This window comes from Bacillus sp. NPDC057893, assembly GCF_042796455.1.
Classification (GTDB): Bacteria; Bacillota; Bacilli; order Bacillales; family Bacillaceae_G; genus Bacillus_A.
Window position 1 is genome coordinate 1 of sequence record NZ_JBHVNG010000018.1, and the last position, 48,395, is coordinate 48,395.

Annotated in this window: 50 protein-coding genes, 2 tRNA genes and 1 rRNA gene; 52 read left to right on the forward strand and 1 reads right to left on the reverse strand. The window is 36.2% G+C overall.

The genetic code is table 11. The annotated features are described in order from the left end of the window. The 10 genes from rrf to rsmI all read left to right on the forward strand — a co-directional run. Positions 1–93: ribosomal RNA gene (rrf, locus tag ACFVQC_RS28550) — 5S ribosomal RNA — on the forward strand; the annotation flags it as partial. Between the two features lie 199 nt (positions 94–292). Then, the gene (locus ACFVQC_RS28555) at positions 293–472 is read left to right on the forward strand and encodes a sigma factor G inhibitor Gin (protein WP_002091596.1); all 180 of its coding nucleotides are present in this window, start codon (positions 293–295) and stop codon (positions 470–472) included. Between the two features lie 79 nt (positions 473–551). Next, positions 552–1,973: an aminotransferase class I/II-fold pyridoxal phosphate-dependent enzyme gene (locus tag ACFVQC_RS28560; protein ID WP_377894007.1), complete on the forward strand. Its 1,422-nt coding sequence runs from the start codon at positions 552–554 to the stop codon at positions 1,971–1,973. Position 1,974: 1 nt separating this feature from the next. Next, positions 1,975–2,601: a dTMP kinase gene (gene tmk, locus ACFVQC_RS28565; protein ID WP_002144550.1), complete on the forward strand. Its 627-nt coding sequence runs from the start codon at positions 1,975–1,977 to the stop codon at positions 2,599–2,601. Between the two features lie 35 nt (positions 2,602–2,636). Continuing rightward, entirely contained in the window at positions 2,637–3,620 is a 984-nt protein-coding gene (gene holB, locus ACFVQC_RS28570; RefSeq protein WP_002144548.1) for a DNA polymerase III subunit delta', read from the forward strand. Positions 3,621–3,625: 5 nt separating this feature from the next. Next, positions 3,626–4,453, forward strand: a complete 828-nt coding sequence (locus ACFVQC_RS28575) for a PSP1 domain-containing protein (RefSeq protein ID WP_002144546.1) — start codon at positions 3,626–3,628, stop codon at positions 4,451–4,453. A gap of 14 nt (positions 4,454–4,467) precedes the next feature. Then, on the forward strand, positions 4,468–4,818 hold the full coding sequence (gene yabA / locus ACFVQC_RS28580; RefSeq protein WP_002009639.1) for a DNA replication initiation control protein YabA: 351 nt from the start codon (positions 4,468–4,470) through the stop codon (positions 4,816–4,818). Between the two features lie 120 nt (positions 4,819–4,938). Next, positions 4,939–5,679, forward strand: coding sequence for a tRNA1(Val) (adenine(37)-N6)-methyltransferase (locus tag ACFVQC_RS28585; protein WP_016106811.1), 741 nt, complete (start codon positions 4,939–4,941; stop codon positions 5,677–5,679). Beyond that, entirely contained in the window at positions 5,666–5,956 is a 291-nt protein-coding gene (locus ACFVQC_RS28590; RefSeq protein WP_002144543.1) for a GIY-YIG nuclease family protein, read from the forward strand. The genes ACFVQC_RS28585 and ACFVQC_RS28590 overlap by 14 nt, the downstream gene beginning before the upstream one ends. Next, entirely contained in the window at positions 5,925–6,800 is an 876-nt protein-coding gene (gene rsmI, locus ACFVQC_RS28595; RefSeq protein ID WP_002144542.1) for a 16S rRNA (cytidine(1402)-2'-O)-methyltransferase, read from the forward strand. The genes ACFVQC_RS28590 and rsmI overlap by 32 nt, the downstream gene beginning before the upstream one ends. Positions 6,801–6,820: 20 nt before the next feature. On the opposite strand, the gene ACFVQC_RS28600 is transcribed toward rsmI, so the two are convergent. Further along, positions 6,821–7,105, reverse strand: a complete 285-nt coding sequence (locus ACFVQC_RS28600; protein WP_002063374.1) for a transition state genes transcriptional regulator AbrB — start codon at positions 7,103–7,105, stop codon at positions 6,821–6,823. A gap of 368 nt (positions 7,106–7,473) precedes the next feature. Between ACFVQC_RS28600 and metG the strand changes: the two genes are divergently transcribed. The 42 genes from metG to lysS all read left to right on the forward strand — a co-directional run bounded on the left by metG (position 7,474) and on the right by lysS (position 47,968). Further along, positions 7,474–9,456: a methionine--tRNA ligase gene (gene metG, locus ACFVQC_RS28605; protein ID WP_377894011.1), complete on the forward strand. Its 1,983-nt coding sequence runs from the start codon at positions 7,474–7,476 to the stop codon at positions 9,454–9,456. Positions 9,457–9,621: 165 nt separating this feature from the next. Beyond that, positions 9,622–10,389, forward strand: a complete 768-nt coding sequence (locus ACFVQC_RS28610) for a TatD family hydrolase (protein ID WP_377899950.1) — start codon at positions 9,622–9,624, stop codon at positions 10,387–10,389. Positions 10,390–10,649: 260 nt separating this feature from the next. Beyond that, positions 10,650–11,207 (forward strand): ribonuclease M5, encoded by a 558-nt coding sequence (rnmV, locus tag ACFVQC_RS28615; RefSeq protein ID WP_002107292.1) that lies wholly within the window; start codon positions 10,650–10,652, stop codon positions 11,205–11,207. Next, entirely contained in the window at positions 11,204–12,082 is an 879-nt protein-coding gene (rsmA, locus tag ACFVQC_RS28620) for a 16S rRNA (adenine(1518)-N(6)/adenine(1519)-N(6))-dimethyltransferase RsmA (RefSeq protein ID WP_002091590.1), read from the forward strand. Before rnmV ends, rsmA begins: the two co-directional genes overlap by 4 nt. A gap of 110 nt (positions 12,083–12,192) precedes the next feature. Further along, on the forward strand, positions 12,193–13,056 hold the full coding sequence (gene yabG, locus ACFVQC_RS28625; protein ID WP_377894015.1) for a sporulation peptidase YabG: 864 nt from the start codon (positions 12,193–12,195) through the stop codon (positions 13,054–13,056). 238 nt (positions 13,057–13,294) lie between these two features. Then, the gene (gene veg / locus ACFVQC_RS28630; protein ID WP_002107294.1) at positions 13,295–13,558 is read left to right on the forward strand and encodes a biofilm formation stimulator Veg; all 264 of its coding nucleotides are present in this window, start codon (positions 13,295–13,297) and stop codon (positions 13,556–13,558) included. 91 nt (positions 13,559–13,649) lie between these two features. After that, positions 13,650–13,829, forward strand: a complete 180-nt coding sequence (gene sspF / locus ACFVQC_RS28635) for an acid-soluble spore protein SspF (protein ID WP_002094215.1) — start codon at positions 13,650–13,652, stop codon at positions 13,827–13,829. A gap of 196 nt (positions 13,830–14,025) precedes the next feature. Further along, complete coding sequence (gene ispE, locus ACFVQC_RS28640) at positions 14,026–14,895, forward strand: 4-(cytidine 5'-diphospho)-2-C-methyl-D-erythritol kinase (RefSeq protein ID WP_157383855.1); 870 nt, start codon at positions 14,026–14,028, stop codon at positions 14,893–14,895. 54 nt (positions 14,896–14,949) lie between these two features. Further along, positions 14,950–15,798 (forward strand): pur operon repressor, encoded by an 849-nt coding sequence (purR, locus tag ACFVQC_RS28645; RefSeq protein ID WP_377894018.1) that lies wholly within the window; start codon positions 14,950–14,952, stop codon positions 15,796–15,798. Between the two features lie 123 nt (positions 15,799–15,921). Then, positions 15,922–16,296 carry a RidA family protein gene (locus ACFVQC_RS28650; protein WP_000869819.1) on the forward strand — a complete coding sequence of 125 codons (375 nt, stop codon included), beginning with the start codon at positions 15,922–15,924 and terminating at the stop codon, positions 16,294–16,296. Between the two features lie 152 nt (positions 16,297–16,448). Further along, entirely contained in the window at positions 16,449–16,742 is a 294-nt protein-coding gene (spoVG, locus tag ACFVQC_RS28655) for a septation regulator SpoVG (protein WP_000454042.1), read from the forward strand. A 322-nt stretch (positions 16,743–17,064) separates the two neighbouring features. Continuing rightward, positions 17,065–18,444: a bifunctional UDP-N-acetylglucosamine diphosphorylase/glucosamine-1-phosphate N-acetyltransferase GlmU gene (gene glmU / locus ACFVQC_RS28660; protein WP_002091584.1), complete on the forward strand. Its 1,380-nt coding sequence runs from the start codon at positions 17,065–17,067 to the stop codon at positions 18,442–18,444. An 18-nt stretch (positions 18,445–18,462) separates the two neighbouring features. Beyond that, a complete protein-coding gene (locus tag ACFVQC_RS28665) occupies positions 18,463–19,416 on the forward strand; it encodes a ribose-phosphate diphosphokinase (protein WP_002091580.1) in 954 nt (317 codons plus the stop codon). A gap of 72 nt (positions 19,417–19,488) precedes the next feature. Then, the gene (pth, locus tag ACFVQC_RS28670) at positions 19,489–20,049 is read left to right on the forward strand and encodes an aminoacyl-tRNA hydrolase (protein WP_377894042.1); all 561 of its coding nucleotides are present in this window, start codon (positions 19,489–19,491) and stop codon (positions 20,047–20,049) included. 70 nt (positions 20,050–20,119) lie between these two features. Beyond that, complete coding sequence (locus ACFVQC_RS28675) at positions 20,120–20,344, forward strand: anti-sigma-F factor Fin (protein ID WP_377894021.1); 225 nt, start codon at positions 20,120–20,122, stop codon at positions 20,342–20,344. A 105-nt stretch (positions 20,345–20,449) separates the two neighbouring features. Next, positions 20,450–23,980: a transcription-repair coupling factor gene (gene mfd, locus ACFVQC_RS28680; RefSeq protein WP_215554939.1), complete on the forward strand. Its 3,531-nt coding sequence runs from the start codon at positions 20,450–20,452 to the stop codon at positions 23,978–23,980. Between the two features lie 134 nt (positions 23,981–24,114). Next, on the forward strand, positions 24,115–24,651 hold the full coding sequence (gene spoVT, locus ACFVQC_RS28685) for a stage V sporulation protein T (protein WP_000648312.1): 537 nt from the start codon (positions 24,115–24,117) through the stop codon (positions 24,649–24,651). Between the two features lie 231 nt (positions 24,652–24,882). After that, the gene (locus ACFVQC_RS28690) at positions 24,883–26,484 is read left to right on the forward strand and encodes a putative polysaccharide biosynthesis protein (protein WP_377899952.1); all 1,602 of its coding nucleotides are present in this window, start codon (positions 24,883–24,885) and stop codon (positions 26,482–26,484) included. A 12-nt stretch (positions 26,485–26,496) separates the two neighbouring features. Continuing rightward, entirely contained in the window at positions 26,497–27,957 is a 1,461-nt protein-coding gene (gene yabN, locus ACFVQC_RS28695; RefSeq protein ID WP_377899953.1) for a bifunctional methyltransferase/pyrophosphohydrolase YabN, read from the forward strand. A 14-nt stretch (positions 27,958–27,971) separates the two neighbouring features. Beyond that, positions 27,972–28,247 carry an RNA-binding S4 domain-containing protein gene (locus ACFVQC_RS28700; RefSeq protein WP_002009677.1) on the forward strand — a complete coding sequence of 92 codons (276 nt, stop codon included), beginning with the start codon at positions 27,972–27,974 and terminating at the stop codon, positions 28,245–28,247. 58 nt (positions 28,248–28,305) lie between these two features. Continuing rightward, complete coding sequence (gene yabP / locus ACFVQC_RS28705; RefSeq protein WP_001059101.1) at positions 28,306–28,614, forward strand: sporulation protein YabP; 309 nt, start codon at positions 28,306–28,308, stop codon at positions 28,612–28,614. Continuing rightward, positions 28,611–29,264 (forward strand): spore cortex biosynthesis protein YabQ, encoded by a 654-nt coding sequence (yabQ, locus tag ACFVQC_RS28710; protein WP_002091573.1) that lies wholly within the window; start codon positions 28,611–28,613, stop codon positions 29,262–29,264. Before yabP ends, yabQ begins: the two co-directional genes overlap by 4 nt. Next, a complete protein-coding gene (gene divIC, locus ACFVQC_RS28715; protein ID WP_002124547.1) occupies positions 29,261–29,620 on the forward strand; it encodes a cell division protein DivIC in 360 nt (119 codons plus the stop codon). The genes yabQ and divIC overlap by 4 nt, the downstream gene beginning before the upstream one ends. An 87-nt stretch (positions 29,621–29,707) precedes the next feature. After that, positions 29,708–30,196 carry a S1 domain-containing RNA-binding protein gene (locus ACFVQC_RS28720; protein WP_002063394.1) on the forward strand — a complete coding sequence of 163 codons (489 nt, stop codon included), beginning with the start codon at positions 29,708–29,710 and terminating at the stop codon, positions 30,194–30,196. A 159-nt stretch (positions 30,197–30,355) separates the two neighbouring features. Next, positions 30,356–30,429: transfer RNA gene (locus ACFVQC_RS28725), tRNA-Met, on the forward strand. Positions 30,430–30,442: 13 nt separating this feature from the next. Beyond that, a tRNA-Glu gene (locus ACFVQC_RS28730) sits at positions 30,443–30,514 on the forward strand. Positions 30,515–30,775: 261 nt separating this feature from the next. Further along, on the forward strand, positions 30,776–33,247 hold the full coding sequence (gene spoIIE, locus ACFVQC_RS28735; RefSeq protein ID WP_377899955.1) for a stage II sporulation protein E: 2,472 nt from the start codon (positions 30,776–30,778) through the stop codon (positions 33,245–33,247). Between the two features lie 204 nt (positions 33,248–33,451). Then, complete coding sequence (tilS, locus tag ACFVQC_RS28740) at positions 33,452–34,882, forward strand: tRNA lysidine(34) synthetase TilS (RefSeq protein WP_377899956.1); 1,431 nt, start codon at positions 33,452–33,454, stop codon at positions 34,880–34,882. After that, positions 34,879–35,421, forward strand: a complete 543-nt coding sequence (gene hpt, locus ACFVQC_RS28745) for a hypoxanthine phosphoribosyltransferase (protein ID WP_002124550.1) — start codon at positions 34,879–34,881, stop codon at positions 35,419–35,421. The genes tilS and hpt overlap by 4 nt, the downstream gene beginning before the upstream one ends. Before the next feature lie 85 nt (positions 35,422–35,506). After that, complete coding sequence (gene ftsH / locus ACFVQC_RS28750) at positions 35,507–37,408, forward strand: ATP-dependent zinc metalloprotease FtsH (protein ID WP_002159629.1); 1,902 nt, start codon at positions 35,507–35,509, stop codon at positions 37,406–37,408. A gap of 222 nt (positions 37,409–37,630) precedes the next feature. After that, positions 37,631–38,419, forward strand: a complete 789-nt coding sequence (locus ACFVQC_RS28755) for a type III pantothenate kinase (protein ID WP_002159628.1) — start codon at positions 37,631–37,633, stop codon at positions 38,417–38,419. 6 nt (positions 38,420–38,425) lie between these two features. After that, positions 38,426–39,301 carry a redox-regulated molecular chaperone HslO gene (gene hslO, locus ACFVQC_RS28760; RefSeq protein ID WP_002144520.1) on the forward strand — a complete coding sequence of 292 codons (876 nt, stop codon included), beginning with the start codon at positions 38,426–38,428 and terminating at the stop codon, positions 39,299–39,301. A gap of 117 nt (positions 39,302–39,418) precedes the next feature. After that, positions 39,419–40,342 carry a cysteine synthase A gene (gene cysK / locus ACFVQC_RS28765; RefSeq protein ID WP_002144517.1) on the forward strand — a complete coding sequence of 308 codons (924 nt, stop codon included), beginning with the start codon at positions 39,419–39,421 and terminating at the stop codon, positions 40,340–40,342. 222 nt (positions 40,343–40,564) lie between these two features. Beyond that, complete coding sequence (gene trpE / locus ACFVQC_RS28770; RefSeq protein WP_377894037.1) at positions 40,565–41,962, forward strand: anthranilate synthase component I; 1,398 nt, start codon at positions 40,565–40,567, stop codon at positions 41,960–41,962. Positions 41,963–41,967: 5 nt separating this feature from the next. Next, entirely contained in the window at positions 41,968–42,555 is a 588-nt protein-coding gene (pabA, locus tag ACFVQC_RS28775; RefSeq protein ID WP_002113273.1) for an aminodeoxychorismate/anthranilate synthase component II, read from the forward strand. Then, on the forward strand, positions 42,549–43,421 hold the full coding sequence (gene pabC / locus ACFVQC_RS28780) for an aminodeoxychorismate lyase (RefSeq protein ID WP_377899957.1): 873 nt from the start codon (positions 42,549–42,551) through the stop codon (positions 43,419–43,421). The genes pabA and pabC overlap by 7 nt, the downstream gene beginning before the upstream one ends. After that, entirely contained in the window at positions 43,396–44,256 is an 861-nt protein-coding gene (gene folP, locus ACFVQC_RS28785; RefSeq protein WP_377899958.1) for a dihydropteroate synthase, read from the forward strand. The genes pabC and folP overlap by 26 nt, the downstream gene beginning before the upstream one ends. Then, on the forward strand, positions 44,257–44,619 hold the full coding sequence (gene folB / locus ACFVQC_RS28790) for a dihydroneopterin aldolase (RefSeq protein WP_002113276.1): 363 nt from the start codon (positions 44,257–44,259) through the stop codon (positions 44,617–44,619). It begins immediately after the preceding gene. Continuing rightward, positions 44,616–45,131 (forward strand): 2-amino-4-hydroxy-6-hydroxymethyldihydropteridine diphosphokinase, encoded by a 516-nt coding sequence (gene folK / locus ACFVQC_RS28795; RefSeq protein WP_002144510.1) that lies wholly within the window; start codon positions 44,616–44,618, stop codon positions 45,129–45,131. The genes folB and folK overlap by 4 nt, the downstream gene beginning before the upstream one ends. Beyond that, positions 45,083–45,286, forward strand: coding sequence for a helix-turn-helix domain-containing protein (locus tag ACFVQC_RS28800; RefSeq protein ID WP_002009706.1), 204 nt, complete (start codon positions 45,083–45,085; stop codon positions 45,284–45,286). The genes folK and ACFVQC_RS28800 overlap by 49 nt, the downstream gene beginning before the upstream one ends. 23 nt (positions 45,287–45,309) lie before the next feature. Next, complete coding sequence (gene dusB / locus ACFVQC_RS28805) at positions 45,310–46,308, forward strand: tRNA dihydrouridine synthase DusB (RefSeq protein ID WP_002144509.1); 999 nt, start codon at positions 45,310–45,312, stop codon at positions 46,306–46,308. A 160-nt stretch (positions 46,309–46,468) separates the two neighbouring features. Further along, a complete protein-coding gene (gene lysS / locus ACFVQC_RS28810) occupies positions 46,469–47,968 on the forward strand; it encodes a lysine--tRNA ligase (RefSeq protein WP_002144508.1) in 1,500 nt (499 codons plus the stop codon). Positions 47,969–48,395 lie beyond the last annotated feature (427 nt).

Consider the following 48,395-nt stretch of genomic DNA (forward strand, 5'->3'; position numbering starts at 1 on the left):
CACACCCGTTCCCATACCGAACACGGAAGTTAAGCTCTCTAGCGCCGATGGTAGTTGGGACCTTGTCCCTGTGAGAGTAGGACGTCGCCAAGCAAGATAAAAACACAAGTCTTTTGACTTGTGTTTTTTTGTGTTTAAACAGTACACGAAAGAAGTAAAGGGAATACATAAGTAATACAAACACGTTGCCCAAGGGTAAATCATATTATATAAGAAATTGATGTATATTTTTCTGAAATTTGTTAAGGAATAGAGGTATATAATATGTTTATTTAAAAAGGGAGGAAAGATTATGAAATTACCAAGTGAAATTTGCATCGTTTGTGAGACAAAAAGAGGAGAAGGAATATATGTATATAATAATTTAATATGTTACGAGTGCGAAAGAAATTTGGTTAATACTGAGACAAATGACCCGAAGTATATACATTATTTAAAACAACTGCGAAAATTAGAAGTATCATATTTTTAAATAGGCATTATGCCTATTATTTTTTTTGCCCTAATATCTGTATAATAGATACAGAATGAATAATAAGGAAGAGATGTATATGAATCAAAATCGTATGCCTTTATATGAGGCGTTAATAGAATTTAAAGAAAGGCGACTACTATCTTTTCATGTTCCGGGTCATAAGAATGGTTTAAACTTCCCTCAGAAAGCTTCAGAGGGGTTTAAGGACATATTATCGATTGATGTAACAGAGTTAACAGGATTAGATGATTTACATAGTCCATTTGAATGTATAGATGAAGCACAGCAATTATTAGCTGAAGTATATGGCGTGCACAAAAGTTATTTTTTAATTAATGGTTCAACAGTTGGAAATTTAGCAATGATTTTGTCTTGCTGCGGCGAACATGATATTGTCCTCGTACAAAGAAATTGTCATAAATCAATCATTAATGGTTTGAAATTAGCAGGGGCTAATCCGGTCTTTTTAAACCCATGGATTGATGAAGTACATAACGTACCAGTAGGTGTTCATGATGACATTATTAAGGAGGCAATTACAAAGTATCCAAATGCAAAAGCACTTATTTTAACACATCCTAATTACTATGGTATGGGAATTGATTTAGAGGCAAGTATCGCTTACGCACATGCACATAAAATTCCTGTTCTAGTAGATGAAGCCCATGGGGCACATTTTTGTATAGGGGACCCCTTCCCGAAGTCAGCATTAGTTTATGGTGCGGATATTGTGGTTCATTCCGCACATAAAACATTACCTGCGATGACAATGGGATCTTATTTACATATAAATAGCGGTTTGGTGAGTGAAGAAAAAGTTTCCTCCTATTTAAGTATGCTACAATCTAGTAGCCCATCGTATCCAATTATGGCTTCTCTTGATATAGCACGTTTTGCAATAGCAGTTATAAAGGAAGAGGGTCATGATGAAATCATTGAGTTTTTACGCCGATTTAAAGAAGGATTGCGATCTATCCCACAAATAGCCATCTTGCAATATCCATCGCAAGATGAATTAAAGGTTACGGTGCAAACTCGCTGTCAGTTATCGGGGTATGAATTACAGTCTGTATTTGAAAAGGTCGGTATATATACGGAAATGGCAGATCCATATAACGTCCTATTTATATTACCGTTACAAGTAAATGAGGGTTATATGAAAGCTATAGAGATAATTCGAGTAGCTTTGCAGCAATATAAGGTAAAAGACAAGACAGCATCAATTCGGTATACTTATAAAGGGGAGATTTCCCCTTTACCGTATACGTATAAACAATTAGAGAGATACGAAACGAAGTTAGTATCTCTAGAAGAAGCCGTTGGTATGATAGCAGCAGAAATGGTGATTCCATATCCACCTGGAATTCCATTGATCATGTATGGAGAGAGGATTACTCAAGAACATACAAAGCAAATTACTCATTTAGAGAAAGCAGGGGCTCGTTTCCAAGGCAGTACGAAATATATGAACGTGTATGATATAGAAAGTAGGTTTTAGGATGAAGGGATTATTTGTAACAATTGAAGGGCCAGAAGGATCGGGTAAAACAACATTAATTAAAAGCTTATTACCGTACTTTGAGCAAAAGGAACAAAAGGTAATGGCAACGAGGGAACCAGGTGGTATTGCAATTTCTGAAGATATTAGGACAATTTTACATAAGCAGGAATATACGATGATGGAAGCACGTACAGAGGCTCTTTTATATGCTGCTGCACGTAGACAACATTTAGTGGAGAAAGTTATGCCAGCGCTTGAGGAAAACTATCTTGTACTATGTGATCGTTTTGTTGATAGCTCCTTAGCTTATCAAGGTTATGCAAGAGGATTAGGCGTAGATAAAGTATTCGAAATGAATCGCTTTGCAACTGAAGATTGTATGCCAGGTTTAACTATTTATTTAGATATTAAGCCAGAAGTTGGGTTAGCTCGAATTGCAAAAGATGCAGGCCGCGAGGTGAATCGACTAGATATGGAAGATATCTCTTTCCATAAACTTGTGCGTGAAGGCTATTTACAAGTTGTAGAACGCTTTTCAAATCGCATTGTACTAGTAAATGCTGATCAGCCAATGGAAAAACTTATAGAAGAAGTTGTTCAGATTATAGAAGATAAATTGTTATAATAGAAGGAAAGAATGAAATAAGTGAGGTATGCATTATGATGAAGACGTGGGAGCAGCTTTCTGCTATACAGCCCATTGGTGTCAAAATGTTGATGAATAGCATTGCAAAAGAGCGTATATCCCATGCTTACTTGTTAGAGGGAGGAAAAGGTACTGGGAAGTTCGCAACAGCAATTCAAATGGCAAAAAGTTTTCTCTGTTCACAAAGAAATGGTGTAGAGCCTTGTCATGTATGTACGAATTGTCGCCGAATTGATTCAGGTAACTACCCAAACTTACATATTGTAAAACCAGATGGATTATCTATTAAAAAGCAGCAAATTCATGATTTACAAGAAGAGTTTTCAAAAACAGGATTAGAAGCAAATAAAAAAGTATATATTATTGAGCATGCAGATCGTATGACAGCAAATGCAGCGAATACGCTCTTAAAGTTTTTAGAAGAACCAAGTAGTGATACAACAGCTATTTTACTTACTGAACAAAGTCATCAGATTTTAAATACAATCTTATCTCGTTGTCAAGTTGTTACGTTTAGGCCGTTGCTTACAGAATCTTTAATTAAGAGGTTAGAGGAAGAAGGTATTACAGTTTCTTTATCTACACTTGCTGCGCAGCTTACGAATAGTTTTGAAGAAGCTTTATTAATGTGTAATGATGAATGGTTTGCACAAGCGAGAGCTTTAGTGATAAAATTATGTGAAGCGCTCGAAAAAGATAAGGCCTCTATTTTTTTTGTACAAGAAAAATGGGGAAAGCACTTTGGAGAGAAAGAACAATTACAGCAAGGCTTAGATATGTTACTCCTTATTTATAAGGATTTATTATATGTTCAACTTGGAGAAGAAGATCGTCTTGTTTTTCATGAGCAGAAAGAGATGTTCGAATCCTTTTCTTATGCTCAGAAGCGCATTGTATCAGCTCTCTTTAATATATTAGAGGCAAAAAATAGAATCAACGCTAATGTAAATGCGCAGCTTGTGTTCGAACAGTTAGTGTTGCGGTTGCAGGAGGGATGACCGTTTTGTATGATGTAGTAGGTGTTCGCTTTAAGAAGGCCGGAAAGGTATATTACTTTGATCCAAATCAGTTCGATATCTCAGAAAATGAGTTTGTAATTGTAGAAACGGTAAGAGGTATTGAATATGGAAAAGTAGTTATTACCAAAAAGCAAGTTGATGAAAACGACGTTGTATTACCGCTTAAAAAAGTTATTCGTATTGCAAATGAAAATGATCGTACCATTGTTGAAGAGAATAGACATGCTGCGAAAGAAGCATATCAAGTTTGTCAACAAAAGGTAGGAGAACATAATCTTGATATGAAGCTTGTAGATGTAGAGTATACGTTCGATCGTAATAAGATTATTTTTTACTTTACTGCGGATGGACGGATTGATTTCCGGGAACTAGTGAAAGACTTAGCGGCAATTTTTAGGACAAGAATTGAGCTGAGACAGATTGGCGTTCGTGACGAAGCAAAAATGCTTGGTGGTATTGGTCCATGTGGTCGTATGCTTTGTTGTTCTACTTTTTTAGGAGATTTTGAACCTGTATCCATTAAAATGGCAAAGGATCAAAATTTATCATTAAACCCTGCAAAAATCTCTGGTTTATGTGGTCGCTTAATGTGTTGCTTAAAATATGAGAATGATGAATATGAGGCAGCAAAGGAACAACTTCCTGATTTAGATCAACGTATACAAACACCGCAAGGTACTGGCCGTGTTATCGGATTAAATATTTTAGAAAGATTAATTCAAGTGGAACTAGTAGACAAGGAACGGATAGTAGAATATACGTTAGATGAATTAATTAATAAAGGGGTCGTTTCGAGTCAAACCACAGATTAATGAGGTGGGTGCTTGTGGAGAAAAAGGATATTTTTGCATCGGTTTCTAGTATGGAAGAGCAAATTGGACATTTATACAAACAGTTGGGAGAATTAAAACAACATCTTGCAGAATTATTGGAAGAAAACCAACATATAAAAATGGAAAATGAAAATTTGCGACATCGTTTTGAAGAAGTGCAGAACAAGGAAAAACAAAAAACTCAAAAACGCAAAGAAATGAAGGCGAAGACAGATATTGGTGAAGGCTACGATAACCTAGCGAGACTATATCAAGAAGGTTTTCATATTTGTAATCTACATTATGGAAGTGTACGTAAAGAGGGAGATTGTTTATTCTGTCTGTCATTTTTAAATAAAAAGTGAGATTACCTTTCCAATATAATTGGAAAGGTAATTTTTTATACATGAGAGTAGAATGAAATTTATTTTTACATTAATAGAGGATGAAATAGGGTAGGTTAATTGTAAGAAAGGGAGCAATATATGAATTTATATGAAGATGAGCGTTTAGATTACTTATTAGCGCAAGATATGAAGATTGTACAAAGTCCATCAGTATTTAATTTTTCTTTGGATGCTGTTTTACTTGCAGATTTTGCTTGGGTGCCAATTCAAAAAGGTAATTTACTTGATTTGTGTACAGGTAACGCAGTTATCCCTCTTTTATTAAGTACAAGGACAAAAGGGAAAATTACAGGTGTAGAAATTCAAGAGCGCTTATATGATATGGGAATAAGAAGCGTTCAATATAATAATTTAGAAGAAAGAATTCATTTAATCCATGGAGATTTGAAAGATATGCCGGAGAAACTTGGACGTCATCAATATGATGTTGTAACATGTAATCCTCCTTATTTTCAAACACCACAAACTTCTGAGAAGAATATCAATGAACATTTAGCGATAGCTCGTCATGAAATTATGTGCACATTAGAGGATGTTGTATATGCAAGTAGCCAGTTAGTGAAACAAGGTGGGAAAGTAGCATTTGTACATCGTCCAGGTCGTTTGCTCGACATCGTCACATTAATGCGTAAATACAAAATCGAACCGAAACGTGTGCGATTTGTTTATCCTAAGGCTGGTAAAGAAGCGAATACATTGTTAATTGAAGGAATTAAGGATGGGAATGCAGATTTGAAAATCTTACCACCTCTTTTTGTATATGAAGAAAACAACGAATATACAAAGGAGCTTCGTTCAATTTTATATGGAGAAGAATAATCATTGTTTTTATGTGGTGGAGTGTTCTGATGGAAGTTATTATGCTGGATATACAAATCATATAGAAAAACGGATTCAGACCCATAATAGTGGGAAAGGTGCTAGATATACACGCGCTAGGCTTCCAGTTAGTTTAAAATATGTAGAGGGTCATGAGGATAAACGAACGGCTATGCAAGCTGAATATCACTTTAAACAGTTAACGAGGAAACAAAAAGAAGAATATATGCAAAAAGGAGAACGCTATGTGGCAGCAAAAAAGCTTTCAGCAAAATGAAAAGGGAGTTTTATATTTAGTACCGACTCCAATCGGAAATTTAGAGGATATGACATTTCGTGCAATCCGAATTTTAAAAGAGGCAGATCTTATTGCTGCGGAAGATACAAGGCAAACGAAGAAGCTTTGTAATTATTTTGAAATTGAAACACCAGTTATGAGTTATCATGAGCATAATAAAGGAGTAAGTGGACAGAAAATTTTAGATAAGTTAGAAGAAGGTAAGACTGTAGCCATTGTGAGCGATGCTGGTATGCCATGTATTTCAGATCCTGGTTATGATATCGTTGTAGAGGCTGTAGCAGAACAATATCATGTTATCCCGCTTCCTGGGGCAAATGCAGCTCTTACAGCATTAATTGCATCAGGACTTGAGACAAAACATTTTTATTTCTATGGTTTCCTGCAAAGAAATAAAAAGGGACGTAAGCTTGAATTAGAAAAACTACGCTATATTCCAACTACAATGATGTTTTACGAGGCACCGCATCGTTTAGATGACACTTTAATCTCTATGCAAGAAGTATTAGGAAATAGGGAAATCGTATTATGTCGTGAGCTAACGAAGAAATTTGAAGAGTTTATTCGTGGAACAATTGAAGAAGCGATTGAGTGGACGAAGCAAAATGAAGTTCGTGGTGAGTTTTGTATTTTAGTAGCGGGTTCAACAGAAGAACCTACTCAAGAAGAACAATGGTGGGAAGCCATTTCAGTATATAATCATATTGAACATTATATAAATGAAAAAGGTATGAATTCAAAAGAAGCGATAAAAACAGTCGCTAAAGACCGAGATTTGTCGAAACGAGACGTATATCAAATCTATCATGTTGATAAAAAATAAGCTTCTCATAATTGAGAAGCTTATTTTGCTGTTTCGATATAATCTTGAAGTTCGTTTAAGACCTGTTCAGCGCCTTCTTTGCTTAAGATAATTTTACCTTCAGCTAAAGATAGGTTACCATCAGATACTTCACCAGTTACTTGGCAAGTCATGTTTGGTTTATATTTTTTTAAGATGATTTTTTCTTCATCAACGTAGATTTCAAGAGCATCCTTTTCTGCAATACCTAAAGTACGGCGTAATTCGATTGGGATTACTACACGACCTAATTCATCAACTTTACGAACGATACCAGTAGATTTCATAATTATTTTCCTCCTAAATAAATAGTTTATAAGTTTCGAGTCTATTTTTTGATTCGTCATTTTTCGACAAAATACCCTATGGACATATGATACCAATCATTTACATTTCCGTCAATTCTTAAATTCTATATTTTAAAAAAAGATTTATAGATTTTTATACTTCTTATATATAATAGAATGTAAGTCATTTCTACAATTGTTTCGTATTATTTTTTTATAATGTTTATACTTTTCGGAAAAAATATTGTATATTTTTTTGAATATGAGTAATAGATGATAAAGATATCGAGCATTAACTCGTTTTTATATGTGAGTTTTTGATATACTGTTTATAAATACATATGAGGTTATTCGGGAGGTCCAAAACGATGAAAGAGGAAAATAAGTCCTTTTATATTACTACCCCAATTTATTATCCAAGTGGAAAGTTACACATTGGACATGCTTATACGACAGTAGCAGGAGATGCGATGGCACGATATAAGCGTATGCAAGGATATAATGTTCATTATTTAACAGGAACTGATGAGCATGGACAGAAGATCCAAAAGAAAGCAGAAGAACTAAATGTTACACCACAAGCATATGTGGATAACATTGTATCAGGGATTAAAGAACTTTGGGAGAAGATGGATATCTCTTATGATGATTTTATTCGTACAACTGAAGATCGTCATAAAGATGTTGTTGAGAAAATCTTCAAGCAGCTAGTAGATCAAGGCGATATTTATCTTGATGAATATGAAGGTTGGTATTCTGTACAAGATGAAACATTCTATACAGCGCATCAATTAATAGATCCAATTATGGAAGGTGACAAAGTAGTTGGTGGAAAAAGCCCAGATAGTGGTCATGCTGTAGAACTTGTTCGCGAAGAATCTTATTTCTTTAGAATGGGTAAATATGTAGACCGACTATTAAAGTTCTATGAAGATAACCCTCATTTCATTCAGCCGGAGTCCCGTAAAAATGAAATGATTAATAACTTCATTAAACCAGGATTAGAAGATTTAGCTGTTTCTCGTACTTCATTTGACTGGGGAGTTCGTGTTCCAGGTAACCCAAAACACGTTGTTTACGTATGGGTAGATGCGTTGTCTAATTACATTACTGCATTAGGATATGGAACAGAAAATGAAGAGAAGTATAAAAAATTCTGGCCAGCAGATGTCCATTTAGTTGGGAAAGAAATCGTTCGTTTCCATACAATTTATTGGCCAATTATTTTAATGGCTTTAGATTTACCACTTCCGAAGAAAGTCTTTGCTCATGGCTGGATTTTAATGAAGGATGGAAAAATGAGTAAGTCAAAAGGAAACGTAGTAGATCCAGTTACACTAATCGATCGTTACGGATTGGATGCATTGCGTTACTACTTACTTCGCGAAGTTCCATTTGGATCTGATGGAGTATTCACACCAGAAGGATTTGTTGAACGAATCAACTTTGATTTAGCGAATGATTTAGGGAACTTATTAAATCGTACAGTAGCTATGATTGATAAATACTTTAACGGGGAAATCCCTGCATTTAAAGCAAATGTAACTGAGTTCGATGAAACGCTAGTGACATTTGCCAAAGATACATTGAAAAAAGTAGAAGAGGCAATGGAGAATATGGAATTCTCTGTAGCGCTAAGTTCCATTTGGCAATTAGTTAGCCGTACGAACAAATATATTGATGAAACGCAGCCATGGGTATTAGCGAAGGATGAGAATGATCGTGAAAAACTTGCGTCTGTAATGGCCCACTTAGCTGAGGTACTTCGTCAAACGGGTATTATGCTTATGCCATTCCTAACAGTAGCACCAAGTAAGATGTTTGCTCAACTTGGACTTACTGAAGAGGCGCATAAATCTTGGGAAAGCCTATCTACAATTGGATGTATTCCAGCTGGAACAAAAGTAGAAAAAGGAAACCCTATTTTCCCTCGTTTGGAAATGGAAGTAGAAGTGGGGTATATTAAAGAACAAATGCAAGGTTCTGCTCCTAAAGTAGAAGAGAAAAAAGCAGAAGAACCAAAGGTAGAAGAAATTACAATTGATGATTTCTTTAAAGTAGAATTACGAGTAGCTGAAGTAATATCCGCTGAACCTGTGAAAAAAGCAGATAAGTTGTTAAAAATTCAGCTTGATTTAGGTACAGAGAAGCGTCAAGTGGTTTCTGGGATTGCTAAATTCTATTCCCCAGAAGAACTAAAAGGTCAAAAGGTTATTTGTGTAACGAATTTAAAACCTGTAAAATTACGTGGTGAATTATCACAAGGTATGATTTTAGCAGGTGAAGAGAATGGCGTATTGTCATTAGCATCAATTGATCAGAATTTACCAAATGGTACAAAAATCAAGTAATTGAGACAAGAAAAGGATGTTTCACGTGTAACATTGGTGAAGCATCTTTTTTCTTTTTACATCCCCTTTTTTTGCATTAAAATTGTAGTATTGTTATCGTTAAGTTAGAAAGAGTGTAGTTTTTCTATGAGAGAATTGATTTCAATATAAAAGGAGTTATTTATTATGTTGTTTGATACACATTCACATTTAAATGCAGAGCAATTTGAAGAAGATTTACAAGAAGTTATCGCGAGAATGAAAGAAGCGGGAGTTACATATACAGTTGTTGTTGGATTTGATGAAGTAACGATAAAGAAAGCAATTGAATTAGCAGAGGCTTATGATTTTATTTACGCTGCAGTTGGATGGCATCCCGTTGATGCAATCGACATGAATGAAGAACATTTAGCTTGGTTAGAAGAATTAGCTGCTCACCCTAAAGTAGTTGCAATTGGAGAAATGGGATTAGATTATCACTGGGATAAGTCTCCAAAAGAAATACAGAAGGAAGTATTCCGTAAACAAATTGCATTAGCAAAAAAGGTGAAATTACCGATTATTATACATAACCGTGATGCAACTCAAGATATTGTTGATATCCTAGAGGAAGAGAATGCAGCTGAAGTAGGAGGCATTATGCATTGCTTTAGCGGTAGTGTAGAAGTAGCGCAGCGATGTGTCGATATGAACTTTTTAATTTCATTAGGTGGGCCAGTAACATTTAAAAATGCCAAGAAACCGAAAGAAGTTGCTATGGAGATTCCGTTAGAAAAATTATTGTTAGAGACAGATTGTCCATATTTAACACCACATCCATTTCGAGGGAAACGAAATGAACCGAGTTATGTAAAACTGGTAGCAGAAGAAATTGCGAATTTAAAAGGAATTTCTTATGACGAAGTAGCACAAATAACAACAAAGAATGCCAAGGCCTTATTTGGTGTTGAATAAAAAAGAATGGGGAGTCCCATTCTTTTTTTGTTTTTTGAGAAGAGAGACAATAGAAATGATAAGAACCCACTATTTACTCATAACATAAGTGTAGAAATATTGCGGATAAATTAAGATAGAGATAGAAGTGTTACAATAAGGGGAGTGAACAAAGATTTTTCTCTTCTACTTTTTAAAATGTAAGATTAGGAAAATAATAATGGAAAAGTCGTCATTTTTTTGTTTTACTAAGTAGAGATGAAACGAGTGTGGAGGCAAGCATGAAAATTAAAGAGATTATCGTTGTAGAAGGTAAAGATGATACAGTTGCGATTAAACGTGCTGTTGATGGAGATACAATCGAAACGAACGGTTCAGCAATCGGTGATCATGTTATTGAGCAAGTTAAATTAGCGCAGCAAAAACGAGGCGTTATTATTTTCACAGATCCGGATTATCCTGGAGAGCGTATTCGAAAGATTATTTCTGACAAAGTTCCTGGATGTAAGCATGCTTTTTTACCGAAGGAAGAAGCACTTGCGAAAAGGAAGAAAGGCGTTGGAATCGAACATGCTTCTAATGAGTCGATTCGCCGTGCTTTAGAGAATATACATGAAGAAATGGAAGCTTACACAAGTGAAATTAGTTGGAGTGATCTAGTCGATGCGGGCTTAGTGGGCGGAGAAATGGCAAAGAGTCGCAGAGAAAGAGTGGGTAAGCTATTAAAGATTGGTTATACAAACGCAAAACAGTTACATAAACGTTTACAAATGTTTCAAGTTTCAAAGGAATCATTTGCAGAAGCTTATAAGCAAGTAATACAGGAGGAAAAAAAATGAAGGATATCGCAACACCAAATCGTACGAAAGACATTGTTGAAAAGTATGGATTTTCATTCAAAAAAAGTTTAGGACAAAATTTTTTAATTGATACAAATGTATTAAATCGTATCGTTGATCACGCAGAAATCGGTTCAGAAAGTGGCGCAATTGAAATTGGACCAGGTATCGGTGCGTTAACAGAGCAATTGGCGAAGCGTGCTAAAAAAGTAGTGGCTTTTGAAATTGATCAGAGATTATTACCAATTTTAGACGAGACGTTAGCTCCATATAGCAACGTTACAGTTATAAATAAAGATGTACTAAAAGCAGATGTACATGAAGTGTTTAGTGAGCAATTTGAAGAAGGGCAAGATGTAATGGTAGTAGCTAACTTACCATACTATATTACAACGCCAATCTTATTTAAATTGCTTGAAGAAAAATTACCGGTTCGTGGATTTGTTGTTATGATGCAAAAAGAAGTTGGGGATCGTTTAGCTGCTAAACCAGGAACGAAAGAGTATGGTTCTTTATCAATTGCCATTCAGTATTATACAGAGGTAGAAACAGTTATGACTGTACCGCGTACAGTGTTTGTGCCACAACCAAATGTTGATTCTGCGATTATCCGTCTTCTAAAGCGTCCTAAACCAGTTGTAGAAGTGACAGATGAAACTTTCTTCTTTGAAGTAGTACGAGCAAGTTTCGCACAGCGTCGTAAAACTTTAATGAATAATTTATCAAATAATTTAAATGGTTTCCCGAAAGATAAAGAGCTGTTGGATCGAATTTTAACAGAAGTAGGAATTGATCCGAAGCGAAGAGGCGAAACGCTATCTATCGAAGAGTTTGCAACATTAAGTAATGCATTAATTCTTCATAAATTGTCATAAGAATATGAAAGGGACAGTTCAACTTGAACTGTCCCTTTTGTCACCTTTCCTTTCCTAAATTCATACTTTAAAAACAGGTAAGATGGCCTAACGAGTTTGGAGGTAGGAGAATGGCTTTACATGTTGGAGAATTAGTTGAACGATATTCTTATAATAGGGATATTCTTTTTCGTATTATAGAAATAAAAGGCGAGATAGCAATATTATTTGGAGAGGAAATTAGACTTGTGGCGGATGCACCACTTGCAGATTTAGTTAGTATAGATCAACGAGAACATAAAAATAGAGTGAAGCGTGCAAAAGAAACGATGGAGCGTACTTACCGGTTGTTTCAGCAAGATTACGTGTTGATGAAACAAAGACATGAACATAATTCAACTGGTGGATATACAAGTGAAGTGAATTATTTTCAAATGCCAGGGCGTGTATTGCATATAGATGGAGATCCTTTATATTTGCGCAAGTGCTTAGATTTATATAATAAAATAGGCGTTCCTGTTCAAGGTATTCATTGTAAGGAAACGGAGATGCATGAAAAGGTAGTAGACTTAATAGATCATTTTCGCCCAGACATTTTAGTTATTACAGGACATGATGCATATACAAAGTCAAAAGGGGTTATGGGAGATTTAGCAGCATATAGGCATTCTAGACATTTTGTACAGGCTGTTCGAGAAGTACGGAAAAAGTATCCATCATTAGATCAACTCGTTATTTTTGCTGGGGCTTGTCAATCACACTTTGAGGCGTTGATTCGAGCAGGTGCTAATTTTGCTAGTTCACCGTCTAGAATTAATATTCATGCTCTAGATCCGGTATATGTAGTTGGCAAAGTTAGTTTCACCTCATTTATGGAAAGAGTCAATGTATGGGACGTTGTGCGTAATACAATTACTGGTGAAAAGGGACTAGGCGGAATTGAAACAAGAGGGATTTTACGAACGGGATTACCCTTTCAACATTATGATGAATGAGCAAGGTACATACGTATCTTGCTTTTTTATGTGGAAATGATTTAAATGAATCTGGATAAAAAGCGACAAGAATGTGCAGACTATACAATGATACTTGTACAATATAGCATTTCTTCTATCTATTCGAACGCATGATGCTTTTATAATGATATTGTCTGTAAATTGCGGTTAATAATTGGGAGAGATATATCGTGTTTTAAGTGTTCAATCTAAATTACAGCGAGGTGTAGCAAGGTATATGTCAAAACGTTTAGATGAAATTAAAAGCGAATTAGATCACCATCTTGGACAACGACTTGTGTTAAAGGCGAATAGCGGAAGAAGAAAAACTGTGGAGCAATCGGGTGTACTTGCAGAAACGTATCGTTCTGTGTTTGTTGTCCAGTTAGATCAGCAAGAAGATGCATTGCAACGTGTATCTTATAGTTATGCAGATGTTTTAACAGAGACAGTAGAGTTAACATTTTACGATGAACCTCATAATGAAGCATTTTATAATTAATGTGTTACTTGTTACATATATTCCCACAAATGAAAAGCTATATTATTTTGCATACTAATTATACCGTAGCAAAATAAGGAGGGACTCTGCATTGAGTAGACGAAGAGGAGTCATGTCAAATCAATTTAAAGAAGAGCTTGCAAAAGAGCTTGGCTTTTATGATGTTGTTCAGAAAGAAGGATGGGGCGGAATTCGTGCGAAAGATGCTGGTAATATGGTAAAACGTGCTATAGAAATTGCAGAACAGCAATTAATGAAACGAAACCAGTAGTTGTAAGATACTTTCTATGCTACGGTAGCCGAGGAGAGATTCCTCGGCTTTTTGCACGCTAAAAGGTGCCATCATTTGACATAAGTAGTTTCATTCTGAATGCTTTTCGTTATAATTAGGGAAGTTTCATCGTCTTACTATAAATTTATGGTAAAATAAACGATAAAAGATTGAGTACATAGAGTGGGTGAATAGATTGAAGCTACTAGTGAAAGCACCAGCAAAGATTAATCTGTCGTTAGATGTACTGGGAAAAAGACAAGATGGATATCATGAAGTGAAAATGATTATGACAACAATCGACTTAGCAGATCGTTTAGAGCTAATGGAATTAGCAGAAGACCGTATTGAAATTTTGTCCCATAATCGGTATGTCCCAGACGACCAACGCAATTTAGCTTATCAAGCAGCAAAATTATTAAAAGAGAAGTTTAATGTAAAAAAAGGTGTATCTATTACTATTGAAAAAACGATTCCAGTAGCCGCTGGATTAGCAGGTGGAAGTAGTGATGCAGCAGCGACATTACGTGGCCTTAATAAGTTATGGAATTTAGGGCTGACAATTGAGGAATTAGCAGAGCTTGGCGCAGAAATTGGGTCAGATGTATCTTTCTGTGTATATGGCGGAACTGCAGTTGCCACTGGAAGAGGAGAAAAAATTGAACATATAAAAACTCCACCTTCTTGTTGGGTTATTTTAGCAAAGCCTCATATTGGTGTATCTACTGCTGACGTATACGGAAATTTAAAATTAAATCGTGTTACACATCCAAATGTAGATAAAATGGTTGAAGTCATTAATGACGGGGACTATAAAGGAATTTGTGATACTGTTGGTAACGTTTTAGAAGATGTGACGTTTGTGATGCATCCTGAGGTTGCACGTATTAAAGCACAGATGAAACGCTTCGGTGCAGATGCCGTATTAATGAGTGGAAGTGGTCCAACTGTATTTGGTCTTGTACACCATGATTCGCGAATGCATCGTATATATAACGGATTAAAGGGATTTTGCGAACAAGTATATGCAGTTCGTTTATTAGGAGAGCGAGAAACACTTGAATAAAGACGTATAATACGGTATGATTTGTTTAGAATATTCGTGATTTGAGGTGAGAGTGTGAAAATTAGACGAAGTACAAGATTGGTTGATCTGACTTATTACTTGTTACAAAATCCTCGTCAGCTAGTTTCTCTCACTTTTTTTGCTGAAAGGTATCAATCGGCTAAATCTTCCATTAGTGAAGATTTAGTTATTATTAAGCAAACGTTTGAACAACAAGGAGTCGGCACATTGCAAACGGTACCAGGAGCAGCAGGAGGAGTGAAATATATTCCATATATAAGTGAAGAGGAGGCAAATCTGATTATTAATGAGCTTTGTAGCTTATTTGAAAATCCGGATCGTATTTTGCCAGGTGGTTATTTATATATGACGGATCTTTTAAGTAATCCTCGTCAAATTAATGGCGCGGGTCGTTTGTTCGCTTCGGTTTTTGCTAGGCAATCAATTGACGCAGTTATGACGGTAGCGACAAAAGGAATTCCACTTGCTTATGCAGTGGCGAACTACTTAGATGTACCGGTAGTAATTGCGAGAAAAGATAATAAGGTAACAGAAGGACCCACTGTTAGTATTAACTATGTATCAGGTTCCTCTAAGCGAATCCAAACGATGACTTTAGCAAAGCGTAGCCTTCCAGAAGGATCCAATGTTTTAATTATTGATGACTTTATGAAAGCTGGCGGAACCATTCAAGGCATGATGAGCATGCTAGAAGAGTTTAAAGCTAATGTTGTTGGAATTGGCGTATTAGTAGAGTCTACGGATATTGAAGAAAGACTTATTAATAACTTTGTATCATTAATTCGTCTGTCAGAAGTTGATGTGAAAGAAAAAGCGATTCAAGTGGAAAAGGGAAATTATTCACTTGCACCATTTGATAAAGGGCTTGTAGAGGCTGAGTAAAAAGGTAAAGCAGATAGCTTTACCTTTTTTTATTCCTATTTATAAATTACAAAATAGATGGACAAACTGCCTTTGGTACACTATTTTTAAAGAGTAAAAATAAATAATAAAAGGGTGAAAAGTATGAAAGTTGTTCAAACAAGCAAAGCACCACAGGCAATCGGACCATATTCACAAGGGATTATTGTAAATAATATGTTCTATAGTTCAGGACAAATTCCGTTAACGGCAAGTGGAGAACTTGTAACAGGAGATGTAACAGTACAAACAGAGCAAGTATTTGAAAATTTACAAGCGGTATTAGCAGAAGCAGGTGCTTCATTTGATACAGTGGTAAAAACAACAGTATTCTTAAAGGATATGGATGATTTTAATGCTGTTAATGAAGTATACGGTTCTTATTTCTCTACTCATAAACCAGCGCGTTCTTGTGTACAAGTAGCAAAATTACCGAAAGATGTTTCTGTTGAAATCGAAGTAATTGCCCTAGTTAAGTAACTCTTTGTAAGCGATAACCTCTACTAATCCTTATATTCAACTTTTTTAAAAATTTTTATCTTAAAAATTTTTAAAAAATTAAAGGGAAAATAGAAAATTTGTGGAATTTATACAAATATATCGCTTATTTAGAAAAGGGTGGTGAACACAAGATGGAAGTGACTGACGTAAGATTACGCCGCGTAAACACAGAAGGCCGCATGAGAGCAATTGCCTCTATTACTCTAGACCATGAATTTGTTGTTCATGATATTCGTGTAATTGATGGTAATAATGGATTATTTGTAGCAATGCCAAGTAAACGTACTCCAGATGGAGAATTCCGTGACATTGCACATCCAATTAATTCTAATACACGCTCTAAAATTCAAGATGCGGTTTTAACAGAGTATCACCGTTTAGGCGAGTTAGAAGAGGTTGAGTTTGAAGAAGCAGGCGCTTCGTAAAATTCGAATGAAAAGGGCTTTTGAAAGAAAGCCTTATAATTTTGTAGCAAACTCCTGTAAGCATTTACAGGAGTTTGTTTTTTTTGATTTCATATAATTTGTATTCGTAAAATTCGAAATCCATTTAGAAAAAGAGAAGAAACTTCTAATTTTTTGAAAATCATTTTAAATAGTATAGCTTATTTCTTAAAAAAGATACTAAAGAGTAAAACATCGTATAAGAATTATGGTAAAATTTAATAGTTAAAATGTGTTTCTTGAAATATATGATGATTTAGGATAATATCGTTAATGGATAAATAGGTTGCGATGGAGGGTCTATATGTCAAACAGATTTGCAGTGATTCTAGCTGCAGGTAAAGGCACACGTATGAAGTCCAAGCTATACAAAGTGCTGCATCCTGTATGTGGAAAACCAATGGTACAACATGTAGTCAATGAAGTATCTCAATTAGGATTGCAGAAACTTGTAACAGTCGTTGGACATGGTGCTGAAAAGGTACAAGAACAGCTAGGAAACGTAAGTGAGTTTGCATTACAAGCAGAACAACTTGGTACAGCTCATGCTGTCGATCAAGCTGCAAGTGTACTTGCAAATGAAGAAGGAACAACTTTAGTTATTTGTGGTGATACACCTCTAATAACTGCTGAAACGATGGAAGCATTGCTTCAGCAACACGAAGAAGCGGGAGCAATGGCGACGGTACTAACAGCGTACATAGAAGAGCCTGCTGGATATGGCCGTATCGTTCGTAATGAGAATGGTCATGTTGAAAAGATTGTTGAGCATAAGGATGCAAATGAAAAAGAATTAGCTATTAAAGAAATTAATACAGGTACGTATTGTTTTGATAATAAAGCTTTATTTGCTTCACTTTCTAAAGTTTCAAATGATAATGTACAGGGCGAATATTACCTTCCGGACGTTATTGAAATTTTAAAGAATGAAGGTCATATTGTATCAGCTTATCAAACAGAGCACTTCGATGAAACGTTAGGTGTTAACGACAGAGTCGCTCTATCGCAAGCGGAAATTATTATGAAAAATCGTATCAACCGAAAGAACATGGTAAATGGTGTTACAATTATTGATCCAAGTAACACATACATTTCTGCGGATGCAATTATTGGTAGTGATACAGTTCTTCACCCAGGAACGGTTATTGAGGGTAACACTGTAATTGGTTCTGATTGTGAAATTGGACCGCATACAGTAATTCGCGATAGTGAAATTGGAGATCGTACGGTAATTCGTCAATCTACTGTACATGACAGCAAACTTGGTACAGAAGTATCGGTTGGTCCATTTGCACATATTCGTCCAGATTCAGTTATTGGAGATGAAGTGCGCGTTGGAAACTTCGTAGAAATCAAAAAAACTGTTTTTGGTAATAGAAGTAAAGCTTCACACTTAAGTTATATCGGGGATGCACAAGTTGGAGAAGACGTGAATCTTGGTTGTGGTTCAATTACGGTGAACTACGATGGCAAGAATAAGTTTAAAACTGTAATTGGTAACGGGGTATTTATTGGATGTAATTCAAACCTTGTTGCTCCTGTAACAGTTGAAGATGGTGCTTATGTGGCAGCAGGCTCTACAATAACAGAGAATGTTCCATCAAAAGCATTATCAGTAGCACGTGCACGTCAAGTTAACAAAGAAGACTATGTTGATCAATTGCTGAATAAGAAAAAATCATAATGTGGAGGGTTAATCTAGATGTCGACTCAATATCTAAATTCTAATTTGAAAGTATTCTCTTTAAACTCTAATAAGGAACTTGCTGAGCAAATCGCAAAGCATATTGGAGTAGGACTAGGAAAATGTTCTGTTGATCGTTTTAGTGATGGAGAAGTTCAAATTAACATTGAAGAAAGTATCCGTGGTTGCGATGTATTCATTATTCAATCTACAAGCTTCCCAGTAAACGAACATATCATGGAATTACTTATTATGATTGATGCATTGAAACGTGCATCTGCAAAAACAATTAATATTGTTATTCCTTACTATGGTTATGCGCGTCAAGACCGTAAAGCGCGTTCTCGTGAACCAATTACATCGAAACTTGTAGCAAACTTGCTTGAAACAGCAGGTGCAACTCGTGTAATCACTCTAGATTTACATGCTCCACAAATTCAAGGATTCTTTGATATCCCGATCGACCACTTAATGGGTGTACCGATTCTTTCAGATTACTTTGAAGCAAAAGGCCTTAAAGATATCGTAATCGTATCTCCTGATCACGGTGGTGTAACGCGTGCTAGAAAAATGGCGGATCGCCTAAAAGCGCCAATCGCTATTATTGATAAGCGTCGTCCTCGTCCGAATGTATCGGAGGTAATGAACATTATCGGTAACATCGAAGGCAAAACAGCAATTTTAATTGATGACATCATTGATACAGCTGGTACAATTACATTAGCGGCAAACGCTCTTGTTGAGAACGGTGCTTCTGAAGTATATGCTTGCTGTACACACCCAGTATTATCTGGCCCAGCAATTGAGCGTATTCAAAATTCGAATATTAAAGAGTTAGTTGTAACGAACTCTATTGTATTACCAGAAGAGAAGAAAATTGATAAAGTACATGAACTTTCAGTTGCTCCATTAATCGGAGAAGCAATCATTCGTGTATACGAAGAAGAATCTGTAAGTGTATTATTCAATTAATTGGATAGAATGAGACGTAACCAAGCTTGGTTACGTCTTTTCGTATCGAAAAAAGAAAGTAGTGGTACAAGAATGAAATTAATAGTAGGACTTGGGAACCCAGGTAGAGAATATGAATTAACAAGGCATAATATTGGATTTATGGCGATCGATGAACTTGCAAAGCGTTGGAGTATTTCTTTGAATGAACAAAAGTTTAAAGGAGTATTTGGCGCTGGCTTTGTTAATGGGGAAAAAGTAATCTTACTAAAGCCACTTACATATATGAATTTATCTGGGGAAAGTATCCGTCCGCTCATGGATTATTATAAAATTGATGTTGAGGACTTCATTGTTATGTACGATGATTTAGATATTCCTGTAGGTAAGTTACGCCTTCGCATGAAAGGTAGTGCGGGTGGACATAATGGTGTGAAATCAACAATTTCACATTTAGGGACACAAGAATTTCAACGTATCCGTATGGGAATCGATCGTCCGAAAAATGGGATGAAAGTAGTGGATTACGTATTAGGACGTTTTACATCTGAAGAAATATCTGGCGTTAATCAATCCATTGAAAATGCAGCGAATGCATGTGAGGAATGGTTAAATAAACCTTTTCTCCAAATCATGAATACTTTTAATAGTTAAGCGCACAATCTGGAATATTTTATTTTGTTTTATCCCATACTAGTAGAAATTGGATATTCAGGAGGCTAGTATGGAAGGTTATTATTACTGTAGACATTGCGGAAGTAATGTGGGCTCCATTATCGCAGAAAAAGTATATAGCGACGTTTTGTTTCAACTAACAGAGCAAGAAGTAGTGGATATGATTCATTTTCATGAGAATGGAAATATATATATAAAAACGATTTGTGAATCGTGTCAAGAAACGCTCGCATCTTATCCTAAGTATTATGAATATGAAAAATTTCTGCAATAAAATGTTGTCGCTTTGGCATGTCCAAAGCATTTTTCTGTTTTCTTTTTCCAAAATATTTGCATAAAATATAGTAACTTGCTCTTTATGTTGAGAGGAGTTTTGAAAATGATAGGTTTATTAGAGCAATTTTATAAAAATGAAGAAATACAATCGGTTATTAATGGGCTAGAAGATGGGTTGAAAGAACAACTTGTATCGGGTATGGCAACATCCTCTCGTTCATTATTAATGGCAGCTTTATATAAAAAAACAAAGCAATCACAACTTATTGTGACGCACAATTTATACCAAGCACAAAAAGTACATGAAGATTTAGTGGCGTTACTTGGTGAAAAGGATGTTTGGCTATATCCGGTAAATGAATTGATAGCATCGGAAGTTGGTGTTGCAAGTCCAGAATTGAAGGCGCAGCGTATTGAAGTGTTAAATCGCTTAGCTGCGGGAGAGAATGGGATTATTGTAGCGCCAGTTGCAGGGCTGCGTAGGTTTTTACCAATAAAAGAATTATGGAAGCAAAGGCAAATTGAAATCAATCTAGGGCAAGAGATTGATTTAGATGCACTCTTGCATACCTTACATCATATTGGCTACGAGCGTAAGTCGATGGTAGAAGCTCCAGGAGAGTTTAGTTTGCGCGGGGGAATATTAGATATTTACCCATTAACTGAAGAATTACCATTTCGTATTGAATTCTTTGATACACAGGTTGATTCTATTCGATTATTTGATGTGGAAGAACAGCGCTCTCAAGATAAAAGGGAAAGTGTTCGGTTTGGTCCGGCAACAGAGTTTTTATTTTCACAGGAAGAATTGAAATCGGGAATTAAGCATCTTGAAGAAGGTTTGACTAAGACGATGCAAAAGCTTTCCGATGATAAATTAAAGACTGCTGTACTTGAGACGGTTAGTCATGAAATTGAAATGTTGAAAAACGGGCAAAGTATAGAACAAATGTTTAAATATTTATCTATTTTCTATAAAGAACCTGCTAGTCTGATAGATTATTTACCAGAAAACGGTGTTGTAATTTTAGATGAGATTTCCCGTATTCAAGAAACAGCATCACATCTTGAAACAGAAGAGGCGGAATGGTATATCTCACTTCTTGGCGAAGGAACAATTATTCAGGATTTATCTTTCTCCCACTCATTTGAGGAGTTTCTTCATAATAAAAAAAGAAGTTTTGTATATTTAACGTTATTCTTACGCCATATAGCACACACACATCCTCAAAATATTGTGAATGTGACATGTAAAACGATGCAAGATTTCCACGGACAGATGCAGTTGTTAAAAACTGAAATTGATAGATGGAATGAAGGGCATTTTACGACCGTTGTGCTTGGAACAGATGATGAACGTGTAAAAAAACTACAACATATTTTAAGTGATTATGATATTGATGCAGACATTGTAGAGGCCACAGATGTCTTATTGCCTGGAAGGTTACAAATTGCTGTAGGTGATTTACATGCAGGCTTTGAAATGCCGATGCAAAAGTTTGTTGTCATTACTGAAAAAGAGCTTTTTCATAAGAAGGTTAAAAAATCACAACGTAAGCAAAAGTTATCTAACGCTGAACGTATTAAAAGTTATTCGGAATTAAAAGTTGGAGACCATGTAGTTCATGTAAATCATGGTATAGGTAAATTTTTAGGTATTGAGACATTAGAAATTAATGGTGTTCATAAAGATTATTTAAATATTAAATATCAAGGTAATGATAAGTTATACGTTCCAATTGAACAAATTGATCAAGTGCAAAAATACGTAGGGTCTGAAGGTAAGGATCCAAAAGTTTATAAATTAGGCGGAAATGATTGGAAGAAGGTCAAAACGAAAGTTGAAAAATCTGTACAAGACATTGCAGATGACCTAATTAAATTATATGCCGAGCGTGAAGCTTCGAAAGGTTATGCATATACACCAGATACGGCAGAACAACAGGAATTTGAATCTTCTTTCCCATATCAAGAGACAGAGGATCAATTACGTTCTATTGAAGAGATTAAGAAAGATATGGAACGCGGACGTCCGATGGATAGGCTTCTTTGTGGCGACGTAGGATATGGAAAGACTGAAGTAGCTATTCGTGCGGCATTTAAAGCAATTATGGATGAAAAACAAGTTGCGATTTTAGTACCGACAACAATCCTTGCACAACAACACTATGAAACAATTCGAGAGCGTTTTCAAGATTACCCGATTAATATAGGGTTACTAAGTAGATTCCGCACACGAAAACAACAAAATGAAACGATTAAAGGTTTAAAAGATGGAACGGTGGATATTGTAATCGGAACGCATCGTATTTTATCTAAAGATGTTACGTATAAAGATTTAGGACTTCTTATTATTGATGAAGAACAAAGATTCGGCGTTACACATAAAGAAAAAATTAAACAATTGAAAGCAAATGTTGACGTGTTAACATTAACGGCAACTCCGATTCCACGTACACTCCATATGTCTATGCTTGGTGTGCGCGATTTATCTGTTATTGAGACACCACCAGAGAATCGTTTCCCAGTACAAACATATGTAGTAGAGTATAATCCAGCGTTAATGCGAGAAGCAATAGAGCGAGAGTTGGCAAGAGGCGGTCAAATTTACTTCCTATATAACCGTGTGGAGGATATTGAAAGAAAAGCAGATGAAATTTCGATGTTAGTTCCAGATGCTCGTGTAACATACGCACATGGGAAAATGAATGAAGGTGAATTAGAGTCTGTTATGCTATCGTTTTTAGAAGGGCAGCATGATGTTCTTGTAAGTACAACAATTATCGAGACGGGTGTAGATATTCCGAATGTAAATACATTAATTGTATTTGATGCAGATCGTATGGGATTATCGCAGTTGTATCAGCTTCGTGGGCGTGTTGGACGTTCTAATCGCGTCGCGTATGCATACTTTGCATACAAACGTGATAAAGTGTTATCGGAAGTTGCAGAGAGGCGTCTGCAAGCAATTAAAGAGTTTACAGAACTTGGATCTGGTTTCAAAATTGCGATGAGAGACTTATCAATTCGTGGTGCGGGTAATTTGTTAGGAGCGGAACAACATGGATTTATTGATTCTGTCGGATTTGATCTATATTCTCAAATGTTAAAAGATGCAATTGAGCAACGTAGAGGAACAGACGGAGTTGAAAATACCGTTAATGTTGAAATTGATTTAGAAGTAGATGCGTATTTACCGGATGCGTATATTTCAGATAGTAAACAAAAAATTATGATGTATAAACAATTTAGAGGTATTTCTGCAATTGAAGATATTGAAGAGTTGCAGGAAGAGATGATTGACAGATTTGGTGATTATCCACAAGAAGTTGGTTATTTATTACAAATTGCAAACATTAAAGTGTTGGCAATGAAAGAACAAATTGAGTTAATTAAGCAAAATAAATTTGAAGTAACATTCCTGTTTTCTGAACAAGCGAGCCAAAATATAGATGGTGGGAAATTATTCATGCTAGGAAGTAGCTTTGGTCGTATGATCGGTCTTGGTATGGAGGGGTCACAATTGAAAATTGTGATGAAAACGAATGGATTAGAGACATCGAAATGGTTAACAATTGCTGAAAATTTATTAAAAGGCTTACCAGATGTAAAAAAAGAAGTAATAAATGCCTAATATAAGATAAAAAATACAATTCGACGTGCATAGAAGAACTAATGTGTAAAATACTATGTTTAATAGTTGGTGATTTTTACATGAACAGGTAAATTCACCACTTTGATCATCAGTAGAAAGTGAGGCAGCATAGAATGAAAGCAACTGGAATCGTACGTCGAATTGATGATTTAGGCAGGGTAGTAATCCCAAAGGAAATTCGTAGAACTTTACGTATTCGTGAGGGAGATCCACTAGAAATATTTGTTGATCGCGATGGAGAAGTGATTTTGAAAAAATATTCTCCAATTAGTGAACTAGGTAATTTTGCAAAGGAATATACGGAAGCTTTATACGATAGCTTAGGACATAATGTGCTTGTATGCGATCGTGATTCTATTATCGCAGTAGCGGGCGTATCTAAAAAAGAATACTTAAATAAAAGTGTTGGCGATTTAATTGAGAAAACAATGGAAGAGCGCAAGTCTGTAATTATGACAGATGAAAGTGAAATTTCAATTATTGATGGAGTAACAGAAAAAGTGAGTTCCTATACAATTGGCCCGATTGTTGCGAATGGGGATCCAATTGGAGCTGTTGTTATCTTCTCTAAAGAGGCTATTATAAGTGAAGTAGAGCATAAGTCAGTGAATACAGCTGCAAGCTTCTTAGCGAAACAAATGGAGCAGTAGTGAAGTGTAATTTCTATAAGTAGCAATCTTTCCTAATTATGATATTTCTATTTGAGAAATTAACTATTTGGAGATATAAGTATATTGAACTAAGGTAGCGCTTTGCTACCTTTTTTCATTGAATATTTTTGCTGTTGAAAGAAGTCAGTGAATGTAAGGAATATGAAGGAGAGCCAGTTTTTCTTTGTGATATAATACGAGGGGTGAGAATAGAAAAAGGAGTTTTCTTGTATGGAAGCGAAGAAGTACCAAGCCTTTTGGCGTGGGGCTATTATATTAACGATCGCAAGTTTTGTTACGAAGGTATTAAGCGCTTTTTACCGTATTCCATATCAAAATATAGCGGGTGATGTTGGTTTTTATATTTACCAACAAATTTATCCGTTTTATGGATTTTGTTTAATTTTAGCCACTTATGGGTTTCCCATTATTATTTCAAAAATGGTCGCAGAAAGATTAGAACGAGGAAAACAAAAAGAAGCAGAAGAAATTATTTGTGTATCTTTTTGGTTTTTATTAGGAATTGGATTTATAGGGTTTTTCACATTATTCTTTGGGGCCGAAACAATTGCATCGGCTATGGGCGATATACATTTAGATAAATTATTACGTGTTATTTCGTTTTCATTCCTACTAATGCCATTTTTATCTGTAGCGAGAGGATATTTTCAAGGATTCAATAATATGATGCCGACGGCTGTTTCGCAAGTAATTGAACAAACAATTCGTGTTTCTATTATTGTATTTTTATCACTATTCCTTATTGCCCATGGATTTGATTTATATACAGTTGGTGCGGGTGCTATGCTAGGTTCAATTGCGGGCGGGCTTATTGGGATTATCGTACTTTTACTTTATATGCGTCATGATTTCCATGCTATTTTCTTTAAAAGTTGGAAGAGAATTGGAGATAAAAAAAGGATTATTCGAATCCTTTTTTGGCAGGGATTAGCGATTTGTGTTAGTAATTTAGTCCTTATTTTTATACAAATGGCGGATTCTATTTCCTTTTATACTTTGCTTATTCGCGCGGGAGAGCAAGTTGAAAATGCAAAGGTACTAAAAGGTGTTTATGATAGAAGTATCCCGCTTATGCAATTAGGTACTGTTGTGACAACTTCTTTCTCATTGTCACTTATTCCTATTATTACAGCGGCGAAGGAAAGAGGAGATCTTTCATTTATTCAAGAAAAGGTAAAGTTAGCAATGAAAATAACATTTGTTATTGGATTTGCAGCTGCTATTGGATTAACTTGTATTATTCAACCTACAAATATTATGTTGTTTGAAAATAGTGATGGATCAGATGTGTTATCGATTTTATCTTTATCTATTTTATTTAGTTCATTGTCAATTACAACTGCTTCTATTTTGCAAGGAGTGGGACAAACATTAAAACCAGCAATATGTGTTGTATTTGGAGGTTGTTTAAAGCTAGCTTTAAACTATATATTAATGCCGTATTTTGGTGTGAAGGGAGCTGCAATTGCAACTTTAGTTGCGCTTATTGTAATTGCCTTGCTAAATAGTGTGTTGCTTATGCGAGCTGTATCGGAGCCGCTTATTGATAGGCGGAATATGTTAGGTGTGGCTATTAGTGGTATCGGTATGGGGTTTGTATTAATAATCTTTATGCGTATGTTGCGAATGTCTGGATTAGTAATTGATACAGGACATAGAGGAATTGCGACGCTTGAAGCGCTGTTAGGTGTAGCTATCGGCGGATTAGCATATATGTTTTTAATTTTAAAATTACGTGTATTTACAAAAGAAGAATTAGGAACCGTTATGAAACAAGAGAAAAAAGAAGGTTCGTTGAAGAAGAGTGGATAGAGGTGACTGGTTGTGAGTGGAATTATTACTATTTTAGGATTAGGTGCTGGTGAGTTAGATCAGTTAACGATGGGCGTATATCGAAAGATAAAAGAAGCGGACCATATGTTTGTTAGAACGAAGGAACACCCAGTTATAGAAGAATTGGAGCAAGAAGGTATAAAATATACAGCTTTTGACGAGGTATACGAAGCGCATGATACATTTGAAATCGTATATGAAACAATCGCGAATAGGTTGTTAGAACAAGCGAAAGGTACAGAAATTATTTATGCAGTTCCTGGTCATCCGCTTGTAGCGGAAAGAACCGTTCAGCTACTTTTGGAAAAAGGAGAAGTAGCAAATATTGAAGTGCGACTTGAAGGTGGACAAAGTTTCCTTGATCCGATGTTTGCGAGCCTAAAGATTGATCCGATTGAAGGATTCCAATTAATTGATGCTACATCATTTGAAAGAGGACAATTAGAATTACGTCAACATTTAATCTTTTGCCAAGTGTATGATGCGTTCGTTGCTTCAGATGTGAAACTGATGTTAATGGAGATGTTGCCAGATGATTATGAAGTGTATATCGTAACAGCTGCAGGAACTTCATTTGAGCAAGTAAAAAAGGTACCGTTATACATGTTAGATCATGAAACGGAGTTAAATAATTTAACGAGTGTATATGTACCCCCGGTTAAGGAACGTGCGTCTTTGTATCAGCAGTTTGATGTGCTTAGAGCAATTATTGCGGAACTGCGTGGACCGAATGGTTGCCCTTGGGATAAAAAACAAACTCATCAATCTTTAAAGGAATACTTAATTGAAGAAGCATATGAAGTGCTAGAAGCAATTGATGAAGAGGATGATGATCATTTAGTAGAAGAACTGGGTGATATATTATTACAAGTTATGCTTCATGCTCAAATTGGAGAGGATGAAGGTTGGTTCTCTATAGATGATATTATTCGGACTTTAGCTGAGAAAATGGTTCGTCGTCATCCGCATGTGTTTGGGAATACGGATGTAAATAATGCTGATGAAGTGATTGCAAATTGGGAAGAAATTAAAAAACAAGAAAAGGGATTCGTGAAAGAATCTGTTTTAGCGGGTATTCCAAAAAGCTTGCCACAGCTAATGCGTGCTTATGAAATTCAGAAGAAAGCTGGAAAGGTTGGATTTGATTGGGTTGATGTGCAGCCGATGATAGAGAAGGCCTTAGAAGAATGGCAAGAATTCCAACAAGAAGTTGTAAATATGGATGAGAAAAAGATGCTAGGTGAATTTGGTGATTTACTATTTGCATTTGTTAATATAGCTCGTCATTATAAATTAGATCCAGAAGAAGCGTTACGTTCAACTAATGAGAAATTTATGGCTCGCTTTTTATACATGGAAGCAAAAGTAGCTGAAATGAATAAGGAAATGCAAGATTTATCATTAGAACAGTTAGATGTTTTATGGGAAGAGGCAAAACAAACAGAGCGTTAATAGGGGGATTTGATATGCGTCTAGATAAATTTTTGAAAGTATCACGTTTAATTAAAAGAAGAACATTAGCAAAAGAAGTGTCTGACCAAGGAAGAATTTCGATTAATGGCCAAGTGGCAAAAGCGAGTTCAGATGTGAAGGTAGAGGATGAATTAACAATTCGTTTCGGGCAAAAAATAGTAACTGTGAAAGTAAATGAATTGAAAGAAACAACTAAAAAAGAAGATGCAGCAAACATGTATAGTCTCGTTCGTGAGGAAAAAGTGAAAGCGGAAGAAGGCTTGTTCTAAAATAGGTTAGCCCTTCATACATTACTATTAGCTAGTATAAAGCTATGGGGGGATTTTCGTGAATAATGGTTACTCACCTATGTCTTCTAATCAACAAAATGTTTCTGTAGAGCATGATATTATCATGCGTGGCAGGCGTGTAATCGATATTACTGGTGTAAAGCAAGTAGAGAGTTTTGATAGCGAAGAGTTTTTACTTGAGACTGTAATGGGTTTTTTAACAATTCGTGGTCAAAATTTGCAAATGAAGAATTTAGATGTAGAAAAGGGTGTTGTATCAATTAAAGGGAAAGTTCATGAAATGCTGTATATTGATGAGAACCAAGGGGAGAAAACTAAAGGCTTCTTTAGTAAGTTGTTTAAATGAGCCTAACAATTCAGTTGTATACAATGCTTTCAATGATTGGAATGGGTGCTTGGATTGGTGCTTCTTTAGATACATACCAACGGTTTTTAAAACGCCAAGAGCGTAAACGTTGGCTTGTATTTATACATGATATACTATTTTGGATTGTCCAAGCATTATTCGTTTTTTATGTATTATTGCGTGTAAATGAAGCCGAACTACGTATATATGTATTTTTGGCGTTACTATGTGGTTTTGCAGCATATCAAAGCTTATTGAAAGCACTATACATGAAGATGTTAAATTTTCTCATCTATATTTTTGTACAAACAACACAATTTTTTGTTCGAATTATACAGCTACTCATGATAAAACCTGTTATTATTATAGCACAGCTATTTATTGCATTTATATTATTCTTATTTCGTATACTGCTTTCAATTGGACATGTGTTATGGAAAATGGTGATTTGGATATTACTTTTCATATGGAAAGTTTTTTTCTCGCCTGTTCGGTTTATTGCTTCGCTCATATGGAAACTTCTCCCTAATCGTGTTAAACTTTTTATAATGAAGCATGTAGGGTTCCTGCAATATGTAGCAAAATTGAAGGGACATATCTTCCAATTATGGGTGCGTATAAAAAAGAAGTTAGGGGGACCTCGGAAATGAGGGAACTGAGACAAAGAACAATCGAAAAACAGAGTCCAAATCCTGTTAAAGAACATATAATACAAACGGATGAGAACAGGAAGCGACTTTATCGCCGTTTAGCGGTTTTTCTTGTCTTTGCTTTTACAATTATTGCTAGTATTAGTGTGACGTTTTATCAACAAAACAGTTCCATTAAAGCAAAAGAAGCGAAAGTTAAGGACATGAAAAAAGAACTGGATTCATTAACGAAAAAAGAAAAGAATCTAAAAGATGAAGTTCAAAAGTTGAATGATGAAGAGTACGTTTTAAAGATTGCTAGAAGAGATTATTTCTTCTCCGGAAAAGGGGAGATAATTTTTCCTGTTTCTAAGTAGAGTATGTCTTATTGACACTGTATTTTAGGATTATATATAATAAAGTAAAATTTGACTTTTTAACCACTAAGGAGGAGCATTTTTTTTATGTCAATCGAGGTAGGCAGCAAGTTACAGGGTAAAGTAACAGGTATTACAAATTTTGGGGCTTTTGTGGAGCTGCCAGAAGGCTTAACAGGTCTTGTTCATATTAGTGAAGTTGCTGATAATTATGTGAAAGATATTAACGATCACTTAAAAGTAGGCGACCAAGTAGAAGTAAAAGTTATCAATGTTGAAAAAGATGGCAAAATTGGCCTATCTATTAAGAAAGCGAAAGAACGTGAAAAAACAGAAGGAGATCGTCCACGTGGTGAATACCAACGTGGTGGTGATCAACAACGTTCTGGACGTCCACAACGTAATAATAATCGTTCTTCCAACAGAGATAACCGCGGTGGCGGTAACGAACGAGCTCCAAAAGAAACATTTGAGCAAAAGATGGCACGCTTTTTAAAAGATAGTGAAGATCGTTTAACTTCTTTAAAGCGTAACACAGAATCTAAACGTGGTGGCCGTGGCGCACGTCGTGGATAATAAGTCCGTTTAATTCTTAACATATAGAGAGGTACCCAGAGTGATTACTCGGGTACTTTTTTATGTGAGAGAATATATTTTTAAAAAAGTTTTTGAGATGTGTTGACTTTAAAACGTATCTGATGTAAGATACTAATTGTCCGTTAAATACGACGACATGGCGGTGTAGCTCAGCTGGCTAGAGCGTACGGTTCATACCCGTGAGGTCGGGGGTTCGATCCCCTCCGCCGCTATATTTAATTTAACGGCCCGTTGGTCAAGTGGTTAAGACACCGCCCTTTCACGGCGGTAACACGGGTTCGAATCCCGTACGGGTCATCTAAAAAGATCATGCAAATTTGCATGATCTTTTTTTGTTAAATATAAATTAAGACGTACAATACTTCTACAAAATCACCCTATATTTTCTGAACATTCTTTCAACTTTCTTTAAATAAATTAAATACTATGTATATATGTAGATTTATTTCGAATAAAAAGTCGAACGATTATAAAAGTCAAAACTGTTGTTTTGACAAAAATTCCAATAATCATCTTTTATAATAACAGTAATTAAACTATGCAGGTGGTGTTAAAAATATGCCTAAAGCAGGAAGGAATACTATGAACACAAGTGCATTGGCGATGAATGAAAGTCAGCTTGGAACAATAAAGTGGACGAGTAAGTTGCGAATGAAGTTTGAAAAAGTTTTCTTTAGATGGGGATTCATTATTGCTGTTATTGGTTTTCTTTTGGGACGAGCATATATATTAACAAACATTTTACCGTTTGCATTGCCGTTTTTTGCTGCTGTTTATGTTATGAAGCGAGATAAAATGCCGCTCGCGTTCTTAGCCCTAATGGGGGGAGCACTTTCAGTTTCAATAGACAATTTATTTTTTACTTTTGCATCTATCTTTACCTTCTTTATTTATAATATCTTCTTTAGTCGGTTTACACGTAAAACTGTTGGACTTGTACCATTCCAAGTATTTATCTCCGCATTAACCGCACATTTAGTTGTTGTATATTTTGCACAGCAAACCGTCACCATGTATGATCTGCTCGTCAGTACGATCGAAGCGGGGCTTAGCTTCGTATTAACGATGATATTTTTACAAAGTGTTCCGCTTTTAGTGGAAAGGAAAGGGAAGCAACAAGCGTTAGAAACAGAAGAAATTGTTTGTTTAATTATATTACTAGCATCTGTTTTAACGGGCACAACGGATTGGTTTGTTTATGATGCTTCTATTCAACATATTTTTACTAGATATTTAGTATTAGTATTTGCCTTTATTGCAGGGGCAGCTACAGGGTCCACAGTAGGAGTTGTCACTGGGTTAATATTAAGTTTAGCGAATGTGGCTAGCTTGTCTCAACTTAGTCTCCTTGCCTTTTCAGGATTGCTTGGGGGATTGTTAAAAGAAGGGAAGCGTATAGGAGTTAGTTTAGGTTTATTAATTGGTACAAGCTTAATTACATTATATGTAGACAAGCAAACAAGTATTGTAACAACTTTAATTGAATCTGGTGTAGCAATTGTTTTCTTCTTATTAACACCGAAGCTTGTTATGGATCGTATTGCTAAATTTATGCCAGGTACACAGGAGCATTCACAAGATCAACAACAATATTTAAGAAGAGTGCGCGATGTTACAGCGAACAAAATCAATCAATTTGCTAATGTATTTGCTGCTTTGTCCAATAGCTTTTCTGTATATGGGTATGTGGAGGAGGAAGATAAAGAAACAGAAGCTGATTTATTTTTAAGTACAATTACTGCAAAAACATGTCAAACATGCTTTAAGAAGGATCAATGTTGGGTAGTTAATTTTGATAAAACATACGATTATATGAAACAAATAATGAGTGAAACAGAAGAAGGAACGCTGCAGCATAATCGGAAGTTAGTTCGTGAATGGGACAAGCATTGTGTGAGAGGGAAGAAAGTAACGGATTTAGTAGCGGGTGAATTAGATCACTTCTATGAGGGGCAGAAATTAAGAAAACAAATGAAGGAAAATCGTAGAATTGTAGCGGAGCAATTACTAGGTGTATCAAAAGTGATGGAGGATTTCGCTAAGGAGATACAACGAGAAAGAGAGAACCATCAAGCGCAGGAGGAGCAAATTTTACAAGCGTTTCGTGATTTTGGTGTCGAAGTGGAGCATGTTGATATTTATTGTTTAGATAGAGGAAGTATTGATATTGAAATGTTGATTCCGGCTGCATCTAATGAACATGGAGAATGTGAGAAGTTGGTTGCTCCAATGCTTTCAGATATTTTAAAAGAGAATATCGTCGTTAAGCATGAAGAGAAATCCTCATATCCAAATGGGCACAGTTTAATATCATTTGGTTCAGCGAAGACGTATTCTCTTGATACAGGATTGGCCACAGCTGCAAAAGGTGGTGGGTTTGTTTCAGGTGATTCCTACGCGATGATGGATTTGAGCGTTGGTAAATATGCACTTGCGATTAGTGATGGTATGGGAAATGGACAAAGGGCTCATATGGAGAGTAGGGAAACGGTAAAATTATTACAAAAGATACTTCAATCAGGTATTGATGAAGAAATAGCGATTAAGTCCATCAATTCGATTCTTTCTTTAAGGACGACAGAGGAGATGTATACAACGCTTGACTTGGCTATGGTAGATTTACGGGATGCGAGTGCGAAGTTTTTAAAGGTTGGATCGACGCCGAGTTTTGTTAAACGCGGAAATAACATTTTGAAAATTGAGGCAAGTAATTTACCGATGGGAATCATTGAAGATGTTGAAGTTGATGTGGTTGGTGAGCAATTAAAAACGGGTGATCTTCTTATTATGATGAGTGACGGTATTTTTGAGGGAGCGCAACATGTGGAGAATCACGAATTATGGATAAAACGTAAAATTAAAGAACTACAAACAGAGGATCCACAGGAAATTGCTGATATTATTATGGAAGAAGTAATTCGCTCTGGTGATGGTTATATAAATGATGATATGACTATTGTGGTGGCGAAAGTAAAGAAAAATATGCCGAAGTGGGCTACGATTCCAATAGTAGGAATGCAGGCGCAATAAAATAATCAAAAAAACCTAGGTAGATGCCTAGGTTTTTTTGATTAAAAAGGTAATGTGATTACTTTTTTAAATATACAGGAGGGATGTAAGATAAAAATGTGGATTTTGTACATCTTTTTTTTGCACAATGTTTGTAAAAGTTGTACCATTATATACAAGGTAACTAATGTTGTTGTTCTTGTTTAATGAAAGGTGATTGCGAAGTTGAAAGATGCATTTGTTGAAAAAGTAGATGACTTTGTAAAGCAGCATGATGTATTAAAGAAACATTCAACAATTGTTGTAGGGGTTTCTGGTGGTCCTGACTCTTTGGCTCTTTTATATTATTTGTTAGAAAAAAGGGCAGAAAAACAGCTCGAAATTGTAGTAGCACATGTGGACCATATGTTTAGAGGTAATGAATCTTATGAGGATTTACAGTTTGTGCAGGGTCTTTGCAAAGAGCTAGGAGTTATTTGTGAAACGCTAAGGATTAATGTGGCGCAATATCAACAGCAATATGGAATGAATGCACAAGTTGCAGCTAGAGAATGCAGATATGCATTTTTGGAAAGAATAATGAAGAAATATGATGCGAGATATGTAGCTCTTGGTCACCATGGAGATGATCAAGTAGAGACGATTTTAATGCGCCTTGTACGAGGGAGTACTCCGAAAGGATACGCAGGAATTGCAGTGAAGCGATCTTTTCATAATGGATATTTAATTAGGCCGTTACTTGGGGTAACTAAGGAAGAAATTGTTGATTACTGTAATAAATTAAAAGTTATTCCGCGTATAGATCCGAGTAATAAAAAAGAAGTATATACAAGGAATCGATTACGTAAATATGTCCTTCCTTATTTGAAAGAAGAAAATCCACAAATGCATGAGAAATTTCAAAAATTTAGCGTGCAGATACAAGAGGATGAGGCTTATTTGCAGGAATTAGCTTTTGAGAAAATGAATAAAGTAATTACAAAAAAAAGCGATAAACAAATTAGCTTATCAATTCCTGCCTTTGAATCCATGTCTATGCCTTTACAAAGAAGAGGGATTCAACTAATATTAAACTATCTTTATGAATATAAGATTCCATCTTCGCTTTCTTCTATACATATTGACAAGGTGATTGAATTTTTTAAGCGGGCACAACCTTCAGGTTCACTAGATTTTCCAGGTGGTTTGAAAATTGTTCGCACATACGAAGAATGTGGTTTTGGATTTAAACAAGAAATTGTTTCTCCTTTTTCGCAAGATTTATCAGTACCTGGGACAATTATATTGCCGAATGGGGATAAACTTGTAACAGAGGTGAGCGAAGATATACCGAGTAACATGAATGAAACAGTATTTGTTGCTAAGTATAATGATATATCGTATCCACTTCGTATTCGGTCTAGGGAAAATGGAGATCGCATGTCAATGCAAGGTATGGATGGTACAAAAAAGATAAAAACTGTTTTTATCGAAGCGAAAGTACCAAAAGAAAAAAGAGAAGAATGGCCGATCGTTTGTGACGCAAGTGGAAATATTATTTGGGTACCCTTGTTGAAACGATCTGCATTTGCTACTTCGAAAGAGCTAGCAAAGAAGGGTAAATACATGATTATTCACTACAAAAGCAAGGAGTCTTCCGGGAGGATAATGAAATGATGAATCAAGATATCGAAAAAGTATTAATTTCTGAAGAACAAATACAAGAAAAGGTGCACGAACTAGGTGCAGTTATTGCAGAGGATTACAAAAATACAGTACCTCTTGCGATTGGTGTACTAAAGGGCGCAATGCCATTTATGGCAGATTTATTAAAGAGAACAGATACATATCTTGAAATGGATTTTATGGCTGTATCTAGCTACGGTCACTCTACAGTTTCGACAGGCGAAGTAAAAATCTTAAAAGATCTTGATACTTCGGTAGAAGGTCGCGATATTTTAATCGTTGAAGATATTATTGATAGCGGTCTTACACTAAGCTATTTAGTGGACCTGTTTAAATATCGTAAAGCGAAATCTGTAAAAATTGTTACTTTATTAGATAAGCCAACAGGCCGTAAGGTTGATCTGAAAGCAGATTATGTTGGATTTACTGTTCCTCATGAATTTGTTGTAGGATATGGATTAGATTATAAAGAGCAGTACCGTAATCTTCCTTATGTAGGAGTATTAAAACCAAGTGTTTACTCAAATTAATTAAATATAGGCGTTACAATTGTATAGGAAATTTTTTCTATGTTACGATTTACTATAGTGTTTATGCCGTGAGAGGAGGTTAGGAATGAATCGTATCTTCCGTAATACCATCTTTTATTTACTGATATTCTTAGTAGTAATTGGGATCGTAAGCTATTTTAATGGTTCGACGCAAAAAACGACATCAGTTAGCTACGATAAATTCATTACTCAACTTGAAAAAGGTGAAGTGCGTAATGTGCAGCTTCAACCGAAAAATGGTGTGTTTGAGGTAAAGGGACAATTCAAGACTTCTAGCCAAGGAGAACAATTTGTTACTTATGCACCAAATACTGAGGAATTACAAAAGAAAATTAATGATAAAGCGCAAGGGGCTGAAGTTAAGTATCAACCAGCAGAAGAAACAAGTGCTTGGGTAACGTTCTTTACTTCCATCATTCCGTTTGTCATTATCTTCATTTTATTCTTCTTCTTATTAAACCAAGCTCAGGGCGGCGGTAGCCGTGTTATGAACTTCGGGAAAAGCAAGGCGAAGCTATACAATGATGAAAAGAAAAAAATTCGTTTCAGAGATGTTGCTGGAGCGGATGAAGAGAAACAAGAACTTGTTGAGGTAGTTGAATTCTTGAAAGACCCTCGTAAGTTCGCTGAAGTTGGTGCCCGTATTCCGAAGGGTGTTCTATTAGTGGGACCTCCAGGTACAGGTAAAACTTTACTAGCACGTGCTGTTGCAGGTGAAGCAGGCGTTCCGTTCTTCTCTATTAGTGGTTCTGACTTCGTAGAGATGTTCGTCGGTGTCGGTGCATCCCGTGTACGTGATTTGTTTGAAAACGCAAAGAAAAATGCTCCTTGTATCATTTTCATTGATGAAATTGATGCAGTAGGGCGTCAACGTGGCGCGGGTCTTGGCGGTGGTCATGATGAGCGTGAACAAACGTTGAACCAATTGCTTGTTGAAATGGATGGATTCGGTGCAAACGAAGGTATTATTATCATCGCTGCGACAAACCGTCCTGATATTCTTGATCCAGCGTTATTACGTCCAGGTCGTTTTGACCGTCAAATTACAGTAGATCGTCCAGATGTAAATGGTCGTGAAGCTGTACTTAAAGTACACGCTCGTAATAAACCGCTTGATGAGAATGTCAACTTAAGAGCAATTGCAACTCGTACACCAGGATTCTCTGGTGCCGATCTTGAAAACTTATTAAACGAAGCTGCTTTAGTAGCTGCGCGTCAAGATAAGAAGAAAATTGATATGAGTGACATCGATGAAGCAACGGATCGTGTTATTGCAGGTCCAGCTAAGAAAAGTCGTGTTATCTCTGAAAAAGAACGTAATATTGTTGCATTCCACGAGGCTGGCCATACTGTAATTGGTGTTGTCCTTGATGAAGCAGATATCGTTCATAAAGTAACAATTGTCCCTCGTGGTCAAGCTGGTGGATATGCGGTAATGCTTCCGAAGGAAGATCGTTACTTCATGACAAAACCAGAGTTACTTGATAAAATCACTGGTTTACTTGGTGGTCGAGTAGCTGAGGAGATTGTATTTGGTGAAGCAAGTACAGGTGCTCACAACGACTTCCAGCGTGCGACTGGTATTGCAAGACGTATGGTTACAGAATTCGGGATGAGTGATAAGCTTGGACCGATGCAATTTGGTAGCTCACAAGGTGGCCAGGTATTCTTAGGAAGAGACTTCCATTCAGAACAAAACTACAGTGATGCAATCGCGCATGAAATTGATGTGGAAATGCAAGTCATTATTAAAGGCTGTTATGCTCGTGCGAAACAAATTCTTACTGAAAAACGAGATAAGCTGGATATTATCGCGAAAACGTTACTTGAAGTAGAAACATTAGATGCAGAGCAAATTAATCATTTATATGATTATGGCAGATTACCTGAGCGTCCAACATCTTCAGATGATGTGAAAGTAAACATCAATATGAAGAAAGACGATGAAGATACAGAAGATAAGTAAGAGATGAAGGAGTGACAATAGTCACTCCTTTTTTTTGTGGAATGAATTTAAGTGGCAAAAGAATTTAACTGAAACTATTATTAAAAATTGAAATAGAGAGTAATCTTTTTGTACAATGATGAGTATAGAAAAACTGATTATATAAGTATGTGTGATATGATGTTTTTATAAGTTTTATACATACTGCACAAATATAGATTAAATAAGATAAGTGGTGAGAATATGATTTTTGTATTGGATGTAGGGAACACAAATGCGGTACTAGGTGTGTTTGAAGAGGGGAAACTTCGTCAGCATTGGCGCATGGAAACAGATCGTCATAAAACAGAAGATGAGTATGGGATGCTTGTAAAGCAGTTACTTGAGCATGAAGATCTTTCTTTTGAAGATGTGAAAGGTATTATTGTGTCTTCAGTCGTACCGCCAATTATGTTCGCTTTAGAGCGTATGTGTGAAAAGTATTTTAAAATTAAACCGCTTGTAGTGGGGCCTGGGATAAAAACTGGCTTGAATATTAAATATGAAAATCCGCGTGAAGTAGGCGCGGACCGAATTGTAAATGCAGTAGCAGGAATCCACTTATATGGAAGTCCGCTTATTATTGTTGATTTTGGTACGGCTACTACATATTGTTATATTAACGAAGAGAAGCATTATATGGGTGGCGTCATTACGCCAGGAATTATGATTTCGGCAGAGGCTTTATATAGCAGAGCAGCAAAGCTTCCTCGTATTGAAATTACAAAACCGAGTAGTGTTATCGGGAAGAATACAGTAAGTGCAATGCAATCAGGTATTCTTTATGGATACGTTGGACAAGTGGAAGGTATTGTTAAGCGTATGAAGGAAGAAGCTAAGCAAGAACCGAAAGTTATTGCAACAGGTGGATTAGCAAAATTAATTTCAGAAGAATCAAATGTAATTGATATTGTAGATCCGTTTTTAACGTTAAAAGGTTTGTATATGTTATATGAACGTAATGCAAATTTACAACATGAGAAGGGTGAATAAATAAGTATGAAAGATTATTTAGTAAAAGCGTTAGCGTTTAATGGAGAGGTTCGTGCTTATAGTGTACGTACAACAAATACAGTAAGTGAGGCGCAAAAACGTCATGATACATGGAGAACAGCTTCAGCGGCACTTGGTCGTTCTTTAACTGCGGGTACAATGATGGGTGCTATGTTAAAAGGCGAGCAGAAGTTAACGATTAAAGTAGAGGGTAACGGCCCGATTGGTCCTATCTTAGTCGATGCTCATGCAAATGGGGATGTACGTGGTTATGTAACGAATCCGCATGTTGATTTTGAAGGAACGGAACAAGGAAAATTACGTGTATATCAAGCAGTAGGTACAGAAGGATTTGTAACGGTAATTAAAGATATCGGTATGCGTGAACCGTTTATCGGTCAATCTCCAATTGTTTCAGGAGAACTAGGGGAAGATTTCACATATTATTTCGCAGTTTCTGAGCAGACACCTTCTTCTGTAGGTGTTGGTGTTCTTGTAAATGGAGATGATAGCGTATTAGCGGCGGGTGGATTCATTCTTCAAATTATGCCAGGTGCGCAGGAAGAAACAATTTCATTTATTGAAGAGCGTCTGCAACAAATCCCGCCGGTATCACAATTAATCGAACAAGGTCTTTCTCCAGAAGAATTACTGTATGAAGTGCTTGGAGAAGATAAAGTGAAAGTGTTAGAAACAATGGATGTTCAATTTAATTGTACATGTTCGCGTGAGCGTATTGAAAGTGTATTAATTAGTTTAGGGAAAGCGGAGTTAGAACAAATTCGTGAAGAAGAGGAAGAGACGGAAGTTCACTGTCACTTCTGTAATGAACGATATAAATTCGCTAAAGAAGATATTACAAGTCTAATTGAGAACCTGTAATAAAGAAGTTTAGGCGGAGAATCAGCCGCCCAAATAGATTGACAAACAGGGAATTTTCTGACAAAATCTAAATATAGATAAAACCAATAAAAATACTCGGTGTTAGGAGTGACAGGAATGCGAGTGGCACAATCAGTTTCAGAATTAATCGGGAAAACGCCGATCGTTAAGTTGAACCGCATCGTAGAATCAGACAGCGCAGATGTATACTTAAAATTAGAATTTATGAATCCGGGGAGCAGTGTTAAAGATCGTATCGCGTTAGCTATGATTGAAGACGCTGAAAATAAAGGATTATTAAAAGAGGGCGATACAATCATTGAGCCGACAAGCGGTAACACAGGTATTGGCTTAGCGATGGTAGCAGCTGCTAAAGGATATAAGGCAATTTTAGTAATGCCAGAAACAATGAGTATTGAGCGTCGTAATTTATTACGCGCTTACGGTGCTGAATTAGTATTGACTCCGGGACCTGAAGGAATGGGCGGAGCAATTCGAAAGGCAACTGAATTAGCAGAAGAACATGGGTACTTTATACCACAACAGTTCCAAAATCAAGCGAATCCAGAAATCCATCGTATAACAACAGGTCCAGAAATTGTTGAACAGATGGGGGATCAATTAGATGCGTTTATCGCAGGTATTGGTACAGGTGGAACAATTACAGGTGCCGGTGAAGTGCTGAAAGAAGCTTATAAAGATATCAGAATTTACGCGGTAGAACCTGCGGATTCACCAGTATTATCTGGTGGAAAGCCAGGACCACATAAGATCCAAGGAATTGGAGCGGGGTTTGTTCCGGAGACATTGGATGTAGAGGTATATGATGAAATTATTCAAGTGAAAACGGAGCAAGCGTTCGAATATGCGAGAAGAGTGGCTAGAGAAGAAGGTATTTTAGTTGGTATCTCTTCGGGAGCAGTCGTTTATGCAGCGACAGAAGTTGCGAAGAAATTAGGTAAAGGGAAAAAGGTACTTGTTATTATCCCAAGTAACGGTGAACGTTATTTAAGTACACCACTTTATCAATTTGAGTCATAAGTGAATGTGATTTGAAAAGCATCCTTAAAAAAGGATGCTTTTTCTTTTTTGATTGGAAAAAGGAAAAGAGTGAATGACTAGAAAACTTCATGTAAAATAAGAAGTAGTATAATTAATTTATTTTCACTAGCCCTCAAGTATAATCATTCTCTATATAAATAATTTTATGTAGTTTGAGTTGATTGGCTTAAGAGGGTGGATAACAGAAGACGGGGTGTTGATATGCAACGAAGAAAATCTTTAGCGCTTTCTATTCCATATCAGTTAGATTTCTTTAAGCAATATAAATTTCTTTCTCAGGATAAGCCGCAACATATTTTGTTAGAAAGTGGACGTGGTGGTCGTTATAACATTGTTGGGCTGAATCCAGTAGCGGTAATTCAGGGTAAGAATGAGACGTTACATATAAGTGAAAGTGGTAAGGAAACAATAAAGCGAGGGAATCCATTAGATTTAATGCAAGCGTATATGGAGAAATGGAAAACGGATTATAATCCGGAGTACCCACCTTTTCAAGGTGGGGCAATTGGATACTTTAGTTATGATTGTATCCGTTATATTGAAAAACTTTCTTCTCTTGCGAAGGATGATATTAATATACCTGACATATTCTTTTTGTTATTTGATGACGTGTTTGTGTATGATCAACAGGAGAGAGTATTATGGATTATTACGCATTATGTAGATGAGTGTGAAGAGGCAGAAGAGCGATTAAATGAATGGAAGGGTCTTTGGATGAAAGAAGCACCCAAAGTGACTATGCCGTTTGAATGTCCTGAAAAGAAAAATGAAGCAGTCGCTTTTACGGAAGAGGGCTTTATGAAGGCTGTTGAACGTATTCAAGAATATATTGGAGCGGGTGATGTGTTTCAAGTAAACTTGTCAACAAGACAAGAAAGAACATTACAAACACATCCACTAGAAATATATACAAGTCTTCGTGAAATTAATCCATCTCCATATATGGGTTACTTGGAGTTTGGAGATTTTCAAATTGTTAGTGCTTCGCCTGAATTGCTAATTAAAAAGCAAGGAAAGGAAGTGAGTACAAGGCCAATTGCCGGTACGCGCTCTCGAGGAGCAAGTGAACAAGAGGATGAGGAATTAGCGAAAGAATTAATTGAAAACGAAAAGGAAAGAGCGGAGCATGTAATGCTTGTGGATTTAGAACGAAATGACTTGGGCCGTGTTTGTAAATATGGCACTGTTGAAGTAGATGAATTTATGGTAATTGAAAAATACTCACACGTTATGCATATTGTTTCTAATGTGCGTGGTGAGGTGGAAGCAGATAAAGATGCTTTCGATTTGGTGAAGGCTGTATTTCCTGGTGGGACAATTACCGGTGCCCCGAAAATACGTACGATGGAAATTATTGAAGAATTAGAACCTGTTCGTCGAGGAATTTATACGGGTTCAATTGGTTGGATTAGTTATTCTGGAGATACGGAATTGAATATTGTAATCCGAACACTGCTTGCTAAAGATGGACAAGCGCATGTGCAAGCTGGAGCGGGTATTGTAATTGATTCAAATCCAAAAAATGAATATAAAGAGTCGTTAAAAAAAGCAATCGCTTTATGGCGTGCAAAAGAAAGTAGCGAAGAAACGGTTAGGTGAGAGAAATGATATTAATGATTGATAATTATGATTCTTTTACATTTAATTTAGTGCAGTTTCTTGGAGAACTTGGACAAGAGCTTGTTGTTAAGCGTAATGATGAAGTGACTATTTCGGATATTGAGAATATGAAACCGGATTTTTTAATGATTTCGCCAGGTCCATGTAGTCCTAATGAGGCGGGAATCAGTATGGATGTTATTAAATATTTTGCAGGTAAGCTTCCGATTTTTGGGGTCTGTCTTGGACATCAATCCATTGCACAAGTATTTGGAGGGGATGTTGTCAGGGCAGAGCGTTTGATGCATGGAAAAACATCTTTAATGCATCATGATGGGCAGACGATTTTTTCTGATATTCCAAATCCATTTACCGCGACACGTTATCACTCTCTTATCGTAAAAAAAGAGACGTTACCGAATTGTTTAGAGATAACATCTTGGACTGAAGAAGGTGAAATTATGGCGCTTCGTCATAAAACGTTGCCGATTGAAGGGGTACAATTCCATCCGGAATCTATTATGACTTCTCACGGGAAAGAGTTGCTACAGAATTTCATTCGCAAATATAGCCCAAGTGTGACATCGTGTTAATTTACGTAAATGGCACGTATGTAGAAGCGAGTGAAGCGAAAATTTCTCCGTATGACCACGGTTACCTATATGGGCTTGGGGTTTTTGAGACGTTTCGTATTTATAATGGCCATCCCTTTTTATTGGATGATCATTATGAACGCTTAATGGGTGCGCTCGATATATTGCAAATCAAATGGACAATGACAAAAGATGAAGTGATGCTTATTTTAAAGAATCTACTCGTTAAGAATGGGTTAAAGCATGCATATGTGCGCTTAAATGTATCGGCGGGTATAGATGAAATAGGATTACAAACGGAAGTATATGAAGAACCGTCTGTTATTGTTTTTATAAAACCTTTAACAGCTCCAGGGAATGTAGTGGAAAAAGAAGGAGTTATTTTAAAGCAAGTGAGAAATACACCAGAGGGTGCATTTCGCTTGAAGTCCCATCATTATTTAAATAATATTTTAGGGAAACGCGAAATTGGAAATGTTGTGAATAAGGAAGGTATTTTTCTTACCGAAACAGGTTATGTTGCAGAGGGTATTGTTTCAAATCTCTTTTTGGTTAAAGGAGATATTTTATATACTCCTTCATTAGAAACAGGGATTTTAAACGGAATCACTCGTGCGTTTATTATAAAGGCTGCTGAAGAGCTAGATATAGAAGTAAAGGAAGGTTTCTTTACAAAAGATGAATTGCTTTCAGCGGATGAGGTGTTCGTAACGAACTCTATTCAAGAGATTGTCCCTCTTTATCGTATAGAGGAGAAAGATTTCCCGGGTAAAGTGGGAGTGGTTACAAAAAGACTTATGGATCTTTATGGAGTGCAGAGAGAGAAATTGTGGAGCAGAAATGAATTGCGAAGAGGAGATGTGTAGTTTGAAGTGGGATTATGATTTGCGCTGCGGCGAATATACATTGAACTTAAATGAAAAGACATTAATTATGGGGATTTTAAATGTAACGCCAGATTCATTTTCTGATGGTGGGAGTTACAACGAAGTAGATGCTGCAGTACGACATGCGAAAGAAATGAAAAATGAAGGTGCTCATATTATTGATATTGGCGGCGAATCTACTCGACCAGGTTTCGCTAAAGTTTCAGTAGAAGAAGAAATAAAGCGAGTTGTTCCAATGATTCAGGCAGTGTCAAAAGAAGCAAAGATACCTATTTCTATTGATACGTATAAAGCTGAAGTTGCGAAACAAGCGATTGAAGCTGGTGCTCATATTATTAATGATATTTGGGGGGCGAAGGCGGAACCGAAGATTGCTGGAGTTGCAGCTTATTATGATGTGCCTATTATCTTAATGCATAACCGAGATAATATGAACTACCGCAACTTAATGGCTGATATGATTGCTGATTTGTATGAGAGTATTAAAATTGCTAAAGATGCGGGCGTGCGAGATGAGAATATTATTTTAGACCCAGGTATTGGCTTTGCGAAAACACCTGAGCAAAATTTAGAAGCGATGCGTAATTTAGAGCAGTTAAATGTACTGGGTTACCCAGTTCTATTAGGTACTTCAAGAAAGTCCTTTATTGGCCATGTATTAGATTTACCAGTGGAGGAACGTCTTGAAGGAACGGGCGCTACCGTTTGTCTTGGTATTGAAAAGGGCTGTGAGTTTATCCGTGTTCATGATGTGAAAGAAATGGCGCGTATGGCTAAGATGATGGATGCAATGATTGGTAAGGGGGCAAAGTAATTGGATAAAATTTATATCCATGATATGGAGTTTTACGGTTATCATGGTGTATTCCCGGAAGAAAATAAATTGGGTCAGAGATTTAAAGTGGATTTAACGGTGGAGTTGGATTTAAAACGTGCAGGAGAAAGTGACGACTTAGAGCATTCTGTCAATTACGGGGAGCTTTTCGAACTATGTAGAAAAGTTGTTGAAGATAGAACGTATAAGCTTGTAGAAAGTATCGCTGAAAATATCGCTACAGATATATTGAAACAATATGAGAGTATTTCACAATGTACAATTAAGGTAATTAAACCAGATCCGCCGATACCGGGGCATTATCGTGCTGTAGCGGTAGAAATTACGAGAGAACGTCCATGAATAATATAGCGTACATTGCATTAGGTTCGAATATTGGGGAGCGTTATATTTATTTAACTGAAGCAATTCAGTTTTTAAATAAAAACCAGCATATCCAAGTCGATGATGTTTCGTCTGTATATGAAACTGATCCGGTTGGTTATACTGACCAAAATTGCTTTTTAAATTTAGTTATAAAAATTTCTACCAATTTATCACCGCAAGAATTATTGAAAGTAACACAAAAGGTAGAGAATGATCTAGGAAGAAAAAGGGAAATTAGATGGGGCCCGAGGACCATCGACCTTGACATTTTACTATATAATCAAGAAAATATTGAAGCAGAGAATCTTATTGTTCCGCATCCGCGGATGTTCGAAAGAGCTTTTGTTATCGTTCCGTTGTTAGAGATTAATCAAGATATAAAACAAAACATTTCACGTTCACAAGTAGAAGAAATGAAAAGGCGAGAGGGAGTAACGGTATGGAAGCAGAAAAATGGGGAAGACGCATTCGTGCTTTTCGAAAGCTAAAAGGCTATACGCAAGAAGGTTTTGCGAAAGAATTAGGGGTATCTGTATCGGTTTTAGGTGAAGTTGAGAGGGGCAATAGATCACCTTCCCAAGATTTTGTAGTAGAAGTCGCTAAAACATTAAACGTTTCAATAGACGAATTGATGCCAAAGTGACCGTAAAGGAAGGAGTAAGTCGGGTGTTAAAGATTGCAAATATTAAGATGAAAAATCCAGTTGTACTAGCACCGATGGCGGGAGTGTGTAACTCTGCATTCCGTTTGACAGTAAAAGAATTTGGTGCAGGTTTAGTTTGTGCTGAGATGGTAAGTGATAAGGCAATATTACTTAATAACAAAAGAACATTAGATATGTTATATATCGATGAGAGAGAAAAGCCATTAAGTTTACAAATTTTTGGTGGAGAGAAAGAAACTCTTGTAGATGCTGCGAAATACGTAGATAAATATACGACAGCAGACATTATTGATATTAATATGGGTTGCCCAGTACCGAAAATCACTAAGTGTGATGCGGGAGCAAAGTGGCTTTTAGACCCAAATAAAATATATGAGATGGTAGCGGCAGTTGTAGATGCAGTTGAAAAACCAGTTACAGTTAAAATGCGTATTGGTTGGGATGAAGATCATATTTTTGCAGTTGAAAACGCTAGAGCTGTTGAGCGTGCTGGTGGGCAAGCGGTAGCAGTTCATGGACGTACACGAGTACAAATGTATGAAGGGAAAGCGGATTGGGATATTATTAAACAAGTAAAGCAATCTGTGAATATCCCGGTTATCGGAAATGGTGATGTGGAAACACCGCAAGATGCAAAGCGTATGCTTGATGAAGTTGGTGTAGATGGAGTTATGATTGGTCGCGCTGCTCTTGGAGACCCGTGGATGATTTATCGTACGGTAAAGTATTTAGAGACAGGTGAATTAATGCCGGAACCAACAGTGCGTGAGAAAATTGATGTATGTATGTTGCATCTAGATCGTCTTATCGATTTAAAGAACGAAAATGTTGCTGTAAGAGAGATGAGAAAGCATGCGGCTTGGTATTTAAAAGGTGTTCGTGGTAATGCGAGTGTGCGTAATGGTATCAATATTTGTAACACACGTGAAGACCTTGCGAATGTATTAGGTGCATTTGTAGAAGAAGTAGAAGCGAAACAACAAACAATTTACGTTGGTTAATAAGGGGGCGTAGAAGATTGACATTCTTCTACACACTTCCTATAATTACGTGAAAGAAAGAAGAACTGCCAGTTAGTTGCTGGCAGTTTTTCTAGTTGAGTAGAAAATGCTATACTGTATATATTGTAAAAATTAATAGAGCTGGAGTGATATCAATATCATGGATAACATGAACCACGAAGAATTAAACGACCAATTGCTTGTTCGTCGTGAAAAGCTACATAATTTACGTGAGCAAGGAATCGATCCGTTCGGTAAACGATTTGAACGCACAAATTCAACAACGGACTTAGTAAGTCTATATGGAGAATTCTCTAAAGAAGAATTAGAAGAGAAAGAAATCACTGTTTCTATCGCTGGTCGTATTATGACAAAACGCGGTAAAGGAAAAGCGGGATTTGCGCACATTCAAGATCTACAGGGGCAAGTTCAAATTTATGTTCGTAAAGATACTGTTGGAGATGAAGAGTACGAGTTATTTACGACAGCAGATTTAGGTGACTTAGTAGGTATTGAAGGTAAAGTGTTCAAAACAAATGTTGGAGAACTTTCAGTAAAAGCAACAGGATTTACACTTTTAACGAAATCTCTTCGTCCATTACCGGATAAATATCATGGATTAAAAGATGTTGAACAACGCTACCGTCAACGTTATTTAGATTTAATTACAAGTATGGAAAGTCGTGAAACATTCGTTACTCGTAGTAAAATCATTCGTGAGATGAGAAGATACTTAGACGATAATGGTTATCTTGAAGTGGAAACGCCTATGATGCATGCAATTGCAGGTGGAGCATCTGCTCGTCCTTTCACTACACACCATAATGCGTTAGACATGGAATTATATATGCGTATCGCAATTGAACTTCATTTAAAACGTCTTATTGTGGGCGGATTAGAAAAAGTTTATGAAATCGGCCGTGTATTCCGTAATGAGGGTGTATCAACACGTCATAACCCTGAGTTTACGATGATTGAATTATATGAGGCGTATGCTGATTATAATGATATTATGAAACTAACAGAAAATATGGTTGCTCATATCGCGAAAAAAGTATTGGGTACAACAACAATCCAATATGGTGATTATGAAATTAATCTAGAACCAGAATGGACACGTCTTCATATGGTAGATGCAATTAAGCAATACTCTGGAGCTGACTTCTGGAAGACGATGAGTGTAGAAGAAGCGCGTGAACTTGCAAAAGAGCATAGTGTAGAAATTAAAGATACAATGGAAGTTGGTCATATTATTAATGAATTCTTCGAACAAAAAGTAGAAGATAAATTAATTCAGCCAACATTTATTTACGGTCATCCGGTAGAGATTTCACCACTTGCGAAAAAGAATGATGAAGATCCACGATTCACAGATCGTTTCGAATTATTCATTGTTGCTCGTGAACATGCGAATGCATTCACTGAGTTAAATGATCCAATCGATCAAAAGGAACGTTTTGAAGCTCAATTAAAAGAGCGTGAGCAAGGTAATGATGAAGCTCATATGATGGATGATGACTATATCGAAGCTCTTGAGTACGGTATGCCTCCTACGGGCGGATTAGGAATCGGTATTGATCGTCTTGTTATGTTATTAACAAACGCACCATCTATTCGTGACGTGCTATTATTCCCGGCTATGCGCCATAAACAAGACTAAGCTTTGGAGATTTCTCCAAAGCTTTTTTTATTTCTTTATTTATTTGAAGGGAGAGAAACCTTCTATTAAAAGGAAAGCAAGATTATTGCTCGTTAAATGGGTGCCAGATTAGAAAACTATACTTATATAGAAGAAAGGTGCTGTTTTTATACTTTTTTACTAAGTTAAAAATTTTATTAGAAAAACTATTGCATTTTAATAATCAAACTGGTATATTTATATCCGTTGCCACGAAAGGTAACAAAAGAAACAAACGAAAAACAACTTATTGAAAAAAGTTGTTGACGAAAATGTAACGAAATGTTATATTAATAAAGTCGCTTCTGAGCGGTAGATAAGTTCTTTGAAAACTGAACGAAACAAACAACGTGAACGTCAATTTTTATTTTTAGATGCTAGACAAACTAACTTTATTGGAGAGTTTGAT

Coding starts and splice junctions, on each gene's coding strand:
- ACFVQC_RS28555 (WP_002091596.1), top strand. CDS start 293: ATGAAATTACCAAGTGAAATTTGCATCGTTTGTGAGACAAAAAGAGGA.
- ACFVQC_RS28560 (WP_377894007.1), top strand. CDS start 552: ATGAATCAAAATCGTATGCCTTTATATGAGGCGTTAATAGAATTTAAA.
- tmk (WP_002144550.1), top strand. CDS start 1,975: ATGAAGGGATTATTTGTAACAATTGAAGGGCCAGAAGGATCGGGTAAA.
- holB (WP_002144548.1), top strand. CDS start 2,637: ATGATGAAGACGTGGGAGCAGCTTTCTGCTATACAGCCCATTGGTGTC.
- ACFVQC_RS28585 (WP_016106811.1), top strand. CDS start 4,939: ATGAATTTATATGAAGATGAGCGTTTAGATTACTTATTAGCGCAAGAT.
- ACFVQC_RS28590 (WP_002144543.1), top strand. CDS start 5,666: ATGGAGAAGAATAATCATTGTTTTTATGTGGTGGAGTGTTCTGATGGA.
- rsmI (WP_002144542.1), top strand. CDS start 5,925: ATGTGGCAGCAAAAAAGCTTTCAGCAAAATGAAAAGGGAGTTTTATAT.
- ACFVQC_RS28600 (WP_002063374.1), bottom strand. CDS start 7,105: ATGAAATCTACTGGTATCGTTCGTAAAGTTGATGAATTAGGTCGTGTA.
- metG (WP_377894011.1), top strand. CDS start 7,474: ATGAAAGAGGAAAATAAGTCCTTTTATATTACTACCCCAATTTATTAT.
- ACFVQC_RS28610 (WP_377899950.1), top strand. CDS start 9,622: ATGTTGTTTGATACACATTCACATTTAAATGCAGAGCAATTTGAAGAA.
- rnmV (WP_002107292.1), top strand. CDS start 10,650: ATGAAAATTAAAGAGATTATCGTTGTAGAAGGTAAAGATGATACAGTT.
- rsmA (WP_002091590.1), top strand. CDS start 11,204: ATGAAGGATATCGCAACACCAAATCGTACGAAAGACATTGTTGAAAAG.
- yabG (WP_377894015.1), top strand. CDS start 12,193: ATGGCTTTACATGTTGGAGAATTAGTTGAACGATATTCTTATAATAGG.
- veg (WP_002107294.1), top strand. CDS start 13,295: ATGTCAAAACGTTTAGATGAAATTAAAAGCGAATTAGATCACCATCTT.
- ACFVQC_RS28650 (WP_000869819.1), top strand. CDS start 15,922: ATGAAAGTTGTTCAAACAAGCAAAGCACCACAGGCAATCGGACCATAT.
- spoVG (WP_000454042.1), top strand. CDS start 16,449: ATGGAAGTGACTGACGTAAGATTACGCCGCGTAAACACAGAAGGCCGC.
- glmU (WP_002091584.1), top strand. CDS start 17,065: ATGTCAAACAGATTTGCAGTGATTCTAGCTGCAGGTAAAGGCACACGT.
- ACFVQC_RS28665 (WP_002091580.1), top strand. CDS start 18,463: ATGTCGACTCAATATCTAAATTCTAATTTGAAAGTATTCTCTTTAAAC.
- pth (WP_377894042.1), top strand. CDS start 19,489: ATGAAATTAATAGTAGGACTTGGGAACCCAGGTAGAGAATATGAATTA.
- ACFVQC_RS28675 (WP_377894021.1), top strand. CDS start 20,120: ATGGAAGGTTATTATTACTGTAGACATTGCGGAAGTAATGTGGGCTCC.
- mfd (WP_215554939.1), top strand. CDS start 20,450: ATGATAGGTTTATTAGAGCAATTTTATAAAAATGAAGAAATACAATCG.
- spoVT (WP_000648312.1), top strand. CDS start 24,115: ATGAAAGCAACTGGAATCGTACGTCGAATTGATGATTTAGGCAGGGTA.
- ACFVQC_RS28690 (WP_377899952.1), top strand. CDS start 24,883: ATGGAAGCGAAGAAGTACCAAGCCTTTTGGCGTGGGGCTATTATATTA.
- ACFVQC_RS28700 (WP_002009677.1), top strand. CDS start 27,972: ATGCGTCTAGATAAATTTTTGAAAGTATCACGTTTAATTAAAAGAAGA.
- yabQ (WP_002091573.1), top strand. CDS start 28,611: ATGAGCCTAACAATTCAGTTGTATACAATGCTTTCAATGATTGGAATG.
- divIC (WP_002124547.1), top strand. CDS start 29,261: ATGAGGGAACTGAGACAAAGAACAATCGAAAAACAGAGTCCAAATCCT.
- ACFVQC_RS28720 (WP_002063394.1), top strand. CDS start 29,708: ATGTCAATCGAGGTAGGCAGCAAGTTACAGGGTAAAGTAACAGGTATT.
- spoIIE (WP_377899955.1), top strand. CDS start 30,776: ATGCCTAAAGCAGGAAGGAATACTATGAACACAAGTGCATTGGCGATG.
- hpt (WP_002124550.1), top strand. CDS start 34,879: ATGATGAATCAAGATATCGAAAAAGTATTAATTTCTGAAGAACAAATA.
- ftsH (WP_002159629.1), top strand. CDS start 35,507: ATGAATCGTATCTTCCGTAATACCATCTTTTATTTACTGATATTCTTA.
- ACFVQC_RS28755 (WP_002159628.1), top strand. CDS start 37,631: ATGATTTTTGTATTGGATGTAGGGAACACAAATGCGGTACTAGGTGTG.
- hslO (WP_002144520.1), top strand. CDS start 38,426: ATGAAAGATTATTTAGTAAAAGCGTTAGCGTTTAATGGAGAGGTTCGT.
- cysK (WP_002144517.1), top strand. CDS start 39,419: ATGCGAGTGGCACAATCAGTTTCAGAATTAATCGGGAAAACGCCGATC.
- trpE (WP_377894037.1), top strand. CDS start 40,565: ATGCAACGAAGAAAATCTTTAGCGCTTTCTATTCCATATCAGTTAGAT.
- pabA (WP_002113273.1), top strand. CDS start 41,968: ATGATATTAATGATTGATAATTATGATTCTTTTACATTTAATTTAGTG.
- folP (WP_377899958.1), top strand. CDS start 43,396: ATGAATTGCGAAGAGGAGATGTGTAGTTTGAAGTGGGATTATGATTTG.
- folK (WP_002144510.1), top strand. CDS start 44,616: ATGAATAATATAGCGTACATTGCATTAGGTTCGAATATTGGGGAGCGT.
- ACFVQC_RS28800 (WP_002009706.1), top strand. CDS start 45,083: ATGGAAGCAGAAAAATGGGGAAGACGCATTCGTGCTTTTCGAAAGCTA.
- lysS (WP_002144508.1), top strand. CDS start 46,469: ATGGATAACATGAACCACGAAGAATTAAACGACCAATTGCTTGTTCGT.